Source organism: Azospirillum himalayense, from assembly GCF_042657465.1.
GTDB lineage: Bacteria > Pseudomonadota > Alphaproteobacteria > Azospirillales > Azospirillaceae > Azospirillum > Azospirillum himalayense.
Map to the genome: position 1 here is coordinate 1 of NZ_JBHSLC010000040.1, position 54,480 is coordinate 54,480.

The 54,480-nt window shown below is 70.4% G+C and carries 54 protein-coding genes (1 of these 54 only partly in view); 28 read left to right on the forward strand and 26 right to left on the reverse strand.

All coding sequences use genetic code 11. The features are described 5' to 3' along the window. Window positions 1-111 precede the first annotated feature (111 nt). Entirely contained in the window at window positions 112-2,397 is a 2,286-nt protein-coding gene (locus tag ACFPMG_RS19200) for an autotransporter outer membrane beta-barrel domain-containing protein (protein WP_376996672.1), read from the forward strand. A 14-nt stretch (window positions 2,398-2,411) separates the two neighbouring features. Then, window positions 2,412-2,927 carry an invasion associated locus B family protein gene (locus tag ACFPMG_RS19205; RefSeq protein WP_376996673.1) on the forward strand — a complete coding sequence of 172 codons (516 nt, stop codon included), beginning with the start codon at window positions 2,412-2,414 and terminating at the stop codon, window positions 2,925-2,927. Here the strand turns inward: ACFPMG_RS19205 and ACFPMG_RS19210 are convergent. The 10 genes from ACFPMG_RS19210 to ACFPMG_RS19255 form a co-directional block, all read right to left on the reverse strand. Then, entirely contained in the window at window positions 2,896-4,107 is a 1,212-nt protein-coding gene (locus ACFPMG_RS19210; protein ID WP_376996674.1) for a glycosyltransferase family 9 protein, read from the reverse strand. The two genes, ACFPMG_RS19205 and ACFPMG_RS19210, sit on opposite strands and share 32 nt — an antisense overlap. 1 nt (window position 4,108) lies before the next feature. Next, entirely contained in the window at window positions 4,109-5,689 is a 1,581-nt protein-coding gene (locus tag ACFPMG_RS19215; RefSeq protein WP_376996675.1) for a tetratricopeptide repeat-containing sulfotransferase family protein, read from the reverse strand. 251 nt (window positions 5,690-5,940) lie between these two features. After that, window positions 5,941-6,756, reverse strand: a complete 816-nt coding sequence (locus tag ACFPMG_RS19220; protein WP_376996676.1) for an enoyl-CoA hydratase — start codon at window positions 6,754-6,756, stop codon at window positions 5,941-5,943. Between the two features lie 20 nt (window positions 6,757-6,776). After that, window positions 6,777-7,859, reverse strand: coding sequence for an ABC transporter ATP-binding protein (locus ACFPMG_RS19225; RefSeq protein WP_376996677.1), 1,083 nt, complete (start codon window positions 7,857-7,859; stop codon window positions 6,777-6,779). Continuing rightward, on the reverse strand, window positions 7,856-9,649 hold the full coding sequence (locus ACFPMG_RS19230; RefSeq protein WP_376996678.1) for an ABC transporter permease: 1,794 nt from the start codon (window positions 9,647-9,649) through the stop codon (window positions 7,856-7,858). The genes ACFPMG_RS19225 and ACFPMG_RS19230 overlap by 4 nt, the downstream gene beginning before the upstream one ends. A gap of 177 nt (window positions 9,650-9,826) precedes the next feature. Further along, a complete protein-coding gene (locus tag ACFPMG_RS19235) occupies window positions 9,827-10,882 on the reverse strand; it encodes an ABC transporter substrate-binding protein (protein ID WP_349620108.1) in 1,056 nt (351 codons plus the stop codon). A 68-nt stretch (window positions 10,883-10,950) separates the two neighbouring features. Further along, entirely contained in the window at window positions 10,951-11,721 is a 771-nt protein-coding gene (gene fabG / locus ACFPMG_RS19240; RefSeq protein WP_376996679.1) for a 3-oxoacyl-ACP reductase FabG, read from the reverse strand. Further along, window positions 11,718-12,167, reverse strand: a complete 450-nt coding sequence (locus ACFPMG_RS19245) for a MaoC family dehydratase (RefSeq protein WP_376996680.1) — start codon at window positions 12,165-12,167, stop codon at window positions 11,718-11,720. The genes fabG and ACFPMG_RS19245 overlap by 4 nt, the downstream gene beginning before the upstream one ends. A 12-nt stretch (window positions 12,168-12,179) precedes the next feature. Further along, window positions 12,180-12,581, reverse strand: coding sequence for a Zn-ribbon domain-containing OB-fold protein (locus ACFPMG_RS19250; protein ID WP_349620110.1), 402 nt, complete (start codon window positions 12,579-12,581; stop codon window positions 12,180-12,182). A gap of 8 nt (window positions 12,582-12,589) precedes the next feature. After that, a complete protein-coding gene (locus ACFPMG_RS19255) occupies window positions 12,590-13,756 on the reverse strand; it encodes an acetyl-CoA acetyltransferase (protein WP_376996681.1) in 1,167 nt (388 codons plus the stop codon). 443 nt (window positions 13,757-14,199) lie between these two features. Here ACFPMG_RS19255 and ACFPMG_RS19260 point away from each other — a divergent pair, with 443 nt between their 5' ends. From ACFPMG_RS19260 to ACFPMG_RS19275, 4 genes are all read left to right on the forward strand, one after another. Then, window positions 14,200-15,402, forward strand: coding sequence for a CaiB/BaiF CoA transferase family protein (locus ACFPMG_RS19260; protein WP_376996682.1), 1,203 nt, complete (start codon window positions 14,200-14,202; stop codon window positions 15,400-15,402). A gap of 152 nt (window positions 15,403-15,554) precedes the next feature. Then, on the forward strand, window positions 15,555-16,460 hold the full coding sequence (locus ACFPMG_RS19265) for a LysR substrate-binding domain-containing protein (protein ID WP_094305700.1): 906 nt from the start codon (window positions 15,555-15,557) through the stop codon (window positions 16,458-16,460). Window positions 16,461-16,469: 9 nt separating this feature from the next. Further along, window positions 16,470-17,009, forward strand: coding sequence for a thioesterase family protein (locus ACFPMG_RS19270; RefSeq protein ID WP_376996683.1), 540 nt, complete (start codon window positions 16,470-16,472; stop codon window positions 17,007-17,009). A 143-nt stretch (window positions 17,010-17,152) separates the two neighbouring features. Continuing rightward, window positions 17,153-19,690 carry an ABC transporter permease gene (locus ACFPMG_RS19275; protein ID WP_376996684.1) on the forward strand — a complete coding sequence of 846 codons (2,538 nt, stop codon included), beginning with the start codon at window positions 17,153-17,155 and terminating at the stop codon, window positions 19,688-19,690. A gap of 12 nt (window positions 19,691-19,702) precedes the next feature. Here ACFPMG_RS19275 and ACFPMG_RS19280 read toward each other — a convergent pair whose 3' ends face one another. Beyond that, on the reverse strand, window positions 19,703-20,761 hold the full coding sequence (locus tag ACFPMG_RS19280) for a serine hydrolase domain-containing protein (protein ID WP_376996685.1): 1,059 nt from the start codon (window positions 20,759-20,761) through the stop codon (window positions 19,703-19,705). Between the two features lie 147 nt (window positions 20,762-20,908). On the opposite strand from ACFPMG_RS19280, the gene ACFPMG_RS19285 reads away from it, so the two are divergent. Then, the gene (locus tag ACFPMG_RS19285; protein WP_376996686.1) at window positions 20,909-22,123 is read left to right on the forward strand and encodes a putative DNA modification/repair radical SAM protein; all 1,215 of its coding nucleotides are present in this window, start codon (window positions 20,909-20,911) and stop codon (window positions 22,121-22,123) included. 2 nt (window positions 22,124-22,125) lie between these two features. Next, window positions 22,126-23,529 (forward strand): UdgX family uracil-DNA binding protein, encoded by a 1,404-nt coding sequence (locus ACFPMG_RS19290; protein WP_376996687.1) that lies wholly within the window; start codon window positions 22,126-22,128, stop codon window positions 23,527-23,529. A gap of 30 nt (window positions 23,530-23,559) precedes the next feature. On the opposite strand, the gene ACFPMG_RS19295 is transcribed toward ACFPMG_RS19290, so the two are convergent. Both ACFPMG_RS19295 and ACFPMG_RS19300 read right to left on the reverse strand, forming a co-directional pair. Next, the gene (locus ACFPMG_RS19295) at window positions 23,560-23,778 is read right to left on the reverse strand and encodes a hypothetical protein (RefSeq protein WP_247891669.1); all 219 of its coding nucleotides are present in this window, start codon (window positions 23,776-23,778) and stop codon (window positions 23,560-23,562) included. A gap of 327 nt (window positions 23,779-24,105) precedes the next feature. Beyond that, complete coding sequence (locus ACFPMG_RS19300) at window positions 24,106-24,300, reverse strand: hypothetical protein (protein WP_376996688.1); 195 nt, start codon at window positions 24,298-24,300, stop codon at window positions 24,106-24,108. A 479-nt stretch (window positions 24,301-24,779) separates the two neighbouring features. Here ACFPMG_RS19300 and ACFPMG_RS19305 point away from each other — a divergent pair, with 479 nt between their 5' ends. From ACFPMG_RS19305 to ACFPMG_RS19315, 3 genes are all read left to right on the forward strand, one after another. Then, window positions 24,780-26,663, forward strand: coding sequence for a methanol/ethanol family PQQ-dependent dehydrogenase (locus ACFPMG_RS19305; protein WP_137142395.1), 1,884 nt, complete (start codon window positions 24,780-24,782; stop codon window positions 26,661-26,663). 115 nt (window positions 26,664-26,778) lie between these two features. Beyond that, the gene (locus tag ACFPMG_RS19310; RefSeq protein ID WP_143271978.1) at window positions 26,779-27,216 is read left to right on the forward strand and encodes a c-type cytochrome; all 438 of its coding nucleotides are present in this window, start codon (window positions 26,779-26,781) and stop codon (window positions 27,214-27,216) included. A gap of 21 nt (window positions 27,217-27,237) precedes the next feature. After that, window positions 27,238-28,551, forward strand: a complete 1,314-nt coding sequence (locus ACFPMG_RS19315) for a quinoprotein dehydrogenase-associated putative ABC transporter substrate-binding protein (RefSeq protein ID WP_376996689.1) — start codon at window positions 27,238-27,240, stop codon at window positions 28,549-28,551. Window positions 28,552-28,581: 30 nt separating this feature from the next. On the opposite strand, the gene ACFPMG_RS19320 is transcribed toward ACFPMG_RS19315, so the two are convergent. Continuing rightward, on the reverse strand, window positions 28,582-29,091 hold the full coding sequence (locus ACFPMG_RS19320) for a hypothetical protein (RefSeq protein WP_376996690.1): 510 nt from the start codon (window positions 29,089-29,091) through the stop codon (window positions 28,582-28,584). A 178-nt stretch (window positions 29,092-29,269) separates the two neighbouring features. Here ACFPMG_RS19320 and ACFPMG_RS19325 point away from each other — a divergent pair, with 178 nt between their 5' ends. The 6 genes from ACFPMG_RS19325 to ACFPMG_RS19350 all read left to right on the forward strand — a co-directional run bounded on the left by ACFPMG_RS19325 (window position 29,270) and on the right by ACFPMG_RS19350 (window position 33,539). Beyond that, entirely contained in the window at window positions 29,270-29,767 is a 498-nt protein-coding gene (locus tag ACFPMG_RS19325) for a DUF3280 domain-containing protein (RefSeq protein ID WP_376996691.1), read from the forward strand. A 63-nt stretch (window positions 29,768-29,830) separates the two neighbouring features. Further along, entirely contained in the window at window positions 29,831-30,265 is a 435-nt protein-coding gene (locus ACFPMG_RS19330) for a dihydroneopterin aldolase (protein WP_376996692.1), read from the forward strand. Beyond that, window positions 30,262-30,903, forward strand: coding sequence for an amino acid kinase family protein (locus tag ACFPMG_RS19335; protein ID WP_376996693.1), 642 nt, complete (start codon window positions 30,262-30,264; stop codon window positions 30,901-30,903). The genes ACFPMG_RS19330 and ACFPMG_RS19335 overlap by 4 nt, the downstream gene beginning before the upstream one ends. Continuing rightward, window positions 30,896-32,263, forward strand: a complete 1,368-nt coding sequence (locus ACFPMG_RS19340; protein WP_376996694.1) for a DUF6513 domain-containing protein — start codon at window positions 30,896-30,898, stop codon at window positions 32,261-32,263. The genes ACFPMG_RS19335 and ACFPMG_RS19340 overlap by 8 nt, the downstream gene beginning before the upstream one ends. Further along, entirely contained in the window at window positions 32,260-32,838 is a 579-nt protein-coding gene (locus ACFPMG_RS19345; protein WP_376996695.1) for a DUF447 domain-containing protein, read from the forward strand. Before ACFPMG_RS19340 ends, ACFPMG_RS19345 begins: the two co-directional genes overlap by 4 nt. Continuing rightward, the gene (locus ACFPMG_RS19350; protein ID WP_376996696.1) at window positions 32,835-33,539 is read left to right on the forward strand and encodes a (5-formylfuran-3-yl)methyl phosphate synthase; all 705 of its coding nucleotides are present in this window, start codon (window positions 32,835-32,837) and stop codon (window positions 33,537-33,539) included. Before ACFPMG_RS19345 ends, ACFPMG_RS19350 begins: the two co-directional genes overlap by 4 nt. A 12-nt stretch (window positions 33,540-33,551) precedes the next feature. Here the strand turns inward: ACFPMG_RS19350 and ACFPMG_RS19355 are convergent, their stop codons facing one another. The 11 genes from ACFPMG_RS19355 to ACFPMG_RS19405 all read right to left on the reverse strand — a co-directional run bounded on the left by ACFPMG_RS19355 (window position 33,552) and on the right by ACFPMG_RS19405 (window position 43,347). Continuing rightward, window positions 33,552-33,956: a hypothetical protein gene (locus tag ACFPMG_RS19355; RefSeq protein WP_376996697.1), complete on the reverse strand. Its 405-nt coding sequence runs from the start codon at window positions 33,954-33,956 to the stop codon at window positions 33,552-33,554. A gap of 52 nt (window positions 33,957-34,008) precedes the next feature. Next, the gene (locus ACFPMG_RS19360; RefSeq protein ID WP_376996698.1) at window positions 34,009-34,191 is read right to left on the reverse strand and encodes a hypothetical protein; all 183 of its coding nucleotides are present in this window, start codon (window positions 34,189-34,191) and stop codon (window positions 34,009-34,011) included. Window positions 34,192-34,285: 94 nt separating this feature from the next. After that, window positions 34,286-35,101 (reverse strand): ABC transporter permease, encoded by an 816-nt coding sequence (locus ACFPMG_RS19365; protein WP_376996699.1) that lies wholly within the window; start codon window positions 35,099-35,101, stop codon window positions 34,286-34,288. Continuing rightward, window positions 35,098-35,892: an ABC transporter ATP-binding protein gene (locus ACFPMG_RS19370; protein ID WP_376996700.1), complete on the reverse strand. Its 795-nt coding sequence runs from the start codon at window positions 35,890-35,892 to the stop codon at window positions 35,098-35,100. Before ACFPMG_RS19370 ends, ACFPMG_RS19365 begins: the two co-directional genes overlap by 4 nt. Window positions 35,893-36,074: 182 nt before the next feature. Next, window positions 36,075-37,055, reverse strand: a complete 981-nt coding sequence (locus tag ACFPMG_RS19375) for a PQQ-dependent catabolism-associated beta-propeller protein (protein ID WP_376996701.1) — start codon at window positions 37,053-37,055, stop codon at window positions 36,075-36,077. Between the two features lie 38 nt (window positions 37,056-37,093). Further along, on the reverse strand, window positions 37,094-38,284 hold the full coding sequence (locus tag ACFPMG_RS19380) for an ABC transporter substrate-binding protein (RefSeq protein ID WP_376996702.1): 1,191 nt from the start codon (window positions 38,282-38,284) through the stop codon (window positions 37,094-37,096). Window positions 38,285-38,297: 13 nt separating this feature from the next. Then, the gene (locus ACFPMG_RS19385; protein WP_376996703.1) at window positions 38,298-39,122 is read right to left on the reverse strand and encodes a formylmethanofuran dehydrogenase subunit C; all 825 of its coding nucleotides are present in this window, start codon (window positions 39,120-39,122) and stop codon (window positions 38,298-38,300) included. Beyond that, window positions 39,119-40,018, reverse strand: a complete 900-nt coding sequence (fhcD, locus tag ACFPMG_RS19390) for a formylmethanofuran--tetrahydromethanopterin N-formyltransferase (RefSeq protein ID WP_376996704.1) — start codon at window positions 40,016-40,018, stop codon at window positions 39,119-39,121. Before fhcD ends, ACFPMG_RS19385 begins: the two co-directional genes overlap by 4 nt. Continuing rightward, window positions 40,018-41,670 (reverse strand): formylmethanofuran dehydrogenase subunit A, encoded by a 1,653-nt coding sequence (locus ACFPMG_RS19395; protein WP_376996705.1) that lies wholly within the window; start codon window positions 41,668-41,670, stop codon window positions 40,018-40,020. The genes fhcD and ACFPMG_RS19395 overlap by 1 nt, the downstream gene beginning before the upstream one ends. Further along, the gene (locus ACFPMG_RS19400; RefSeq protein WP_376996706.1) at window positions 41,664-42,965 is read right to left on the reverse strand and encodes a formylmethanofuran dehydrogenase; all 1,302 of its coding nucleotides are present in this window, start codon (window positions 42,963-42,965) and stop codon (window positions 41,664-41,666) included. The genes ACFPMG_RS19395 and ACFPMG_RS19400 overlap by 7 nt, the downstream gene beginning before the upstream one ends. A 4-nt stretch (window positions 42,966-42,969) precedes the next feature. Continuing rightward, window positions 42,970-43,347, reverse strand: coding sequence for a 4a-hydroxytetrahydrobiopterin dehydratase (locus tag ACFPMG_RS19405; RefSeq protein ID WP_376996707.1), 378 nt, complete (start codon window positions 43,345-43,347; stop codon window positions 42,970-42,972). A 133-nt stretch (window positions 43,348-43,480) separates the two neighbouring features. On the opposite strand from ACFPMG_RS19405, the gene ACFPMG_RS19410 reads away from it, so the two are divergent. From ACFPMG_RS19410 to fae, 7 genes are all read left to right on the forward strand, one after another. Further along, on the forward strand, window positions 43,481-44,476 hold the full coding sequence (locus ACFPMG_RS19410) for a beta-ribofuranosylaminobenzene 5'-phosphate synthase family protein (protein ID WP_376996708.1): 996 nt from the start codon (window positions 43,481-43,483) through the stop codon (window positions 44,474-44,476). Between the two features lie 33 nt (window positions 44,477-44,509). Then, entirely contained in the window at window positions 44,510-45,406 is an 897-nt protein-coding gene (locus ACFPMG_RS19415) for an NAD(P)-dependent methylenetetrahydromethanopterin dehydrogenase (protein WP_376996709.1), read from the forward strand. Continuing rightward, a complete protein-coding gene (locus tag ACFPMG_RS19420) occupies window positions 45,372-46,526 on the forward strand; it encodes an ATP-grasp domain-containing protein (RefSeq protein WP_376996710.1) in 1,155 nt (384 codons plus the stop codon). The genes ACFPMG_RS19415 and ACFPMG_RS19420 overlap by 35 nt, the downstream gene beginning before the upstream one ends. 75 nt (window positions 46,527-46,601) lie before the next feature. Next, window positions 46,602-47,591 carry a methenyltetrahydromethanopterin cyclohydrolase gene (gene mch, locus ACFPMG_RS19425; protein WP_376996711.1) on the forward strand — a complete coding sequence of 330 codons (990 nt, stop codon included), beginning with the start codon at window positions 46,602-46,604 and terminating at the stop codon, window positions 47,589-47,591. After that, complete coding sequence (locus ACFPMG_RS19430; RefSeq protein ID WP_376996712.1) at window positions 47,581-48,468, forward strand: RimK family alpha-L-glutamate ligase; 888 nt, start codon at window positions 47,581-47,583, stop codon at window positions 48,466-48,468. Before mch ends, ACFPMG_RS19430 begins: the two co-directional genes overlap by 11 nt. Next, the gene (locus tag ACFPMG_RS19435) at window positions 48,465-49,409 is read left to right on the forward strand and encodes a triphosphoribosyl-dephospho-CoA synthase (RefSeq protein WP_376996713.1); all 945 of its coding nucleotides are present in this window, start codon (window positions 48,465-48,467) and stop codon (window positions 49,407-49,409) included. Before ACFPMG_RS19430 ends, ACFPMG_RS19435 begins: the two co-directional genes overlap by 4 nt. Before the next feature lie 11 nt (window positions 49,410-49,420). After that, complete coding sequence (gene fae / locus ACFPMG_RS19440; RefSeq protein ID WP_275945596.1) at window positions 49,421-49,948, forward strand: formaldehyde-activating enzyme; 528 nt, start codon at window positions 49,421-49,423, stop codon at window positions 49,946-49,948. Between the two features lie 5 nt (window positions 49,949-49,953). Here the strand turns inward: fae and ACFPMG_RS19445 are convergent, their stop codons facing one another. Beyond that, window positions 49,954-50,697, reverse strand: coding sequence for a HisA/HisF-related TIM barrel protein (locus tag ACFPMG_RS19445; protein WP_376996714.1), 744 nt, complete (start codon window positions 50,695-50,697; stop codon window positions 49,954-49,956). Here ACFPMG_RS19445 and ACFPMG_RS19450 point away from each other — a divergent pair. The 4 genes in view from ACFPMG_RS19450 to ACFPMG_RS19465 are tightly spaced (at most 20 nt apart) and all read left to right on the forward strand, a layout consistent with a single transcriptional unit that may run on beyond the window. Next, window positions 50,696-51,685 (forward strand): ATP-grasp domain-containing protein, encoded by a 990-nt coding sequence (locus ACFPMG_RS19450; RefSeq protein ID WP_376996715.1) that lies wholly within the window; start codon window positions 50,696-50,698, stop codon window positions 51,683-51,685. The two genes, ACFPMG_RS19445 and ACFPMG_RS19450, sit on opposite strands and share 2 nt — an antisense overlap. Before the next feature lie 3 nt (window positions 51,686-51,688). Then, window positions 51,689-52,786: a hydantoinase/oxoprolinase family protein gene (locus tag ACFPMG_RS19455; protein ID WP_376996716.1), complete on the forward strand. Its 1,098-nt coding sequence runs from the start codon at window positions 51,689-51,691 to the stop codon at window positions 52,784-52,786. Between the two features lie 20 nt (window positions 52,787-52,806). Next, the gene (locus tag ACFPMG_RS19460; RefSeq protein ID WP_376996717.1) at window positions 52,807-53,766 is read left to right on the forward strand and encodes a quinoprotein relay system zinc metallohydrolase 2; all 960 of its coding nucleotides are present in this window, start codon (window positions 52,807-52,809) and stop codon (window positions 53,764-53,766) included. 4 nt (window positions 53,767-53,770) lie between these two features. Further along, a protein-coding gene (locus ACFPMG_RS19465) for a quinoprotein dehydrogenase-associated SoxYZ-like carrier (RefSeq protein ID WP_376996718.1) crosses the window boundary here: on the forward strand, window positions 53,771-54,480 show its 5' portion. It continues 118 nt past the right edge of the window; the window shows 710 of its 828 coding nt (coding positions 1-710); it begins with the start codon at window positions 53,771-53,773; its stop codon lies off the right edge, out of view.

A 54,480-nucleotide genomic window follows, 5' to 3' on the forward strand; every position in this document is an offset into this window, starting at 1 on the left:
CCCACTCCGAACCCCGATCCCACCCCAACCCCCAACCCCGATCCCGCCCCGAACCCAGGCCCTGAACCGGCCCCGCTCCCAATTCCGACGCCCACGCCTCCGGCGACTGCTGTGATCGACACCAGCCGTCCCAGCTTCACCAACAATGACGGCGCGGTCCAGGGCAGCTCGGTCACGTTCGACGGCGGAACGCTGCGCCCAGCCTCGCCGCTGACGGTCGGCCAGTCGGTCACCGTGACCGACCGTGGCGGCACCATCACGCCGGACGGCAGCACCGTCACCCTGGCCGGCGCCGTCGGCGGCAGCGGCGCGCTGGCCGCGTCCGGCTCCGGCGCGGTGGTCGTTTCCGGCCAGCTCGCAAACGCCGGCGGCCTGTCGGTCGGCGACGGCGCAGCCCTGACCATCGCCAAGAGCGGCGTGGTCGCGGGCGGCACTCTGGCCCTGAACAACGGCGGCAGCGCCACGGTCGGCGGCGTCGTGGCCGTCCCGGTGACGGTGGCCCGCGGCGGCGCCATGACCGTCGTCGAGGGCGGCGGCGTCGGCGGCACACTGGCGGTGCAGGGCGGCACCCTGACCGTCGCCGCCTATGGCGCGGTCAACGGCGCGGTCACCGTGACCTCCGGCGGCAGCGCCACCCTGGCCGGCGCCGTCATGGCCCCGGTCACGGTGAACGACGGCACCGTCACCGTGGCGGCCACCGGCACCACCGGCGCGGTCAATGTGGGGAACGGCGGGTCGGTTTCCGTGAACGGCGTGGTTTCCGGCTCGCTGACCACCAGCGCCGGCTCGACCTTCAGCGGCGGCGGCACCGTCCGCGGCCCAGCCACGCTGTCCGGCACCCTGTCGCCTGGCAACTCTCCCGGCGTGCTGACCTTCCAGTCCGCGGTGACGCTGACCGGCACCAGTGTTCTGAACGCCGAAATCGATGGCCCCACCGCCGGCTTCGGCGCTGGCAACCACGACCAGATCCGGGTGCAGGGGGCGTCCTTCACCGCCGCCGGCACGCTGGCTCCGGTGCTGCGCGGCATCAGCGGCGACGCGACCAACGCCTACACCGCCACGCTGGGGCAAAGCTTCACCATTGTCCAGGCGGACGGCGGCGTGACCGGCGGCTTCGCCGCGGTGACGCAGCCGGTGGCGGGGCTGGAGGCCGGCACCCGCCTCGACACGCTGTACGACGCCACCACCGTCCGGCTGGTGGTCACGCCGACCAACTACGCGGTCCGCGGCGGCACGCGCAACCAGCAGGCCGCCGGCGCGGCGGTGGACGCGCTGCGTCCCGCCGCCGGAGCACGACTGGAGGGCGTCGCCGCCCCGTTGTTCAGCGGCCTCTACGGCCTGCCGGGCAGCGGCATCGCCGGGGCGCTCGACCAGTTGTCGGGCAAGCTGCACGCCGACACGCTGGCCGCCGACCGCACCAACCGCCGCCTCTTCGGCAGCGCGGTGGAAGGCCGCCTGTCGGCGCTGCGCGGCGGCGCGGCGTCCTCCTCCGGCGTCCGGCTGGCCGGTGGCGGCAACGGCACGCTCGCGGTTGGCGAGACGGGCGAGACCCGTGGGTCGGGCGGCGTGTGGGGCCAGCCGCTGGCGGCCTACAGCCGGACCGGCTCGGACGGCAACGCCGCCGGCACCACCGAGCGGATCGGCGGCTTCCTGCTGGGCGCCGACCACAGCTATGAGAACGGCGTGAACGGCGGCGTGGCGCTCGGCTATCTGCGCAACCGCGTCACCTCGCGCGACGGGCTGGGCAAGGCCGACGTGGACAGCTACCAAGCGACGCTCTACGGCTCCTGGAACCTGCGCGGCACGGCGGACAGCCCCTACATCGAAGGCGCAATCGGCTACGGCTACGCCAACTACGACGCCTCGCGCGGCATCGCCTTCGGCACGCTGGGCCAGGGCGCCAGCGGCAGTGCGGACGGCCATGATTTCTCGGTGGAGATCGCCGCCGGGCACCGCATGGCCTTCGCCGGGTCGGACAACGCCTGGATCGAGCCGCGGGCCGGCCTGCGCTTCGACCGCATCACCCGCGAGGCGTTCCGCGAGTCCGGCGGCGGCGTGGCGCTGGACGTCGAGGCGGCGGGCTGGACCGGTCTGCGCAGCGCGGTCGGCGTGCGCGCCGGCACCAGCGTGACCGTGGGCGGCTGGCGCCTGCTGCCGAACGCCGCCCTGGCGTGGGAGCATGACTTCGCCGACGCGACGGCCTCCACCACCAACCGGCTGGGCGGCGTGGCCTTCACCGCCGACGCCAGCAAGCCGGGCCGCGACGCCCTGGTGATCGGCGCCGGGCTGGGCGTGGCTCTGGACGACCGGCTGACCGCCTCCATCGACGTTCAGGACGCGATCCGCGCCCGCGAAAACACGGTGTCGGCGACCGCCGGCCTGAAGTGGAAGCTGTGAGGACCAGGACGGCGATGCGCAAGGCCATCATCACGGGGGCGCTGGCGGCGCTCCCCCTCCTCCTCGCAGGCGGGGCGACCGCCGGTGCGGTGGAGCCGGGCAAGTCCTTCGGCGACTGGCAGACCGAATGCGAGACGCCCCCCGACGGCAAGCCGCGCTGCTTCCTCTCGCAGACCCGCGTGATGGAGAACAAGGAGGCAAAGCAGGCGACCCGCATCCTCAAGGCGTCGGTGGGCTATTTCGCCCCCGACGGCAAAGGGGTGATGGTGGTGATCCTGCCGCTGGGCGTCGACCTGCGCGCCGGGGCGGCGCTGACCATCGACGACGGCAAGCCGCTGCCGATGACCTACCAACAGTGCATCCAGGACGGCTGCCTCGCCAACGCCCCGATGGACGAGGCGACGCTGACCGCGTTGCGCCGCTCCAAAGGGGCGCAGATCACCGTCCGCCCCTATGGCGGGACGCAGGCCGTGGCCTTCCCAATCTCCACCAAGGGCATCACCGAAGGGCTGGCCGCCCTGAAGCCCTGATGTTGCTTCCGGTCACCGCGGCGACGGCGCCGCGGATGGCCTCCTCCCACCGTCCGGGCGCCGGCTGCCGGTGCAGGGTGACGGTGGGATACCAAGGCGTGCCGCCACGCCCGAGCAGCCAGCGCCAATCCGGCGCGTGGGGCAGCAGCAGCGCGGTCGGACGCCCCATCGCCCCGGCCAGATGGGCAACCGCCGTATCCACGCAGACCACATGGTCGAGCCGCGCCAGCACCGCCATGGTGTCGGCGAAACTCTCCAGCTCCGGCCCCAGACCGACCAGCGGTGCCGTCCCGTAATAGCGGGCGGCCTCGGCCTGCGCCGGCCCTTTCTGGAGCGACACCAAAACCGTTTTTTCCAGCGTGAAGAATGGAGCCAACCGCGCGAGAGGCAGGGAGCGGTTGCGGTCGTTGCCATGGGTCGGGCGCCCGGCCCAAACCAGCCCGACGCGGCGGTAGCCGCGGGGCAGCAGCCCGTCCAGGCGATCCGTCCAGCGCTCCACCCGCTCCGGCTCGGCCAGCAGGCCGGGGAGCGGCGGCGGAATGCTGTCGGGCCTCGTGTCGAACAGCCCCGGCAGGCTGGACAGCGCGGCGTGGGCGGCGAAGGGAGGCGCCTCCTCCCAGTCGGTGACCGTCCGGTAACCGCCGGGAAGGGACCGGATCACCGGCCGCATGTCCGAGCTGCAGGCGACCACGAGATTGGGGCAGAGCGCCGCCGCCATCGGCAGGTAACGGGTGAACTGGATGGTGTCGCCGAAGCCCTGGTCAGCGACCAGCAGCAGGGTGCCCTCGGGCAAGGGGCGGCCATCCCAGGACTGTGCGGCGGTGTGCCCATGCCGCTCCAGAATGGCGGGCGGAATCAGCGGCGGCACGCCGGGAAGGCGCCAGCGCCATTCATATTCGCGCCACCCCTCCTCCCACTGGCCGGAGAGCAGCAACCCCTCGGCCAGTTCGAAATGCGGACCCGGCGCGTCCGGGGCGAGCCGGATGGCGCGGCGCTCGCACGATATGGCCGCCGCGATCTCCAGCCGGTCGTAGAGCGCCACCCCCAGATTGTACCAGCCCGCCGCGTCGCCGGGGTCGAGCGCGACGGCCCGGCGGCCATGGGCGGCGGCCTCGTCCAGCCGGCCGTCGCGGCGGCGGATTTCGCAGAGGTCGCTGTCGGACGGGGGCGTTGGTGGCATGCTACAGGCTGTAGCCCAGGCCGAGAATGACCGGCTCCAGGATCGGAACCGCCGGCTTCAGATGGTCCATGTAGGCGCGGTAGCGGCCGACGGAGCGGCTGTAGAGCTTTTCCGCGACCTGGGCGTGGCTGGGCGTGCGGGCGTGGCGCCGGTTCTCCTCGAAGCGCAGGCAGCGCCGGTCGAAGCCCAGCCCGAGGAAGCCCAGCAAGCGCCGCACCGCCGGTTCCGGTTCCCGGACCATATCCTCGTAGCGCAGCGGCAGGTAACGCAGCGGCATCTCCCGCCGGTAATGCTCGACCAGATCGAACATCCGCAGGACGTGGCGGGCCGCTGTCTCGACATCGTTGGCGCAATGGAAGCCGTGGGTCAGGTTGGTGCCCATCATCGACAGCACGACGTCCAGCGGGTGGCGCAGCACATGCACAACCGGCGCGCCTGGGAACATCAGCGCGATCAGGCCGAGATGCGTCTCGTTGAAGGGCATCTTGTCGGTGAACAGCGTGTGGCCGGGCTTGGCCGGAACCAGCTTGCGGGCGTGGCGCAGGTAGACGTCGCGCAGCCGCTCCAGCCCGTCGCGCTGGTCGCCCATCCACAGCTCCGACAGCGCTTCGGGATAGCCGAGCGGACTGCCCAACGTCTGCGGCAACGCCCGGACCACCGCGCCGAGCGACGGAAGCTCGTCTCCGGCGGCGATGGCCGGATGGCTGGAGAGGATCTGCTCGACCAGCGTGGTGCCGGAGCGCGGGGCACCGGCGATGAAGACCGGCTGTGGCCCGGCGGCGGGCGTGGCGGGCTGCGGCATCAGGCGCAGGCGCGGCGCCACGAAGAAGGTGGCGAGGCGCGCGATGAGGTCCACCGCCTCCTCCTCGCCGTAGCGGCGCCCAGCCTGCCGCAGCAGCGCCTTGCCGGCGGCGAAGGCGGCGAAGGCTTCGTCGTGGCGGCCCAGCCGGTCGAGAATGCGCCCCGTCTCCAGCAGCGCATCGGGGTCGGCAGCGCCATGACGGGCGGCCGAGGCGTCCAGGACGGCAAGCGCCTGCTCTCCAGCCCCTTGCCGGGCCAGCAGGGCCGCCGCGAAGGTGTCGGCGCCACGATGGCCGGGGTCGAGACGCCGGGCGCGGTCCACCAACCGTTGCGCGGCGGAGAGGTCGCGGGCGGCGTCCTCGGTCTGCGCCCAGCCGTGCCAGGTCAGGGCGATGGACGGGTGCAGCGCCGCGGCCCGGCGGTAGGTCCGCCGCGCCTCCTCCAGCCGGCCCTGCCGGTTCAGGCTCCAGGCGAGGTTGGCCACCGTCGCGGCGTCCGGCGGCGCCAGAGCCAGCGCCCGGCGGTAATGAAACTCGGCCGCCTGGGGCCGGTGGGTGTCGGCCAGCACCAGCGCCATCAGCGTGTGGGAGCGCGCGTCCTCCGGCGCCAGACGGACCGCGTTGCGGGCGTGAGGCTCGGCGTCGGCCGCACGGCCGGCCCGGAACAGCAGCCCCGCCAACTCCTGCGTCGCCGGGAGATCGTCGGGGGTGGCCCGCAACCGCCGCTCCAGCGCCGCAACGTCGGGGGCGCCGCTCGGAAGGTCGTCGGGCGTGGTCGGCATGACAGGCGGGTCCCATGGCGGCTGAACGCCCGCACGGGCGCGTGGTGCGGCGCCAGGATAGTGAAGGGTATGGATGGCGGCAAGGACATCCCCTCTCCCGTCCCGGGAGAGGGGATGGGCCCGCGCGAAGCGTGGGAAGGGTGAGGGTGCCGTCAAGAATCCGTGCCTTGATCCTCGCACGCCCCTCACCCGGCCCTGCGGGCCACCCTCTCCCGGGGCGGGAGAGGGGTTTGACGCCGCCGCGGACGCCCCTACTGCCCCACCCAGACCGGGCGGCGCTTCTCCAGGAAGGCCGCGATGCCCTCCTGATAGTCGGCGGAGAGGTAGCAGAGGCGCAGCAGGTCGGCGTCGCCGTCCGCCGGCAGCCCATGGTCGCGCCAACGGCGCAGCGCCTCGCGCGTCGTCCACAGGGTCAGCGGGGCGAGGCTCGCCAGTTCCTCGGCCAGTTCCTGGGTGCGGTCGGTGAGGTCGTCGTCCGGCACGACGCCGCGCAGGGCGCCGGCGCCGGCCAAGTCGTCGGCACTCAGCAGGCGGGCGCTGAAAATCATCTCCTTGGTCCGCGCGGTGCCGAGGATGGCGGCCAGCCGGGCGAGGTTCTTGATGCTCAGACAGTTGCCGACCGTGCGGGCGATGGGGAAACCGAAGCGCACCGACGGCGTGCCGATGCGCACGTCGCAGCAGGCGGCGAGCAGAGCCCCCTCCCCCACGCAGGCGCCGGCCAGGGCGGCGATGGTGGGAACGCGCACCGCCTCCAGCGCCATCGCCGCGGTCTCCGCGCGGTCCTCCAGGATCGTGTAGTCCTCCGGAGTCTTGACGCTTTGCAGGCAGGACAGGTCGGCGCCGGCCATGAAGGCGGGCTTGTCGCCGGCGGCCCCGGTCAGCACCAGGGCCTTCACCGCCGGGTCAGCGTCGACCTCCCGGCAAATCTCGATCAGCCGGTCCTCCATCCAGGGGGTGATGGCGTTGCGCGCCTTGGGCCGGTTGAAGATCACCCACTGGACGGCGCCGCGCCGCTCGGTCAGGATTTCGGGCAAGGCTTCGGCCTCGCCGGTCGTGGCGATGGTCATCGTTCGGAACTTTCTTGGGTTCAGGCCGCCGGCCCGAGGATCTGGCAGGAGCCGATGGGGAGAAGCGCCGTCACCACGCTGCCCGGAGCAAAGCTCTGCGCGGGCGGAATGAAGGCGCGCAGCGTCCGCCTGCCCCCCAGATCCACCAGCACGTCGCGGTACTCGCCCAGATAGGCGGAGCGCTGGACCGTGCCAGACAGCACGTTGCAGCCCTCAGCCGGCAATCCCGTCTCCTCGGCGCCGAACAGCCGGACCTGGGAGGGGCGCACGCACAGCGACACCGTCCCGCCATGCGCCGCGCCGCTGCGGTCGGGCGCGGTCAGCACATGGCTGCCGACGCGGATGGCGCCGTTGCCCTCGCTGGTCCCGGCCAGCTCGTTGTTGGCGCCGATGAAGGTGGCGACGAAGGCGTTGGACGGCCGCTCGAAGATGTCCTCCGGCGAGCCGAGCTGTTGGAGGTGGCCCGACTTCATGACGGCGATGCGGTCGGCGGTGACCAGCGCCTCCGACTGGTCGTGGGTGACGTAAACGGTGGTCAGGCCCAGCAGGTCGTGGACCTGCCGGATCTCGAAACGCATCTCCTCGCGCAGATGGGCGTCGAGGTTGGACAGCGGCTCGTCGAGCAGGAGGATGCGCGGCTCCACCGCCAGCGCGCGGGCCAGCGCCACGCGCTGCTGCTGGCCGCCCGACAGCTCCGACGGGTAGCGGTCGCGCAGCGCCTCCAGCCGGACGGTGCGCAGCGTGCGGTCCAGCCGTTCGGCGATCTCCGCCTTGGGCAGGCGGCGGATGGCGAGGCCGAAGGCGACGTTCTCCGCCACCGTCTTGTGCGGCCACACCGCGTAGTTCTGGAAGACCAGGGAAATGCCGCGCTTCTCCGGCGGCAGCACGCCGCGCGCCGAGGACAGCAGCACGTCGTCGGCCCAGATCTCGCCCTCCGTCGGCGCCTCGAAGCCGGCGAGGAGCTGAAGCGTGGTGGACTTGCCGCAGCCCGACGGGCCGAGCAGGGCCAGCAGCGTGCCGTTGGGGACCTGCAGGTCGATGCCGTGCAGCGCGGTGTAAGTGCCGAAGGACTTGCGGAGGTTCTTGATGCGGATCCCGCTCATGTGGGGAGAACTCCTTCCGCCGGGGCGGTTTTACGGCCGGATTTGCGGGACGTGCGGCGCACGGTGGTCAGGCGAGTCAGGGGACCGGCGGCCACCACCAGCGCCAGCGTGATGAGGAGGAGAAGGACGCTCATGGCGCAGACGGCCTCGTAATTGCCGCCGTCCTTGGCGTTGTAGATCAGGGTGGTCATCACGTTGGTCTTGGGCGTGATGAGGAAGACCGCCACCGACAGTTCCCGGATGATCGGGATGAAGACCAGGAACCAGCCCGACAGCAGCCCGCCGCCCATCAGCGGGATGGTGATCGACAGGAAGGTCCGCCCCTCCCCCGCGCCCAGGCTGCGCGCGGCGCGCTCCAGCTCCGGCCCGATGCCTTTGAGAATCGACCCGCCATGGGCGTAGGCGATGGGCAGGAAGGTCGCCGCGAAGGCCGCCACCAGCAGGAGCGGCGTGCCGTAGAGGTTCAGCGGCGCCCGCGTGTAGGCGGCGAAGAAGCCGACCGACATGACGATGCCGGGGATGATGATGGGAACGGTCGCCACCGCGCCGAACAGGCTGGCTCCGAAGACCATCCGCCGCTCCACGATGTACGCGACCACGGTGCCGAGCATCACGCACAGCGTCGCGGCGAGCGTCGAGAACAGCAGCGAGTTGACGATGGCGGTGTGCGTCTCCGAATTGCCGAACAGCGCCCACCAGTACCAGTGCAGCGACAGGTTCTCCCACGACAGGCCCTGGCCCCAGGCGCGGGTCAGCGACACCAGCAGCAGCGCCGCGTAGGGCAGGAACACCGAGACCAGCGGCAGCAGCAGCGCGGCGCCGAAGGCCGGCCAGCGGGCGGCGCCCAGCGCGATCCGCCGCCCCGCCCGGCTCTTGCCGGAGATGGTGACGAACTGCTTGCGGCCCAGGATGCGGCGGCGCATCCAGAACAGCATGGCGGTGACCAGCAGCAGCGGCATGCAGTAGGCGGCCGCCAGGAAGATTTCCGGCGGGAAGAGCTGGTAGAACTCGGCCAGCTTGGTCGTCACCACCGGGATGCCGGTCGGCGTCAGCAGGAACGCCGGGACGCCGAACAGCGTCAACCCCTGGATGAAGGACAGGATGAAGCTGGCGATCACCGCCGGGGTGACCAGCGGGATGGTGATGCTGAGCATGGTGCGCAGCGTGCCGGAGCCCAGCGTGGCGGCGGCGTCCTCAAGCTCCACGGCCATCTCGTCGAGCGCGCTCGACACCATGGTGAAGCTGTAGGGCACGGTGTAGATGCCGCAGATGAAGATCGCCCCGGTCATCGAGTAGATGTTCAGCAGCGGCCCGGCCTCCGCCCCGGCGAGCGAGCGCCACAGCGCGTTCAGCCAGCCGGAGTTGGGCGCGGCCAGCAGAATCCAGCCGGTCGCCCCGATGAAGGACGGCGTGACGAAGGCGGTCAGCGTCAGCACGCGGATGGTGCGGCGGAACGGCAGGTCGGTCCGCGACACCAGCCAGGCCAGGGGAACGCCGATGCCGACGGCGATCACCGCGGTCGCCACGGCCAGCAGCAGCGAATTGAACAGCGGCTCCAGCAGGTCCGCCGACTGGAAGATCCGCGCGTAGTTGCCGAGCGTCCAGGCGCCGGTCAGGTCGTCGTGGAAGCTGTTGTTGAGAACCCAGCCGAAGGGCAGGACCACCAGCAGGAAGAGAAGAAGGGCGACGGCGCCGAAGACCAGGGTCCTGGCGAGCGGCACGCGGGCCATCGCCGGGCGCGCGGTCGCCGCGGCTGCGCTGTCTGGGCTGTCCGTTGAAATGACCCCCATAGGGTCCGCCTCCATTGTCCATCAGAACCCTCTCCCGTCCCGGGAGAGGGTGCCCGCGAAGCGGGCGGGTGAGGGTACGGCCAATGATTGAATATGGTCCCATCGCCGGTACCCTCACCCTTCCCACGCTTCGCGTGGGCCCCTTCCCTCTCCCGGGACGGGAGAGGGAATCTGCGATCAGCGCACCAGTTCCTTCCACTTGGCGATGCCTTCCGCGACCTCCGGGCCGAGGTCGTCGCCGGTGTTGCGGGTCCACTTCAACTGGTCCAGCGACCGCCCCTCCGCCCAGGGCACGTCCTTGCGCAGCGTCGGCCAGTAGTTCTTCTGGAGGATCATCGACACCTCCGTGGAATAGAGGAAGTTGGTGAACAGCCGGGCGGCGTTCGGGTGCGGGGCCTTCGCCAGGATGCCGGTGACGCCCAGGTTCAGGATCGCGTCGTCGGACGGCGCCACCACGTCGATGGGGTTGCCGGCGGCCTTCTGGGTCAGCGTGTAGCTGAAGGGCGCGCCGGAGCCGACGACGCGCTCACCGGCCAGAATGTCGGTCACGGTGTCGACGTTGGACTGGCCGACCTTCGGCTTCTGCTTGCCGAAGGCGCGCAGGAAGTCGTCGCCGTACTTGCGGCGGATGGCGACCACCCAGTTCGCCACGTCGCCGGAGAAGGCCGGGCTGCCGGTGGTGATCTTGCCCTGCCACTGGTCCTCCAGCAGCGCCTGCCAGCTCTGCGGCGGGGACGGCACCTTGCCCGGCGCGTAGTTGATGCTGGTCAGGCTGATGGCGCCGACATGGAACATCTTGTCCGGGTCGAGGTTGCGGAAGGCGTCCGGGATGTGCACCCCGTCCACCGGCTCGAAGGGCGCCAGCGCGCCGATCTTCTTCAGCTCGGTGTAGTGCAGCATGTTGGTGGTGCCCAGCGAGTCGCACTCGTGGACGCCGCTCTGCAGTTCCATGCGCAGGCGGGTGTAGACGGTCTGCGAGGCCTGGCGGAGCAGGTTGACCTCGATGCCCGGATACTTCGCCTTGAAGGCGTCGCGGATCGCCTCCATCGTCTGCTGCTCGTAGGAGCCCCAGTAAAGGGTTAGGGCGCCTTCCTTCTTCGCCGCGGCATAGAGCGGGTCATCCGCCGCCGACGCGATGCGCGAGAAGGCGGTGCCGGCCAGCCCGCCGGTCACCAGGGCGGTGCCGACGAGTCCGCCGGTCTGGAGAAGGCGGCGGCGCGAGAATTCCATCATGTTGCCAATCCCTGTCTTGTTGTTGCGGTACCGCCGTTTCGGCGTCGTTCTTCGTTCTTGAGCGGAAATCAGTAGTCGCCGGTGGTCGCCCCACCGTCGGCGACGATGGTCTGGCCGGTGACGTAGGCCGCGTCGTCGGACGCCAGGAAGGCGACGACGGCGGCGATCTCCGCCGGCTTGCCCAGGCGCCCGATGGGCGTCTTCTCCAGCCATTGCGAGCGCACCGCGTCGGGCACGCCCTCGACGATGGCGGTCTCCACGACCCCCGGAGCGACGGCGTTGACCAGGATGCCGCGGCGCGCCCCTTCCAGGGCGGCGGTGCGGGTCAGCCCGACCACCCCGGCCTTGGAGGCGGAGTAGTTGGCCTGCCCGAAGGTCCCCAGAATCGCCGTGGAGGCGATGTTGACGATGCGCCCCCAGCCGCGGTCGCCGACCAGCCGGAAGGCCGTCTGGCAGCCCAGCCACGTGCCGCGCAGGTTCACGTCGATGACGGCGCTCCATTCCGCGTCGGTCATCTTGGGCAGCGAGCGGTCGCGGACGATGCCGGCGACATTGACCATGATGTCCACGCCCCGGAAGGCCTCGGGCAAGCCGGTCACGGCGGCGCCCCAGCTTTCCCGGTCGGCGACGTTCAGCGCGGTGGCGTGGGCCTGTGCCCCGTCGGCGCGCAGCGCGGCGGCGACACTCTCGGCGGTCTCGGCCCCGATGTCGGCGACGACGACCGCCGACCCTTCCGCGGCCAGCCGCTCGCAGACGGCGCGCCCGATGCCGCCGCCGCCGCCGGTGACGAAGGCGACACGGCCGGCGAGGCGGTTTGACTGTGCGGTAGCGGCACTCATGCCTGCGTCTCCTTGCGGGCGATGGAGAGCACGTCCTCGCCCTCCTGCACGGTCTCGCCGCGCTGGTTCTTCACGGTGATGGCGACGCGGACGATGCCGCGGTCGGGCTTGGAGGCGCTGGGGCGGACCTCCGCCACCTCCGCCTCGTAATGCACGGTGTCGCCGGCGAAGACCGGGCCGACGAAGCGGCGGCGCGTCTCCAGGAAGGCGAGGATCGCCCAGTCGTCGATGGCGGAGCGCAGCCCGGTGCTGAGCGAGTGGGTCAGCATGCCGTGGGCGATGGTCCGCCCGAAGCCGTTGGCCTTGGCGGCCTCGGCGTCCATGTGCAGCGGGTTGAAGTCGCCGGTCAGCCCGGCGAACCAGACGATGTGCGCCTCGGTGACGGTGACGCGCGAGGAGCGCGTCCGGTCGCCCGGCTTGATGTCGTCGAGATGGATGGCGGTCATTCTAGGGCACCCTCAGTCGGGAGTCCGCGGGCGGAACACGGGGAGGCTGGTGGTCTCGTCGAGCTGGTGGAAGGCCACGGCGAGCGGCAGCCCGGCCCGCAGATCGGCCTCCGCCACCCCCTCGACGCGGGAGAAGACGGTGACGCCCTCCTCCAGCCGGATCAGGGCGCAGACGTAGGGATCGCCGCGCTGGTTGCCGCGATGGACGACCGAATAGGTCAGCAGTTCGCCGCGCCCGCTCGCCTCGACCCACTCCGGACGGGCGTGCGGGGCATGGATGGAGTGCGCGCGCGGGTACCACTGGAAGCGCCCGGTCTCCGGACAGCGCTGGATCAGGAAGCGCCCCTCGCGCGCCGCCTCCCAGAAGGGAGCGGAGGTCTCGTCCTGGACGGGCGGGGTGGTCATGCTGGTCATCAGGCACCTTACCGGGCAAGGATGGCGGTGGCGGCGGAGCAGAAGGTGCCGCCCAGCCCATGGGCCAGGGCGATGCGGGCGTCGGGCACCTGAACGCCCGGCCCCTCGCCGCGCAGCTGACGGACGCTCTCGATCAGGGTGAAGATGCCGCGCTTGCCGGGATGGTTGGAGGACAGACCGCCGCCGTCGGTGTTGGTGGGCAGGCTGCCGCCCAGCGTCAGGTTGCCGTCCGCGACGAAGGCGCCGCTCTCCCCCCGGGCGCAGAAGCCCAGATCCTCCAGCGCCAGCATCGGCGTGATGGTGAAGGCGTCGTAGATCTGCGCCACGTCGATCTCGCCGGGGGTCAGCCCCGCCATGGCGAAGGCGCGCGGGCCGGACAGCGCCGCCGGGGTGGTCAGGTCGTCGGGAATCTGGCTGTTCTGGGTGCGCGCCACGGCGGCCCCATAGCCGACCAGATGGACCGGCGGCTTCTTCAGGTCGCGCGCCCGCTCCCGGCTGGTCATCACCACGGCGCCGCCGCCGTCGGTCACCACGCAGCAGTCCAGCCGGTGCAGCGGCGACGCGATCATCGGCGAAGCCAGCACGTCGTCCACCGTGATCGGCTTGCGCAGCCGGGCGTCGGGATTCTTCGCGGCGTGCTCGCGGAAGGTCACGGCCACCTGGGCAAGCTGTTCCGGCGTGGTGCCATAGAGGTCCATATGGCGACGGGCGAACAGGCCGTAGGTGGAAATCAGCGTCGGCGCGTAGGGAATCTCGTACTGGCCAGGGCCGGCGGGGAAGACGAAGGGGTCGAAGGACGGGCTGCTCAGCGGCCACCAGCGCGGGCAGGCGGCGTAGCTGATGACCACGACCTCGGCCAGCCCGGTGGCGATGGCCGCCGCCGCCTGTCCGGCCTGGAGGATGTAGGAGCAGCCGCCGACGTCGGTGCTGTTCACGTAGGTCGGCGCGATCCCGATGTATTCGGCCAGTTCGACCACATCCATGGTGCTGCCGCCCTCGGCCCAGTCGCCGGAGGCCGCGCACAGCCCGTCCACGTCCTTCAGCGTCAGCCCGGCGTCGTCCAGCGCGCCGAGGATGCATTCCATCTGAAGGGCGAAGGGGTGGACGCGCGGCGCATCCCGGCGGGGCGATTCAAAAACGCCGGCGATGGCCGCCTTTCCCGAAAGATCGATCACGCGCGGGTTGTCCTTTCCTGGTTGTGGAAGGCCGCGCATCGCTGCCGCGACGCGCGCCGAGCGGCTTCAGTGGACAGGCGATGAGAGTAAAGAGACCGCCCGTCTCGGAAATCATGAAGACTATCCGATGACCGGCAGAGATTTCGATCAGGCCGATCCGCTCCCGGCAAGATCAAGACTACCGGACACAGTTCGTGTCACAAGCAGAAAAAACGATGCGGTCCGGTGCACGGAACGCACCAATGTCACACCGCGTGGATCGGCGGAACGGTGCCTTCCATGCACCGGATTGGGCCAAACTAAGCGATTGTTTTCCGGCCGCCATGGCGCAAGCCTTTGGGTATCGCATTCCCGCCGCCGCCCTGGACCGGACCGGTTTCCAGCCGGGCGCGCGGCCCCGCCCGGACCGCCTGCGCGGCGTCCGGCCATCCGAAGGATCATGCATGCTCAACACCGATACGCAACGCCGCGAAGGCCCCCTGGCCGGCGTGCGCGTGGTCGATCTCACGCACATGTTGGCCGGCCCCTACAGCACGTGGCTGCTCGGTGCGCTGGGGGCGGAGGTCATCAAGATCGAGCGTCCCGGCAAGGGCGATTTCACTCGCATCATTGCCCCCTTCAGCGAGGAGGAGAGCATTTACTTCCTCAGCGTCAACCGCAACAAGCGGAGTCTGACGCTCAACTTGAAGGAGGAAAAGGGGAAGGAGATTTTCAAAAAAATCGTCGCCACCTGCGACGTGCTGGTGGAGAACAACCGGGCCGGGGCGATGGACCGGCTGGGGCTGGGCTACAACGATCTGAAGGCGGTGAATCCGCGGCTGGTCTACGCTTCGATCTCCGGCTTCGGGCAGGACGGCCCCTATCGCCACCGGCCCTGCTTCGACGTGGTGGCCCAGGCGATGTCCGGGATGATGAGCATCACCGGCGAGCCGGGCGGCGATCCCTGCCGGGTCGGCGCGTCGATCGGCGACATCGGGTCGAGCCTGTTCGCCGCCGTCGGCATCCTTGCCGCCCTGCAGAAGCGGGCGAGCACCGGCGAGGGCAGCTTCATCGACGTGGCGATGCTCGATTGCCAGCTCGCCCTGATGGAGAACGCCATCGCCCGTTTCCTGAACGCCGGGGAGACGCCGCGGGCGCTGGGCAGCCGCCACCCGCTGATCGCCCCCTTCCAGGCCTTCCCCACCGCCGACAAGCCCATCGCCATCTGCGTCGACACCAACGAGCAGTGGGACCGGATGTGCCACGCCATGGGGCTGGAGCATCTGCTGTCCGACCCGCGCTTCCCCACCGGCTCGGCCCGCAACGCCAACCATGCGGAGTTGGAGCCGCTGCTGCGCGAGGTCTTCCTCACCCGCGGGCGCGACGCCTGGCTGGACGCCATGGAGGACGCCGACGTGCCGGCCAGCCCGATCAACAGCGTGCCGGACGCGCTGAACGACCCCCAGGTGGTCCACCGCAAGATGGTCGTGGAGGTGCCGGAAGGCTCGGGCAAGCGCTTCGCCGCCGTGCCGATCACCATGCCGGAGGCTCCCCTGCCCGCCGAAAGCCCGGCGCCGCGGCTGGGCGAGCACACCGACGCCATCCTGGCGGATCTCGGCTTCAGCCCCGACGAGATCGGCGCCTTCCGTCGCGACGCGGTGGTGTGATGGCGGGCGGCGCGGGGGGAGAGCGGCGGGTGGCGGGCGGCGAAGGGGCGCGTGCGGTGCTGGCGGAAATGTTCCATACTGCTGCCGGAATCACTGCCGCCGGGATCGCTCCCAGCCTCACCCCGGCTTCCGTCCACAGCCCAAAGGTCCGCATGGCGCGCCGCCTTCCGCCCCTTCTCGCCCTCCGCGCCTTCGACATCTTCGCCCGTCAGGGCACGGTGCGGGCCGCCGCCGACGAGCTGGCGGTGTCCCACACGGTGGTGTCGCGCCACATCCAGAATCTGGAGCAGGCGGTGGGGGTGAAGCTGGTGGCGAAGTCGGGGCGCGGCCTGTCCCTGACCCGCGAGGGCATCCGCTACGCCGCCCAGCTCCGCCGCGCCTTCGACCTGATCGGCGAGGCGAGCAACGAGCTGCGCAACGGCGGGATGGAGGCGGTGCACATCTGCTGCCTCGCCGGGCTGGCGTCGCGCTGCCTGCTCGCCCGCCTGCCGGAGTTGGAGGAAGCGCTGACCGGGCGGGAGGTGATCCTTCAGCCGACCTCGACCCGCCCCGACTTCAGCCGGGAGGAGGCCGACGCCGAGATCATGTATCTTGAGGACGGCGGCTCCGTCGCCGACGGGCTGCGCTCGGAGATGTTCGCGCGGCCGCGCATCCTCGCCATCGCCAGCCCGGAGTTCAAGGCGCGCTACCCCGACGTGCGCACGCCCGCCGACCTCGTCGGCCTGCCGCTGATCCACGAGCAGTCCACCGGCATGTGGGAAGCCTGGCTGGAGGAGGCCGGCATCGCCGACATCCCCCGGCTGCGCGGCCCCCGGCTGTGGCAGGCGCATCTGACCATCGAGGCGGCCCGGCTGGGACGCGGGGTGGCGCTGGTCAGCGACCTGCTGGTGACCGAGCCGCTGGCCAACGGCGAGCTGGTGGAGATGGTGGACAGCAACGTGACCATCGGCGGCTATTACTTCATCGCCCCGGTCCACCGCTGGAACACGCCGGTCATCTCCGCCATCCGGCAATGGCTGCGCGGCGTCTTCCCGCCGGACCAGACCTCCACCCTCTAAGGCACTTCCATGACTCAGGACCACGCCCTGCCGCCGGACATCCTGCTGTCCGGCGTGCACACCGTCGACGAGAGCTGGATCGACCTCTACGGCCACATGAACATGGTGCGCTACGTCGCCCTGTTCGACGAGGTCGGCTACGCCCTGATGGAACAATGGGGGCTGGGCGAGACCTACACGCGGGACGAGGGGCTCGGCCTGTTCGTCGTCGACGTGGCGGTGCATTACCGGCGGGAGCTGCGCGCCGGCACACCCCTTCACGTAGCCCTGCGCCTGCTCGACGCCGACGACAAGCGGCTGCTGAGCCTGCTGGAGATCCGGCGGGCCGACAACGGCACGGTCGCGGCGACCATGGAACAGCTCTCGATCCATGTCGATCTCGGCACCCGCAAGGTGACGCCCTTCCCGCCCGCCCTGGCGGAGCGCCTGCGTGCCCTAGCGGCGGTCCAGTCCGCCCATCCCATGCCGGCCCGTCACCGGCGACGGCTGCATCTGGCGCCCAACCCCTCTCCCGCCCCGGGAGAGGGTGGCGCCGAAGGCGCCGGGTGAGGGTCGTGCGAGGATCAGGGCGCTGATTCTCGGCTTTACCCTCACCCTTCCCACGCTTCGCGTGGGCCCCTTCCCTCTCCCGGGACGGGAGAGGGGCGTCGTAGGCAACGGAACCGGTTGCCGGCCGGCGGAACCTTCACGATATGTCCGCCATGACTCATCTGCGCATCGCGTTGCGGCTGGCTTGGCGGGACCTGCGGGGCGGCGTCGCCGGACTTTGGATCGTCATCCTGGGGGTGGCGCTGGGGACCGCCATGATGGCCGCCGTCGGCTCGCTCAGCGGCGGCGTGCTGGACGGAATGCGGGCCACCGCGCGCGAGGCGGTCGGCGGCGATCTGTCCCTGCGCCTGTTCCACGCCCCGGCGACGCCGGAGCAGCGGGCCGTCCTCGACACGATGGGCAGGGTCGGCGAGACCGCGGAACTGCGACCCGTCGCCTCGACGGTGACCGGCAGCGCCCGCGCCCTGATCGAGTTGAAGGCGATCGAAGAAAGCTACCCGCTGGTCGGCACGGCGGCGGTGTCCGGCGCCGCGTCCCTCGCCGAGGCGCTGGCCCAGCGGGACGGGCGATGGGGAGCGGCGGTGTCCGCCGACCTCCTCGACGCGCTGGCGCTGGGCGTCGGCGACCGGCTGCGGCTCGGAACGGCCGAGGTCGCGATCCGCGCCGTTCTGAAACATGAGCCGGACCGTGCTTTCCGCGCCTTCTCCCTTGGCCCGCGTGTCGTCATCGACCGCCGGGCGCTGGACGAAACGGGCCTCGCGGCGCCGGGGATGCCCGTCTACTGGTATTATCGCCTCCTCCTGCCGGAAACGGCCCGCTCCGACGAAGTCCTGCGCGATCTGGAACGCCGCTTTCCCGACGCCGGATGGCGGATCGTCGACGCCGCCCACGGCATTCCGGGCGTGGACCGCACCGTTCATTTCGCCCGCGCGCTGTTCCTTCTCGGGTCGCTGTCCATCCTGCTGATCGGCGGTGTCGGCGTCAGCCGGGCGCTGTCGGCGCACCTCGCCCGGCGGCTGCCGGTCCTGGCGACACTGAAGGCTGTGGGCGGATCGCCGCGCCTGCTCTTCACCGCCTTCCTGATCCAGACGCTGGCGGTGGTCGGCGTGGCGCTGCTGATTGGCCTGGGCACCGGCGCCCTGCTGGCTGCCATGGCCGTGAGCGCGCTGCCTCTCGACTGGATGCCGGAGACGGGCGGCGCCGTCGATCCGGCGGCCATGCTGTTGGCGGGAGCGGTCGGGCTGCTGGCGGCCCTGCTCTGCGCCGTGCCGCCACTGGCCCGCGCCGCCGAAACCAGCCCCGCCGCGATCTGGCGGGGGGCGGTGGATGGCTTGTCCCCGTTGGGCTGGCGGACCCGTGGCGCCGTCGCTCTGCTCGGGCTGGCGCTCGCCGGTCTGCTCGCCGCCTGGACGGGCATGCCGCTTGCGGTCGCCGGCTTTCTGCTCGTCGCCGGGCTGGTGTGGGCGGCGTTCGCGCTGCTGGGGCGGGGGCTCGCCGGGGCGGCCCGCAGACTGGCGCGCGGGCGGCGGGCGGCGGTCCGGCTGGCCGTCGCCAACCTCGGGCGGCCCGGCGCGCCGACGGTCCCGGTGGCCGTCGCGCTGGGCATCGGCCTGACCCTGCTGGTGGCGGTCGGTGTTGTCGGACGGTCGGCGACCGGCCATGTCGCGGCGACGCTGCCGACGCAGACGCCCTCCGTCATCGTGTTGAACGTTCCACCGCCGGACGGCATCGGCTTGAGCAAGCGCCTGTCCGCCCTGCCCGGCGTCGGGCGGGTCGAGACGGCACCCTTCCTCCACGCCCGGATAAGCCGCCTCAACGGCGCCGCCATCACCGAGGCGGACGTCCCGCGTTCCGTCGGCTGGGCGGTGCGCGGCGACCGCGGCCTGTCCTGGCGCGACCGCCCCGCCGCCACCGACCGGATCGTCGCGGGGAGTTGGTGGCCCAAGGGCTATACCGGCCCGCCGCTCGCCTCGCTGGACGCGCAGGTCGCCCGCCGGCTGGGGCTGGCGCTGGGCGACAGCCTAACGCTGGCCCTGGCGGGCGGCCCGGTGACCGCGACGGTCGCCAATCTCCGGCGCATCGACTGGACGCGGCTCGACCTGGACTTCCCGGTGCTCCTCTCCCCCTTCCCCGAACCGCCGCCGCACAGCCTTGTTGCCGCCGTCTGGTCGCCGCCCGAAGCGGTTCCCGCAGTGGAAGAGGCGGTGGTGCGGGCGATCCCGCAAGCCCCCACGATCCGCGTGGCGGAGGTTCTGGACACGCTCGGTTCGACCGTCCAGACCGTGCGCGGGCTTCTCGACGGCCTGTCCGCCGTCGCCCTCGGCGCGGCGGCCGTGGTCCTTCTCGGCGCCATCGCCAGCAGCGCCCGGCGGCGGCTTCAAGAGATGGCGATCCTGCACGCCCTCGGGGTCGGGCGGCGTTCGATGGTCCAGGCGGTGGTGCTGGAATTCGTCCTCCTGGGCGCCGCGGTCGCCGCGGTCGCGGTGCCGCTCGGCTGGGCCGGCGGCGCGGCGGTGGTCGCCAGCCTTGCCGACGGCGCGCCCCTCCCCGGAGGCGCTGTTCCCCTGGCCGCCTTCCTCGGCACCGTCGCCGCGATGGCAGCAGTCGGGGCCGTGCTGGTGGCTTGGCTGCCGCGACGGAACGTGATGCGGCGGTTGCACAGCGATGCGCTGTCCGCCTGACCCGCCGGTCGGTCAGGCCATTTCCGCCGCCGGGATGATCGCGTCGGTCAGCAGGGCGTTGAGAAGGCCGACATGACCGTCCGACCGCGCCGGCCGGCTGGGGTCGGAGGTGACGACGACGGTCAGCCCCAGGCCGGGCACCAGATAGAGCATCTGCCCGCCGTAGCCGCGCGCGTAGGCGATGCGATACCCCTTCGCCTCGGCGAGAAACCAGCCGTACCCGTACTCGTCGCCGGAGAAGGGAGAGCGCGTGCGCGGCACCCACGACGCCTCCACCCAGGCGACGCTGATGACCGTTTGTCCGTTCCACAGGCCGCCTTGCCGCCACAACTCGCCGAAGCGGAAGAGGTCGAGCGGCGACAGCGCCATGTTGTTGCCGCCGAGATAGAAGCCCTGCGGGTCGCGCGTCCAGGACGGCACCTCGATTCCCAGCGGCTCGCCCAGCCACTCCCGCGCCAAGTCAAGCAGGCTGCGCCCCGACGCGCTGGACAGCGCCGCGCCCAGCAGATGGTAGCTCCCGGTCGAGTACAGCATCCGAGCGCCCGGCTCGGTGACGAAGGGGCGGCGCAGCGCGTCGACGACCCAATTGCGGCTGTTGATCCAGCGGCCGTAGCCCGGCCCGGAGGTCGGCTCCAGACCGGCCTGCATGGTCAGAAGGTCGGCGATGGTGATCCGCCGCACCCGCGGATCGACGCCTGCCGGAACCAGTCCCGGCGCCGCCTCGGCCAACGGCACATCGACGCCGCGAAGGACTCCGCGGTCGATGGCGATGCCGGCGAGCGAGGCGGCGATGGTTTTGGACACCGACTTGACGTTGACGGCGCGGTTCACCGCCGGCCCCCGGAAGGCCTCCGCCGACACCACCGTGCCGTTCCGCCCGATGACCAGCGCGTGGATCTGGTCGAGCCCCGCCGCCCGTTTGATCGCGCGGTCCAGCAATGCCGGGTCGAACGCGGTCCCGGCCGCGGGTTGGGCAGCAAGCAGAGGGCGCGTCAGGGCGCAGCCAAGGGACGCGGCGGTGGCGGAGAGGACGGTGCGACGGCCGAGCCGGTGCGGCGGATTCCTGGTCATCCCGGATATGTGGTCCCGCTTCGCTGCCATCCAAGATTGCCACAGAGACCCTGATCGGACTTTGTCCCACCCAGCGCCGCACACGCCGCTTGCCTCCTCACCCCATGGGAACATATTAAGAACACGCAAGCACCGTGGGATGGGACGATGGACGACGCCTTGATCGAGAAGCTCGGCATTCTGGCCGATGCGGCGAAATACGACGCCTCCTGTGCCTCGTCCGGCGCCAAGCCGCGCAGCGGCGGCAAGGAGGGGCTGGGCTCGACGACCGGCGCCGGCATCTGTCACGCCTACACGCCGGACGGGCGCTGCGTCTCGCTCCTGAAGATCCTGCTGACCAACCATTGCCTGTTCGACTGCGTGTACTGCATCAACCGGCGCTCCTCCAACGTCCGCCGCGCCCGCTTCACGGTGGAGGAGGTGGTGGAACTGACCCTGGGCTTCTACAAGCGCAACTGCATCGAGGGGCTGTTCCTATCCTCCGGCATCATCCGCTCGCCGGACCACACGATGGAGCAGATGATGCTGGTGGCGCGGACCCTGCGGCGCGACCACGGCTTCGCCGGCTACATCCACCTGAAGACCATCCCTGAGGCCAGCCCCTGGCTGATCGAGCAGGCCGGACTGTGGGCGGACCGCCTGTCGATCAACCTCGAACTCCCCTCCGACCACAGCCTGAAGGCCTTCGCGCCGGAGAAGAACGGCGGCACGATCAAGGCGGTGATGGGGCAGGTCAACGAGCGCATCGTCGAGGCCAAGGAGGAACGCCGCCGCTTCTCCCCCGCCGGCCAGAGCACCCAGCTCATCGTCGGCGCCGACGACGCCACCGACCGCTCGGTCCTGGAGACCAGCGGCACGCTCTACCAGCGCTACGGGCTGCGCCGCGTCTACTATTCGGCCTTCAGCCCGATCCCGGAGGCCAGCTCGGTGCTGCCGGTCAAGCCGCCGCCCCTGCAGCGGGAGAACCGGCTGTATCAGGCCGACTGGCTGCTGCGCTATTACGGCTTCACGGTGGAGGAGATCGCGTCCGGTGGCGAGGGCGGGATGCTCGACCTCAGCATCGACCCCAAGCTGGCTTGGGCGCTGAAGAACCGGGAGCGTTTCCCGGTCGACGTCAACCACGCCGACCGCGAGATGCTGCTGCGGGTGCCGGGGCTGGGTGCGCGCGCCGTCGACAAGATCCTGTCGGCGCGCCGCCACACCCGCCTGCGCATGGAGGATCTGGGGCGGCTGTCGAGCGGGCTGCGCCGCGCCCGCCCCTTCCTGATCGCCGCCGATTACCACCCCGTGGGCGGGCTGACCGACCGGCTGGACCTGCGCCAGCGCTTGGTCACACCGTCCAGCCAGCTGAGCCTGTTCTGACGATGCGCACGATCACCTTGCGGGAAGGGGCGGACCTCGACGGCTTCCGCCGGGCGGTGCGCCGCCTCGCCGCCGCCCGGACGGCGCCCGACGAGGTGCTGTGGAGCGTCGGCGCGCCGTCGCTGTTCGGCGACGATGCGGCGCCCGCTTCCGAAAACGGCGCCCCGGTCTTCCTGCCCCAGGCGGTCGGACAGTTGATCGAAGCCGTCGTCTGCCACAGCGATCCGGAACGCTACGCCCTGCTCTACCGGCTGGTCTGGCGGGCGCTGAACGGGGAGCGGGCGCTGCTCGACCAGCACGCCGACCCGCTGGTGCACCGGCTGGAACGGCTCGACAAGGCGGTGCGCCGGGACATCCACAAGATGCACGCCTTCCTGCGCTTCCGCGCGCTCTCCGATCCAAACGGCGAGGAGCGCTACGTCGCGTGGTTCGAGCCCGACCATCACATCGTCGAGGCGGTCGCCCCCTTCTTCGTCGAGCGTTTCGAAAGCATGATGTGGACGATCCTGACGCCGAAGGGCTCATTGCACTGGGACCGCCAACGCCTGATGACCGGCCCGCCCGCGGAGCGCCCGGACTCCTGGACCGATGACCGCTTCGCCGAGGGCTGGCAACGCTACTACGAGAGCACCTTCAACCCGGCGCGGGTCAACCCGACGGCCATGCGGGCGGAGATGCCGCGGAAATACTGGGCCAACATGCCGGAGACGGCGGCCATCCCGGCCATGGTCCGCTCCGCCCCCGCCCGCGTCCAGGCGATGCTGGAGGCGGAGGCCGCCATCCCGCGCCGCCGCATGCCCGAAAAGGCGGTGGCGGCGATGGCCCGGCAGGCCCCGGAAAGCCTCGGCGACTTGAACCGCCTGATCCAACGCTCCGAACCGCTGGTGCCCGGCGCGACGCAGGCGGTGCTGGGCGAGGGGCCGGAGGGTGCCGCCATCGCCATCGTCGGCGAGCAGCCGGGCGACCAGGAGGACCGCGAGGGCCGTCCCTTCGTCGGCCCCGCCGGCCAACTGCTGACCGCCGCGCTGGAGGAGGCCGGCATCGACCGAGGCGGCCTCTACCTGACCAACGCGGTCAAGCACTTCAAATTCGTCCAGCGCGGCAAGCGGCGCATCCACCAGTCCCCCACCACTGGCGAGGTCAAGCATTACCGCTGGTGGCTGATGACGGAGCTGGGCTTCGTCCGCCCCCGCCTCGTTGTCGCGCTGGGGGCCACCGCGGCCCTGGCGCTGAGCGGCCGGTCCGTCGCGGTTCTGCGCGAGCGGGGTCCGATGGCCTTCGACGGGTGGAACGGCTTCGTCACCGTCCACCCCTCCTACCTGCTGAGGCTTCCGGGAGACGAGGAGCGGCAGCGGGCGCAGGCGGAGTTCGTGGCCGACCTGCGCCGGGCCGCGGCGCTGGCGTGAGACGGCACCGAGCCGTCCCCCGTCAAACCCTCACGCGCCCTGCTGCTTGAACCGTTTGCCCACCGTGCACTGGATGCGCTGAAGCTCGTACTTCGGGTGGTCGTTGATCCACTTGGCGCTCTCGATCTGACCGGCGATCGGGCAGCTCGACATGGTCAGGGGTTCGGTGTCGGGAACCATCGGGTTGATGGTCTGGCACTGGGTCGGGTCGGACGCCAAGCAGAAGATCATCGACAGGGTAACAAACATCGGGCGCTCCAAAACGCAACGGCACGGCTGTGCCAACATCGTGTGGATCAGCGAGAGCAAGCCGCATGCCATGCCCAGGACGGGGACAGGATTGCGCGATTCCGGCTGCTCGGAAATGAGCCAAACCACAGGGCGCCGAATCATTAGGCATCGAAGGTTAACCAATGCCTAAACGTTGGGAGTTTGCAAAGCCGTTGGTGCAGCGGATGAAACGGAACGGGCCGCAAGGTCCAGAGAAGCCTTCGCGCAAGTCTGGAGCCGGCGCGCCGCAGGTCAACGGAACGTTGAGTGAAGTCTTTCGTATCCTTGAAGCAACCTGCGCTGGCGTCAGGCCCCCGGCTGCTCGCACCGCCATTGGCGGACGTTCCAGTTGGGATGCTCCATGAGCCAATGCACGACGTGGACGTAGCTGTTGCGCGTGCATTCCACCGCGGTCGGGTACCGTTCGCGGGAGAGTGGACGCTCGATGGCGCACTGGTCAGGCCGCACGGCCAGACAGATCACCAGAACCAGTTCAAACATGGTTCGCGTTTCCTGTACGAAAGCTCGATGAGCCGGCGCCTTCGGAGCTTCCGCCAAGGCGGACGAAGGCCGGAACACACCCATCAACAGCCGGCGCCACGGATCGGGCCGCGCTGCTTTGCAGCAAATATTGTTGCTCTGCACAAAACTCGCGCTCGAAACTGCAAATAAATACGTTACAAAATCCTGTTTTGAAGGATTAATCTCTTACTCCCAATTTGCGGTCAGTTCTGGATAAATCTGGCACAAGACGATTGTTTGACGTTTTCTATTCGGCAGAGCCTTGACGAGAAGATGGTCCCAATATAGCATTAAGTACCAATTTGGCGTCAGCTTTTCTGAATATTGAATTCAGAACCGAACATACCGCGCGACAACATCCGCGCGACAACGCCCTTTTGCACTCAGCGCTGCGCTCATAAGCAAGAAGCCCATTGGTTTTTGGGTAAACAATAAGCGCCATCACGGGAGGGATCGTCATGAAGGTATTGTCTCGCTGGCTTCTGGCGTCTGTTGCTGTCGTCGCAGCCGGCTCGGTTTCTGCGAACGACAGTATTCTCAAGAATGAAGCGAACCCCAACAACTGGGCGTCCCAGCTCGGCAATTATGCCGGGCAGCGGTACAGCCCCCTCGACCAGATCACCACCAACAACGTCAAGAATCTTCAGGTGGCGTGGTCGTTCTCCACCGGGGTTCTGCGCGGCCATGAGGGCGGGCCGATCGTCGTCGGCGACGTGATGTACATTCACACGCCGTTCCCCAACAAGGTCTTCGCGCTGGACCTCAACAACCCGGGGCGGGTCATCTGGAAATATGAATCGGTCCAGGACCCGACCGTCATCCCGGTGATGTGCTGCGACACCGTCAACCGCGGCGTCGCGGTCGCCGACGGCAAGGTCTTCCTGGCGCAGGCGGACAACACGCTGGTCGCTCTCGATGCCAAGACCGGCAAGGAGATGTGGAAGGCCAAGAACGGCGATCACACTAAGGGCGAGACCCTGACGGCGGCCCCGCTGGTGGTCAAGGACAAGGTCTTCGTCGGCATCAGCGGCGGCGAGTTCGGCGTGCGCGGGCATCTGACGGCCTACGACACGAACAGCGGCAAGATGGTGTGGCGGGCCTTCTCGACCGGTCCCGATGCCGACGTGAAGATCGATCCGTCGAAGACGATGATGATGGGCAAGCCCATCGGGCAGAAGGATCTCGGCGTCTCGACCTGGCCGGGCGAGGAATGGAAGCGCGGCGGCGGGACCACCTGGGGATGGTACACCTACGATCCGGCGCTCAACCTGATCTATTACGGCACCGGCAACCCCGGCACCTGGAACCCGACTCAGCGGGCCGTCGACAAGGACCGGGCCAAGAGCGACAACAAATGGTCGATGACCATCTTCGCCCGCGACCCCGACACCGGGGAGGCGAAGTGGGTCTACCAGAAGACGCCGTTCGATGAATGGGACTTCGACGGTGTCAACGAGAACATCCTGGCCGACATCAACATGAACGGCCAGCAGCGCAAGGTGCTGGTCAACTTCGACCGCAACGGCTTCGCCTACACCCTGGACCGGGCGACCGGCGAACTGCTCGTCGCGCAGAAATACGACCCGACGGTCAACTGGGCGACCGACGTCGACATGAAGACCGGGCGGCCGAACGTCGTCGACAAATACAGCACCTTCGCCAACGGCGAGGACAAGAACACCGCCGCCGTGTGCCCGGCGGCTCTCGGCACCAAGGACCAGCAGCCGGCCTCCTTCTCGCCGGACACCGGCCTGTTCTATGTCCCGACCAACCACATCTGCATGGACTACGAGCCGTTCTCCGTCTCCTACACGGCCGGTCAGGCTTATGTCGGCTCGACCGTGTCGATGTACCCGACGCCGAACTCGCACGGCGGCATGGGCAACTTCATCGCCTGGGACGCGGCGGCCGGCAAGATCGTCTGGTCGCGGCCGGAGCGCTTCGCGGTGTGGAGCGGCGCCCTGTCGACCAAGGGCGGCGTCGCCTATTACGGGACGCTCGAAGGCTACCTCGTCGCCGTCGACATGAAGGACGGCAACGAGCTGTGGCGGTTCAAGACCCCGTCCGGCATCATCGGCAACATCAACACCTACACCCACAACGGCAAGCAGTATGTGGCCGTCCTATCGGGCGTCGGCGGCTGGGCCGGCATCGGTCTCGCCGCCGGTCTGACCCAGGAATCCGGGGCGAACCAGTGGCATCAGGCCGTCCATCCCAACCGCGCCGGCGGTACGGGCGTGGCGACCGCCGGCCTCGGCGCCGTCGGCGCCCACCAGTCGCTGGGCGAGTACACGCAGCTCGGCGGCGTCCTGACGGTGTTCCACGTTCCGGACCAGAAGTGATCGGCAGACCTGCCCCCGGTGCCGCAACGCACCGGGGGCTTTGCTTTATGGCTCTCGGCATTCACGCCTCTGGTTTCCACTGCGACCCGGCTTCCGGGCAAGGAACGCGACACCCATGAAACGCAGACTTGGCTTGCTGACCGGCATGCTGACGGCGGGCACCGTTGCCTGTTTCGCCGCCCTGGCACAGGACGCGCCGACGACCCCCGACGGGATGCCGACCTACATCGTCAAGGACGGTCAGGTGGACAAGGGAACCTACAACGGCTACCGCCGCTTCCACGCGACCTGCCACACCTGCCACGGCTTCGACGCGTCGGGGTCGTCCTTCGCCCCCAGCCTCGCGGACTCGCTCAAGCGCCTCAGCTACGACGATTTCAAGGAGGTCGTCGTCAATGGCCGTCAGAACCAGGGCGCCACCGGGGACAAGGTGATGCCCTCCTTCGGATTGGATCCGAACATCATGGACCATCTGGACGACATCTATCGCTACCTGAAGGCGCGGGCGGACGGCGCTCTGCCCGGCGGGCGTCCGCAACGCATCGGCGGCTGATCCGGCGGAGGAAGACCCTTCATGGCATTTCCTTCTGTGCTCGTCGCAGCCGCTCTCGCCGTGGCGCTGCTGTCCGGCGCGACAGCGCCGGCCCGCGCCGTCGAGGCGACCGACCGCGAAACCGTACGCATCTGCGCCGACGGCAATCTCCTGCCCTACTCCAACGAAAGGATGGAGGGTTTCGAGAACGAGATCGCCCGGCTTATCGGCGAGGACCTGAAGAAGCCGGTGACCTATTACTGGTGGCCGCAGACCATCGGCTTCGTCCGCAACACGCTGCGTGCGCGGCAGTGCGACCTCGTGATGGGAACGGCGTCCGGCGAAGAATTGATGCAGAACACCAACCCATATTACCGGACCGTCTATTCCCTCGTCTACCGCACCAAGTCGGGCATTCGGGCGGAGAGCATGGGCGATCCGTCCCTGAAAGACGCCCGCATCGGCGTCGTCGAGAAAACGCCCGCGGTCAACCTGCTGCGCCTCTACGGCATCACCCGGACGGAGCCCTACCAGCTCAACACCGACACGCGCGCCAACAACCCGGCCCGCGACGCCATCGAGGACGTGGCCGCCGGCAAGACCGACGCCGCGGTGATCTGGGGGCCGATCGCCGGCTACTTCGCCGCCCAGCAGACGGAGCCGCTGACCGTCGTTCCGTTGGTCAAGGAGCCGGCGGGCGCCCGGCTGCAATTCAACATCTCCATGGGCATCCGCTCCGACGAGCCGGAATGGAAGCACTGGCTCAACGATTTCATCAAGCGCCGCCAGGACGACATTGACCGCATCCTGCTGCGCTACCACGTCCCGATCATCGGCCCCGACGGCGCGCTGAAGACCGCCGCCGCCATCGAGCCGCCGGGCTACCGGATGGACCAGTACCGCGCCCCGACCCCCGCCGGCCTGTCCGGTGCTTCCACCGTGACCCTGGCGGAGTTGAGGCGTCTGATCGAGCATTTTCCCGACACGCGGCTGATCGACGTGATGCCGGCCCCGCCGCGCCCGGCCGACCGGCCGGCGCCGACCGTCTGGGCGCCTCCGCCCCGCCGCAGCCTGCCGGGAGCCGTCTGGCTGCCCAACGTCGGCTACGGCAGCCTGTCGGGCGAGCAGGAACGCTATTTCCGCGCCGGGCTGGAGACCGTGAGTCACGGGGACCGGGCCGCCCGGCTGGTCTTCTTCTGCGAGCCGGACTGCTGGATGTCCTGGAACGCCGCGAAACGCGCCGTGGAGTGGGGCTACGGCAACGTCTACTGGTATTCCGACGGCGCCATGCGCTGGCAGGAGGCCGGATACGGCTTGGAGACGGTGCAGCCCTTCACCGGCGGCGCGTCGAACTGACCGAGGCGCTTCGCCACGGTCCAAGCTGGCTCAGTCCAGGCGGGCCGCGATGTCCCGCGCGATGCGGCCGGCCTTCTGTTCGAGCTGGACCGGCTGTTCGCACAGCGCCGTCTGATTGCGCCGCCGCTCGTCGAGGATGCGCCGCCGCCACGCGATCTCCTCGCGCAGGGCCGCCGCCTCGGCGGCGTCGGCGGGAAGCGTCTGGAGACGGGTCAGCGCCGCGTCGATGCTGTCGAGCAGGACACGCTGCTGGTGGGCGTAGCGCTTGATGGCCGAGATGGCTTGGCCGCGCTCCTGGTTGAGCGCGTCGAAGGCTCCGGCGAACAGAGCGGTGAGGGCAGCGTTGCGGTCCGACGCCGCGCCGTTGGCCTCCAGCTGATCGGCGAAGCCATCGATCGCCGCCTGCTCCTGCTCCGGATCGAGCCGGCGGTCGAGAATCCGCTTCAGAACCGGTTCAGTGCCCGGAATGTCGCGCCAATCGCCTTCCTTCCCCTCGATGGGATCGCCGGGCCAGATCTGGCCGGACGACAGAGTCGGCACGAGGATCTGAACACAAGGCCAATCCGGGTCGCTCCCGGCCGCCCCCGCCGAGACAGACGTCAGGATGAGCAACGCGACGGCAAGGACAGCGGAGCGATGACGCATGAAGAGAGTCTGCCGGACATCGGGCGCCCTTGCCCATCCACGCATTCGGATGAGGCCGACGGAATTCGTCGCAATGGCGCTCCTGTTCCTGTTGCTGAGCGGTGCGGCCCCGGCGGCGGCGCAGGCGCCGGCCAAGGTTCTGGTCTTCGATCTGGAACTGGTGGACACCAGCCGGGAGCCCGCCGATCCGGACCATGCCGGACGGCTGGAACGGGTGACGGCACTGCTGCGCGACGGGCTGAAGGATGGCGGTTACGCGGTGACGGGCGTTCGCGACAGCGCCGTCGCCGCGGAGGTGCCGGCGTCGCTCTATCGGTGCAACGGCTGCGAACGCGACCTTGGGCGCCGGGCCGGCGCGGACATCGTGGTGACGGGTTTCATCCATAAGATCAGCACGCTGATCCTCAACATGCAGATTATAATGCGCCGCACCGGCGATGGCGGTGGAGACGGCGAAGTCATCGTAGTCGCAAACGCGGACATCCGCGGCGACAACGAGCGGTCGTGGCGGCGCGGCGTCGAATGGCTGCTGCGTCACCGTCTGCTGGCCGCACCGCCATCCGACCGGTGACGAACCCTGACGACATCCGAGGCGGGGGAGCCAACCTTCGTCCGACACGGGGAGGAGGATCGCTTGGCCGACGACGCTTTGCTCTCCTATGTGCCGTACCGCCCGGCGGCAAGCCGCGTCCGGTATTACGACATCACGTTGCGCGACTATGTGGACCAGTTCCGGATCGGCGTCTGGGACCAGGAGAAGGAGCGCACGCAGCGCGTCCGGATCAACGTCTCGCTGACGCTCCCCTGGCCCGACCGGCCGATGACCGACAGCCTGGACGAGGTGCTGTCCTACGACTTCCTGATCGACGGCATCCGCGCCCTGCGCGACGGCGCCCATGTGAACCTCGTGGAGACGCTGGGCGACCGGATTCTCGCGCTGTGCTTTTCCAACCCGGAGGTGACCCGCGCGCGGGTGCAGGTGGAGAAGCTGGACGTCGTTCCGGAATCCGGCGGTGTCGGCATCGTTATCGAGCGCTCCCGCCCCGAAGGAGCGCACGGGGCATCATGAGCAGCGCGCCGCTGTGGGTCGTGAAGCTGGGCGGCAGCCTGTGGCGCGCCCCGGAATTGCGGCGCTGGCTGGAAATCCTGGCCGCGGCGCGGCGTCTGCGCGTCGTGATCGTCCCCGGCGGCGGTCCCTTCGCCGACGCCGTCCGCGACGCCCAGCCGGCGCTCGGCTTCGGCGATCGCGCCGCGCACCGCATGGCCCTGCTCGCCATGGAGCAGTACGGAACCGCCCTCGCCGACCTGGAGCCGCGGCTGACCCCCGCCCGCAGCCTCGCCGATCTGCGCGGCCGGCCGAGCCCGACCGTCTGGATGCCGCTTCCCCTGGCGGACAGCGCCGACGTGGCGGAAAGCTGGGACGTCACGTCCGACAGTCTCGCGGTCTGGCTGGCCGGTGCGCTCGGCGCCACCTGCGCGGTCCTCGTCAAGTCCGCTCCATTGCCGGACGCCGTGGTCCCAGTGACGCAGCTCGCAACGGAGGGCATCGTCGATCCGGCCTTGCCGGACCGCATGGCGCGCTACGGCGGGGCCGTCTGGTGCGTGTCGCGGGACGATCATCGGCGCTTCGCCAAGGCGCTGGACCAGGGCAACCCGTGCGGCACCCACCTTGCCCTGCCCGACGATCAACAGGACGCCGATGGCTGAGCGTCCCAAGCACGTCCTGTTCCTGACCGGCGCGCTGGCCGAACCGCGCCTGCGCCATGTGCTCGCCGCGCTGGAGCCGCTGGAGTTCCAGGCCACCGTGGTCAATCTCGGCATCAAGGTTGCGGCGCTGGCGACGACGGAGATCGTGCTGCGCCGTCTCACCTCGACCGAGGGGGCCGACCTCGTCCTGTTGCCGGGGCGGTTCCGCGGCGACCTCGACCGGCTGTCCGCCCATTTCGGCGTGCCCTTCGAGCGCGGTCCCGACGAGCTGGATGATCTGCCCCAGCATTTCCGGCGTCAGGCCGCCCCGCTCGATCTCAGCCGCTACCGCACCACGATCTTCGCCGAGATCGTCGAGGCGCCGCTGCTCGGCGTGTCGGCGATCCTGGAGCGTGCCGCCCGCTTCGCGGCGGACGGGGCCGACGTGATCGACCTCGGCGGGCTGCCCGACCATCCCTTTCCCCATCTGGAGGAGGCGGTGACGGCGCTGCGCGGGGCCGGCCACACGGTCAGCGTCGATTCCCTCGACCCCAAGGAGTTGCTGCGCGGTGCCGCGGCGGGGGCGTCCTACCTGCTCAGCCTGACCGAGGAGACCGCCTGGGTCACCCGCGAGACCGAAGCGGTGCCCATCGTCATCCCCACCACGCCGGGCGATCTCCCGTCGCTCGACCGGGCGCTGGACGCGATCCGCGGCGCGGGCCGGCGCTGCATCGCCGACCCGATCCTGGAGCCGATCCATCACGGCTTCACCGACTCCCTGCTCCGCTACCGCGAAGTCCGGGCGCGCCACCCCGACCTGGAAATCCTGATGGGGGTCGGCAACGTCACCGAACTGACCGACGCCGACACGCCGGGGATGACCGCGCTGCTGATGGGGATCGCCTCCGAACTGCGCATCGACCACATCCTGACGGTTCAGGTCAGCCCCCATTGCCGCCGGACGATCCGCGAGTTCGACGCGGCGCGGCGTCAGTTCTTCGCCGCAGCCGAGGCCGGCGCCCTGCCCCGCAATTTCGGCGATGCCCTGCTCTGCCTGCGCGACCGCAAGCCCTTCACCAGCACGCCGGAGCAGGTGGCCGATCTCGCCGCCCGCATCCGCGACCCGAATTACCGGATCGAGGTGACGGAGCAGGGGCTTCATCTCTACAACCGCGATGGGCACCATGTGGCCGGCGATCCCTTCGCCCTGCTCCCGCACATCGATCCCCGCACCGACATGGGGCATGCCTTCTATCTCGGGGCGGAACTGGCGCGCGCGCAGATTGCCTGGCAGCTCGGCAAGCGCTACAGCCAGGACAACGAACTGCGCTGGGGCGTGGCGGTGGACGCGCCGGACGGCACCGGAGGGGGCGAGACGTGACCTTCATCCGCGAAACCATCATCACGAGCTGCGACGCGGCGGGCAACGTCCACGTCGCCCCCATGGGCGCCACAGTGACGGAAACCGGCTATGTCCTGGCCCCCTTCCGCCCGTCGCGCACGCTCGACAACCTGCTCGCCACGCGCTGCGCGGTGGTGAACTTCACCGATGACGTCCGGGTGTTCGCCGGCTGCGTCACCGGGCGGCGGCGCGACTGGCCGACCGTCCCGGCGGAGCGCATCCGCGGGGCGGTGCTCGCCGGGGCGCTGACACATGAGGAACTGGAGGTGGCCGCGGTGGAGGACGACGGCGTGCGTCCGCGCCTGGACTGCCGCCCGGTGCATCTCGTCACCCACCGCCCCTTCCGCGGCTTCAACCGGGCGCAGGCCGCCGTGGTGGAGGGGGCCATCCTGGTCAGCCGCCTGCATCTCCTGCCGCCCGAGAAGATCGACCGCGAAATCGACTATCTGTCCATCGCCATCGGCAAGACCGCCGGCCCCGTGGAGCTGGAGGCGTGGGGCTGGCTGCTCGACCGCATCGCCGAACACCGGGCCGGCGGAGAGAAGGCACCATGACCCGGCTGCTCGCCAGCGTCGCGTCCCTGGAGGAACTGACGCTCGCCGCACGGGGGGGTGCGGACATTCTGGATTTGAAGGACCCGAAATCGGGTGCGCTCGGAGCGTGGCCGCTGGACAGCATCGTCCGCGCCGTCGATACGGCCCGCCAATGGCACCTCCGCGCGCCGCTGAGCGCCACCGTCGGTGACCTGCCAATGGATCCCATAATCGTAGCGGGGCAGGTGGCCGAAACATCGACCTGCGGCGTCGATTACGTGAAGATCGGGCTGTTTCCATCCGGCGATCCGGTGGGCTGCGTGGCCGCGCTGGCGCCGGAGGCCCGGCGTGGCACCCGCATCGTCGCCGTGCTGTTCGTCGATCTTTGGACCGACCCCGGCATTTTGCTTCCCGATATCGCAAAAGCCGGCTTCGCCGGAGCCATGCTCGACACTGCGGGAAAAGGCTCCGGCGGGTTGCTGCGTCACAAGACGAAGGGCGAGTTGGCGCGCTTCCTGACACAGGCGCGCAGCCACGGCCTGCTCACCGGGCTCGCCGGTTCACTGCGCCTGGACGACATTCCGGCGTTGCTGCCGCTCGCGCCCGACTATCTCGGTTTCCGCACCGCGCTGTGCGCCGGTGCCGACCGGGGCGGCGCGCTGGACCCGGCCGCGCTGGCCGCGGTCCGCGACGCCGTCCCGGAACAGCCCTTCAACGGTTGAACGCGCGACCTTCTATTGCCCGGAGCCCTGCTTCGGCGGTTCGGACTTGGTGTTGCCACCCTGCGACACCGAGCCGCCACCGATGGTGCCCTGCCGCTGTCCGGCCAGGGAATTGTCCGGCAGCGCCCCGGTGCCGCTCGTGGAACCGCCCGACGCACCGGACGCCGAAGAATCGGGCGTCGTGGAGCCGGATGTGCCGCTTTGTCCCCCGCCTTGAGTGACCCCGCCGCCGACGGTGCCCTGCCGCTGCCCGGCCAAGGAGTTGTCCGGCAGGGCGCCGGTCGATGGGCTGGAGCTTTGGCTTCCGGAGCCTTGCGGCATCGCGCCGCCCGTGGTTTGGGCCGACGCCGGAACCGCCGCCGCGGCCGATGCGAGGGCCAGCAGAGACGCACCGGCCAGGATGTGCAGATGTTTCATGGACCTGTCCTCCGGCATGATGTTGGACGAATCTGGGGACGATCGGGCGCCTCTAACCCACGTCCTTCGTGCTGCGGTTCTGGCGGGACGCTTCGCCCATGCGGCCGATGTCCTCCTTCGCCCGCTCGTCCCGCCCGGCGTCCTGCGGTTCGTCCTTCTTGAATTCCTGCTCGCTGCCGAGAACGCTCTTCTCGCCGCGCGGCTGGTCCTGAGTCTTGTCGGAATGTCCCGTCATGACGTTTCCTCCACCCGAGCCCGCCCGGCGGGATGACCGGACGGTCGTCTGTGCCATCAACCGCAGGTCGCCGGGGGCGGTTCCGCCTGTCCTGTCACCCCTGTTCCGCCGGCCCGCCACGGCGGGCCCAGAAGCCCCGCCCGGGATCGTAGGCGAGGATCGCCGCCCCCAGGAACAGCGCGAGGCACGCGATGACGGCCAGGAACGCCGTGCCGTTGAATTGCAGATACAGAGCGAAGCGGATCAGCTCGACTGCCTGCGTGAAGGGGTTGATCCCGGCGATCCAGGCGAGCGTCGGGCTGCCCTCGCGGATGCGCCACAGCGGGTAGAGCGCGGAGGAGGCGAAGAACATCGGGAAGATGACGAAGTTCATCACGCCCGCGAAATTCTCCAGCTGCCGGATGAAGGAGGACAGCAGGAGGCCGAGCGCGCCCAGCATCAGCCCGCTGAGCACCAGCGCCGGCAGCACCGCGAGATAGCCGAATTCCGGCGGCTGGACGCCCCAGAACCAAGCGATGACGAGGAAGACGTAGACCTGGGCGATCGACACCAGCACGCCGGCCAGCAGCTTGCAGACCAGCAGGTACCAGCGCGGCAGCGGGCTGACCAGCAGGGTCTTCATGCTGCCCATCTCCCGGTCATAGACCATGGACAGCGAACTCTGCATTCCGTTGAACAGCTGGATCATCGCCACCAGCCCCGGCGTCACGTAATCCTCGTAGAGGATGTAGGTCTCATAGGGCGGGATGATCGACAGGCCGAGCACCGCGCGGAACCCCACCGCGAAGATGGCCAGCCAGACCAGCGGCCGCACCAGGGCGGCGAAGAACCGCTCGCGCTGGTGCACGAAGCGCAACCCCTCGCGGACGATGACCGCGCGCAGGCAACGCCAGCAGAGCGTCGCGTTCATTCCCGCACCCCCGTGTCCGTCAGCCGCGCGAAGGCGTCATCCAGGGTCGCCGCACCGGTGGCGGCGCACACCGCCTCCACCAAGCCGCTCGCCAACACCCGCCCGCGGTGCAGCACCACGACGCCGTCGCCGTCGCGCGCCTCGTCGATCAGGTGGGTCGCCCACAGCACGGCCAGCCCGCGCTCCCGGCAGAGGTCATGCACATGGTCGAGGACCTGCCGGCGCAGTTCGATGTCGAGCCCGACGGTCGGCTCGTCCAGCAGCAGCAGGCTCGGGCGGTGGAGCAGCGCGCGGGCGATCTCCACCCGCCGCCGCTGCCCGCCGGACAGGGTGCGCACACGCTCGTCCGCGCGCTCGGACAAGCCGATGCGGGCCAACTCCTCGCTTGCCCGCGCCTCGATGTCGGCGGGCGCCAAGCCGTGCAGCCCGCCGTGATAGCGCAGGTTCTGGATGACGGTCAGGTCCGGGTCGAGCGTCGGTTGCTGGAACACCACGCCGATGCGCGCCAGCGCCTGGGTCGGGTGCCGGCGCATGTCGAAGCCGAAGACCCGGATGCTCCCCCGGCGGGTGTTGTAGATGCGTGTGATCAGCGAGAAGAGCGTGGTCTTGCCGGCGCCGTTGAGCCCCAGCAGGACGGTGAACCGCCCCGCGGGGACGCCGAACGACACGCCGCCCAGCGCGGTTCGCGCCCCGAAGCTGTGGCTCAGCCCCTCGACCGCCAGAACCGGGTCCGCCGCGGCGTCACCGGGAACGGCACGCGGCTCGGGAGGCGCCGTTTCGAAGCAATCCATGTCGTCTCCATCGCCCATCACTGCCGCTGTTCAAACCCTCTCCCCTCTGGGGAGAGGGAGGGGCCCGCCGAAGGCGGGAGGGTGAGGGTCGGGCGAGGATCAAGGCACTGATCCTTGCCAGTACCCTCACCCGGCCGCTTCGCGGCCACCCTCTCCCGGGACGGGAGAGGGATGCGTGCCCATCACGGCTTGACGATCACGCCCCAGGGCGCGCCGCCGACCGAGATCGACTTCACGACCCGGCCGCGCTCCAGGTCCATCACCGACATGTCGTTGCTGACGCCATTCGTCGTGTAGAGTCGTTTCTCGTCCGGCGACAGCGCCAGATTCCACACGCGCTGACCGACGAGATGGTAACGTTTCACCTCGTAGGTCTTGGCATCGATCTCGGCGACCCGGTTGGCCGGGCCGAGGGCGACGAAGGCCCGCTGCCCGTCGCTGGTCAGCTGGATGCCGACCGGCTGGATGGATTCGCGCGGCACGCCCTGGACCGCGAAGCTGATCTTGTGGACGAGCTTGCGCGAGGACGCGTCGATGATGCTGACCGTCCCGCCGACCTCCGACGACACCCAGACGAACCGCCCGTCCCCGGTGAACTGGGCGACGCGCGGGCGCGCATCGACCAGCACGTTGTCGATGATCTTATGCGACTCCGTGTCGATGAAATGGGCCATGTTCGTCGTCTCGGAGGTGTTCACCAGGATCTTGCCGTCCGGGCTGACGCCCATGCCCTCCGGTTCCACCCCCACCTGGATCTCGCCGATGATCTTCTTGCTCGCGATGTCCACCACCGAGACCATGTTGTCGTCCTCGTTGGCGACGTAGAGCCGGTGCCCCTGCGGGTCCAGGACGAACAGCTCAGGATCGGGGCCGGAGGGCAGCCGGTCGACCACCTTCTGGGTCGCCACGTCGATGACGTCGATCCGGTTGTCGTCGCCGACGCAGACGAAGATCTGAGTCATGTCCTCGTTGAAGGTGATGCCGCGCGGCCGGCGGCCGACCTTGATCGTGGCGACCACCTGCAGCTTGCCGCCGTCCACCACCGAGACGGTGTTGCTCTTCTCGTTCGACACGAAGATCGTCTCCGCCTGCGCGGGCTGGGCGACAGCGAAGCCCAGCAGCGCTAACGCGCCGATCCGGGCGGCTCCTCCGGTTAACGACATCACGTTCCCTCCCATGGTTGCCCCTGCCGGGGCTTTTCTCAGCGGTTGCGGCACCGGCTTTCCGGGCGATCGTCGCCGAGCGTGTCGAGTTCCGAGAACTGGTGCAGGTAGCCCGGCTGCGGCGACACCGAGACGAGCACCCGCGGCCCGGCCAGCAGCACCGGCTGCCGAAGCTGCCCGTCCCAGTCGCGGAAGGTCAGGCCCTGCCCCTTGAAGGCCGGCAGGGTGAAGTCCGGGCCACGCACGAAGGCAGCCAGCGCCGCGGGGTCGGCGGGCTTGGTGCGCGTCGCCGCCTCGCCCACCGCGCGGACGGCCATCCAGGCGGTGTAGTCGCGCGGGCGCATCCAGCGTCCGGCCTGCCGTTCGAAGCGGCTGTGGATCTGCGTCGCCCCCCACTGCTCGTGCACGCGCGACCACGCCGTCGGAACGAGGCCATGGGTGCCGACGACCGGGCGGGGCAGCCACGTCTGGTAGAGCAGATATTCGCCGAACCCGTCCGCCTCGTCGGCGACGACTAGCACGTCGTGCTCGGTGCCCTGGGTGAAGGTGAGGATTTCCGACTGCACGGTGACGTGCCCGGTGTCGACGCGGCGGTTCGCGTCCTCGAAGGTCCAGCGCTTCTCCTCGACGATCTTGGCGCGGTAGCGCTTGGCGGCGGCGCGGATCGCGTCGGCGTAGGCGGCGTCCTGCGGCGTCCGCCCGACCACCAGCAGCCAGTTCATCCATTTCCGCGATGCGAGATACTGGGCCAGCGCGTCGGCCTGCATCCGCCGGCTGGGCGTGACGTGCAGCAGGTTGGCGCGGCAGCGCTCGTTGCGCAGGTCGTCGTCCGGGGCGCGGGTGTTGAAGATCAGCATGTCGGCCGCCTCGGGCGCCGCCGCCGCGGCGAGCAGGGCGTCCTTCTGCAGGTCGGCGACGAGCAGCCGCACGCCCTGCCCGGCGAGGTCGCGCACGGCGTCCTCGACGCGCCCGTCCTCCGGCACCGTCACCTCGACCAGATCGAAGCGCTGGTTGAGAAACCGCCCGGTCGTGTTGTTGTCGGCGATGGCGAGGCGAGCGCCCTGGACGCCCTCGTCGTCCGACACCGGTTCGAGGAAGGTCTGGGGGATCCGCGGCTCCTCCGCGCGGGCCAGATAGCCGATCCGCACCACCAGCGGATCGGCGCCCCAGGCCGAGGTCCCGAGCAGGAGCGCTGCGGCAATGGTCAGAAGGGCGGCGGCCCGGCTCACGGGTGCGCGCCCGCTACACCTCTGCAAGAAAAAGCACCTCTCCGATTCCCCCGGCCGACCGGTCGCCGATAAGGCGCCGGGCACGGGTTCCGGCGGTTGGGAATCCAGTGGGCCAAGCCCCGCCATCGATCAGCTCCTTCCGCATCAGGTCCAGAAACAGCCAGTCGTTCATGCCGCCGTCGACGAAGCCGGACGGAACGGCGTCCGACGCTTGGGGCAGCAGGATGGAGCCGCGCCGCATGGCCTGCCCCGCATCGGGGCCGCAACCGGCGCCGACGACGATGGTCCCGGCGATCATCCGGGCGCCGCACAGGCTCCCCACCCGTCCATGGACGGCGATCAGCCCACGGCGCATCCGCTCGCCGACGCGGTCGCCGGCGTTGCCTATGACGACGACGGAGCCGCCGCTCATGCCGCGCGTGCCACCGGCCAGCGGCGCCCCCAGGAAATCGCCGGCATCGCCCGCGACGCGCAGGCGCCCGCCGACCATCCCAGCGGCGGCAAAGGCGCCGCAGTCCCCCTCGACGGTCAGCGTGCCACCGCGCATGGCGCTGCCGGCATAGGCGCCGCACTCCCCCTCGACCCGGAGATCCCCGGCGGTCATGCCCGTCCCCACCCCGTCGAGCACGGCGCCGCCGGGACGCAGGATCAGGGTACCGGAAGGGCCGCCGTCCTCCAGCATGAACAGCGTATCCAGCCGATGGCGCCCCCGTCCACGGACCAGCATCAGCCGGGCCAGCGCCTCCCGCCCGCCCTCGATCAGCTGTTCGGGCAGGACGCCGGTCATGTCGATGGGCGGACCGGCGGGGTCTCGGATGGTGAGGACGATGCCGCTCATGCCATCACCTCATGCAGCCGGAACTGGTAGCGGCCGAGCTTGCCGCCGTAATTGCCGGCGGTCACCGACACCACCCCACCCGCGGCGCCGAGGTCCGCCACGGCGGCGATGCCCGCGCGCATGGCGGCGGCGACCGCCGCCTCGCTCACGCCGTCGATCACCAGTTCGAGGATGGATTCCACCCCTTCCGGCACCAGCGATGCCGGCACCGCCGCCCGCAGGGTCGGGCAAAAGGCGGTGTTGGTCGAGGCGATCATGCCCTTGTACTTGCCGCCGATCTTGGAGCCGGAACGGACCACCCCGCCGGGAAAGGGCAGGATGGCGCCCGGCACCTCGCAGATCGCCAGGACCGCCGCCTGCGCCGCCGCCAGCCCAGCGCGGCGGTCCGCCGCCAGGATGATGAAGTTGCCGCCGCCGACGCCGTCCACCGCCCCGGTGGCCGCCTCGCACAGGAACTCGCCGTCCATCACCGGGATGCGCCAGTAGCGTCGGCTGCCCACCCGCTTGGCGATCTGCCAACCGTCGCCGAAATAGCGTAGCGCGTTGCCGAGCGGGATTGTCGGGCCGTCCCGCAGCCCCGCGTAGCAGGCCGTTCCGGGGCAGGTCATCACGCATTGCCCAACGCGGCGCGCCACCTGTTTCGCCAGTTCCGCCTTGGACATGGCAAACAGCAGAACCGCGGCGCCGGGCCGCGAGTCCGGCGTCTCGTCGGATGCAAGAGGGCGCTCCATCGCCGCCTCGCAGCCGCAGGCGATCACCGAGGTGGCGAAGCCCGTCATGCTGACCACCGCCGCCTGGACCCAGGCCGGCGTGTCGGCGGTGATCACCAGCCGCGTGCCGAGCATGGGGAAGGCCTCGGCGAAGGTGTCCTCGATGTGGACGCCGTTGAGCCGCATCAGAACGCCCCCGGCTGACACGCGTGGCGGACCAGGCCGGTGCCGCCGCGGATTTCCTCCTCCGCAATGCGGAAGTGCCTCAGCCGCTGGCCCATGCGCTCGTCGAAGCGGCGCGCCATCCAGGATTCGATCGTCGGGTCGTAGGCGGGTTCCACCACATGCGTGCGTCCCTGGAGGAACGCCACCACCACGCCGTCGCGGACGATCAGCCGGCCGTCCTTGAAGACGAGGTCCGGTCTCTCGAACATGGCGCGGCGGTCCGGCCGGTCGGTGTAGACGGTGATGTCGGCGACCGCCCCCGGACCGAGATGCCCGCGGTCGGTCAGGCCCAGGATGCGCGCCGGCGCGGCGCGGGTCATGGTGGCGATCTCGCCCAGCGAATATTCGCGCGTCAGCGACCCGAGAATCGTGTGCTCCGGGAGAGCCGGGTGCAGCTCCGCCATCCGGGCGAGGCGGTAATCGCGGTCCATCAGCAGGCGGATCAGCTCGGGGTAACTGGTGAAGGGCGCGCCGTTGGGGTGGTCGGTGGTGAGGAAGATCCGCCAGGGGTCCTCGATCAGCAGGAACAGCTCCAGCCCGATCGCCCATTGCAGCGCGTTGACGAAGGCCTTGTCGCGGTAGCGGAAGGGCACGACACCGCAGCCGGCGTCGCATTCGATGTCCATCATCACCCATTTCTTGGGATGGGCGAGCCCGGCGTTGTTCATCTGCGCCATGGTGTCGGCCGAGGCCGTCACCGTCTGGCCGAACATGATCTGCCCGACGTCCACGGAGATGTTGGGCCGGCGGTTGACCGCCTCGGCCACCCGCGCCGCGGCGGAGGAGAATTTCCGGTCGCCCTCCGCGCCGTAGGCGTGGAACTGAACATGGGTGAGGTGGAGACGCAGACCATCGACCGCCGCGATGCTGTCGAGCGTCGCCTCGACGTTGCCCGGCACGCCGAGGTTGAAGCCGTGCAGATGCAACGGGTGCGGAATCCCCAGCCGCTGCACCGCCCCCGCCAGGGCGGTCAGGATGCGGCGCGGCGTGATGGCGTGGAAGGGACCGTTCTCGTCCACGTCGAGGCGGCGCTGGTTGTATTTGAAGGCGTTGATGCCGCCGGGATTCACCGCCTTGACGGCGAGGCTGCGCGTGGCGTTCAGCATGAAGCCGACATAGTCGGCCACCGCCTCTTCCCCGGCGCCGGAAGCGAGAAGCTCCAGCAGCAGGTCGTCGTTGCCCAGCACCAGATAGCCGCCGGTGTCGATCAGCGGGATGTCCGCCATCTCCAGGTGCGCGTGGCGGGCGTTGCTCGGCAGCATCGCCGGCTCGAAGGCCGCCGTGTAGCCCATCTGGGCGTAGCGGCAGCCCGTGGCGTGGGTGGAGGGGGTGGCGAGGCCGCCGCCGCAACCGCAGGGCTCATCCGCCGCCGCGCGATGCTCCTCCGCCATCAGCAGGCGCGCGATGTTGACCTTTCCGCCGGCGATGTGGCTGTGGATGTCGATGGCGCCGGCCATCACGACCCGCCCGGACAGGTCGTGGAGCTCGTCCAGCGCGGCGCCGCGGCCGGGATCGGCGACGATCCGCCCGTCCCGGATGAACAGGTCGCCCACCGCGCCGTCGCGCCCGTTGGCCGGGTCGTAGATACGCCCCCCGGCGAGTTTCGTCAGCATGCGGGGGCCTCCTGCGGCAGGACGGCGGCGATGGCCTTCAGCACGGTCGCGACGTCCGGCAAGCCACGGTCGATCAGGCCCCGCGCGCGCAGGGCGACCACCGTGTCGCTGCGGAAGACGTGGGCCGGGTGGTCAATGCCCGGCGTGCCGACGGGGATGAACACCGCCGGCTCGTCGGCAAAGGCCGTTCCCGGCGGGGCCAGGGCGACGACGGTCTGCCCCGCGGGAAAGGCCGGCACCTCCGGCCGGAAAGCGGACACCCAGACGACGGCGTCCGCCACATCCGCATAGCGTGCCCAGGCGAAGCGGTGAGGATCGTGCAGCGGCGCCCCTCCGACCAGCGACGTGCGCAGCGGCACGCCGAAGCGCCACGTGCAGACCTGATTGACCCCGACCACATTGTCGTGCCCTGCCAGCGGCAAACCCGCGCAGCGGGTGTGCCGGTTCACGTCCCGCACGAGGCGGACCAGCCGCTCCACCGTCAAGTCGGCGTGCGGTTCGTCGAAGGCGGAAGCGGCCCAGGCCACGACCGCGTAACGCGCCTTGCGCAGCCGCTCCGCCAGGGCGGCGATGTCGCCGGCCGCGACGCCCGCGGCTCCCGAAGCGTGGGACGGATCGGGCAAGGCTGCGGCCAGCGCCGCCGCGGCGTCCCCGACCCTTGCCGGATCACCGGGCATGACCGTGACGGGAAGGCCAGAAAGAGCTCCTCGCGTGGTGTCCAGCGGTTCGCCGCACAGGAACACCACCTCCCGCGACGGCGGCGCCTGGAAGGCCGGCGCGGGCGCCACCCAGCGCTCGAAGAGGCGCGGGTGCAGGGCCGCCGGGTCCGGCCCGGCCACCAGCAGCAGATCGCAGCGGTTGCGGAGCTCGGCCAGGGTCGTCGCGATCCAGCCCGTGCGCTGGAGCACCGCCAGATTGCGGTACAACCCGTCGGACAGCGCGTGATCGACCACCGCCCCCAGCCGCCCGGCCAGCGCCAGGGCGGCCCGCGCCCCATCGACGTCGGTGCCGAGCCCGGCCACCAGAGGAGCCTGCGCCGCCGCCAGCACCGCCGCGGCGGCGTCCACCGCCTCCGCCAGCGGCACCGAAACGCCCGCGACGCGCGGCGGTTCTGCCGGCAGCGTGCGGGAATAGCGCTCGCGCGCGACCGGGCAATCGGTGGAGCGCACCGCCAGCTTCGCGGGCTCCTCCTCCTCGACGGTCAGGTCGTCGCAGCCGAGGCCGCAGAACGGGCACACGACGTCACGATGGACGACGGGGCGGGCAACGGAATGGGGTGGCCGGTCGCTCGCCATGCCGTCAGTCGTACTTGATATAGGCGAAGCGCGGATCGTCCTTGGGCGTTCCCTCCAGCGCGCCGCCGTCGCGGGCGGGCTGCCACTGGATGACCTCCTCGATCTTGCGGGCGAGGTCGAAATCCTTGTCGGTGATGCCCTTGGCCGTGTGGGTCTTGAGCCGCACCTCGACCCAGGCGTAGGAGGCGGTGAGGTCCGGGTGATGCCACGCGGCCTCGGCCAGATGGCCGACCGCGTTGATCACCATCAGGGTGCCCTTCCAACTGTTCGTCTTGTACTTCCGCCGGATCCAGCCGTCCTCGAACCGCCACCGCGGCAATATTTGCTGCAGTCGCTCAACGATCTCCGTATCGGAATAGGTGGTTTCCTGAACCGCGGTCATGTCTTCCTCCCCGAAGTGACCGAACAGTCCTCACCCCGAAGAGGTATATACTATTGGATCGGGGTCTTTCTTTAACGAAAGATTATCATGTCCAAAAGAACGACGCAACTTTCCTTAAGCGAGTGAGGTCCTCATGCCACTCGGCGTCGATGAAGTCAGGGAGTTGCGGGTCACGGCGCCCGCGCGGTTGCATCTGGGGTTTCTCGACATGAACGGCGGCTTGGGCCGCCGCTTCGGCAGCCTGGGGCTGACGCTCGACGGGATGGCGACGACGCTGCGGGCGCGCCCGTCCGACCGCCTCTGCGCGAGCGGCCCGTCGGCGGAGCGCGCGCTGAAGGCTGCGCGGGCGGTCTGCGACCGCTTCCGTTGGCCGGCCCGCGCCGAACTGACGGTGGAGGAGGCCATTCCCGAGCATGTCGGGCTGGGCTCCGGCACCCAGCTCGGTCTGGCGGTCGGCACCGCGCTCGCGCATCTGCACGGGCGGCCCTCGACGGTGCGCCGCCTCGCCGCGGAGTTGGAGCGCGGCGCCCGTTCCGGCATCGGGATCGGCGCCTTCGAGAAGGGCGGCGTTATCCTGGACGGTGGCCGGGGGCTGGACGACGCGCCGCCGCCCATCGTCGCGCGCCTGCCCTTTCCGGAGTCCTGGCGGGTCCTGCTGATCCTGCACCGCGACGGCCAGGGGCTGCACGGCACCGCCGAGTTGCAGGCCTTCAAGGCGCTGCCGCCCTTTCCGGCGGAGCGGGCCGGGCATCTCTGCCGCCTGATCGTCATGGCGGCGCTTCCGGCGCTGATCGAGGGCGACGCCGACCATTTCGGGCGGGCGGTGGGCGAGCTGCAACGCACGGTGGGCGACCATTTCGCCCCGGTCCAGGGCGGGCGCTTCACCAGCCCCCTGGTCGCCGAGGCGCTGACGTGGTTGGAGGCGGAGGGCATCCCCGGCGTCGGGCAGACCTCCTGGGGGCCGACCGGTTTCGCCATCGTCGGCGACGCCCGGAGGGCCGAGTCCCTGCTGGCGGAGGCGCGGCGCCGCTGGGCGGGGTCCGCGCTGGACTTCCATCTGGCCCGTGGCCGCAACGACGGCGCTACTCTGGAATCCACCACCGAGCGGGTGGTGCTGCGGGCCTCCTGACCCCTCACACCCGAGCCAAGCGGGAGGCGCGCGATGGCCGCACCCTATGTTCTGCACATGCTGACGCCGCTGAAGCACGTCAGCGCCTTCGACGTCAACATGGCGGCGGACGCCGGCATGGGGCCGCTGTTCCCCTACACCGGAGTCGCGCCGGAGGAGGTCACCGGCATCACCCAGGACGCGATGTTCTCCCGCGACCCGGCGAACGCGGCGCGCACCGGGCTGTTCATCGGCGGGCGCGACGCGGTCCTGGCGCTCGACATGATGGACGCCGCCCGCAAGGCCATGTTCGCGCCCTTCACCATCTCGGTCATGGTCGATCCGTCGGGCGCCTTCACGACGGCCGGCGCCATGGTCGCCGTCGTCGAGCGCGCCCTGCGCCGCAGCCATCCTGACGGGATCAAAGGGCTGAACCTCAAGGTGTTCGGCGCGACCGGCGTGGTCGGCGGAATCGCCGCGGTGATCGCGGCGCTCGCCGGCGCGCGCGTCACACTGGTCAGCCACCGCGGCCTGTCGGGCGTGGAGCCGAAGGCCGCCGAGTTCCGTCGGCGCTTCGGGGTGGAACTGGCCTGCGCCGACGCGCCCGACGACGCGGACCGGGAAGCGCTGCTCGCCGATGCCGAGGTGGTGTTCAGCTGCGGGCGGGCCGGCGTTCAAATCCTGTCGGCGCGCAACCTTGCCGCGGCGGGCCGCCTGCTGGTCGCGGCGGACATCAACGCGGTGCCGCCGTCCGGCATCGAAGGGGTCGGCCCCAAGGACAACGGCACGCCGCTTCCCGGCGGGCGCGGCGTCGGCGTCGGCGCGCTGGCGGTCGGCGCGGTCAAGTTCCGGGTGCAGCACGCCCTGCTGACGCGCCTCGCCGCGGCGAAGTCGGCGGTGTATCTGGACTTCTGCGATGCCTACGACGCCGCCCGCCAGATCGCCGGCTGACTCGGTCGCGGAAGGGCCGGACATCGTCGTCGCGGCCCTGTCGGCGCGGGCCCTGGCCGCCGCCGCCCGCCGCGCCGGCCTGCAACCGGCGGCCGTCGACCTGTTCGCCGATCAGGACACCGGGCGGCTTGCCGAACCCTGCCTTCGCCTGCCTTCCGAAACACTGCGCCTGGAATCCGAACCCCTTCGGACCGCCTTGGCGCGGGCGGAGTTGCGCGACCGGCCGCTGGTCTACGGCGCCGGCTTTGAAGACGATCCGGCGCTGCTGGCGGCCCTCGCGGGGGGCCGGCCGCTGCTCGGCAACCGGCCCGAGGTGGTGGCGCGCGTCAAGGACCCGTTCCACTTCGCCGCCACCCTGACCCGGCTCGGCATTCCCCATCCTCCGGTCGCACCGGCATGGGACGGATCGCCCGGCGACCATCTGCGGAAGCGGATCGGTGGCAGCGGCGGCACGCACATCGCCCCCGCGGTGGCGGGTGAAGCCAAGGCGGGCTGGTACGTCCAACGCCGCGTCGCCGGCCATGCCGTTTCGGTCCTCTTCCTCGCGGACGGCGACCGCGCCGCCGTCGTCGGGCTGAGCCGGCAATGGGCGGCACCGACCGCGGACAGCCCCCATCGCTACGGCGGTGCCGCCGGGCCATGGCGCTGTCCGGAGCGGTGGGCTGGGACCTTGTCCGCCATGCTCGGCCGTCTTGCGTCGGCGTTCGAACTGGTCGGGTTGAACAGCGCCGATTTTCTGGTGACCGGGTCGGACTTCCATCTGTTGGAGATCAACCCGCGCCCAGGTGCGACGCTGGACGTCTTCGACCGCCCGCCGATGCCGCCCTTGTTCGGCCTCCACCTGGACGCCTGCGCCGGGCGGCTTCCTGACCACCTGCCGTCGTTGTCGGAATGCCGGGCGGCGGCGGTGCTCTACGCCGAGTTTCCCACCCGGATCGAGGCCGGTCGGCGCTGGCCGGGCTGGACCGCGGACCGGCCGACAGCGCCGAGTGTCATCGGGCGCGGAGAGCCGGTCTGCACGGTGTTCGGCGACGGTCCCAGCACCAGCGCGGCGCGGCGTCACGCCGAACGGCGGCAACGCGAACTGGCGGCCCTCGCCGCGATGGAGATGCAGACATGACAACGGAAAACCCGTCCGGCGTGAATCGGCAGCACGCGCATTTGATCTCCCCTCTCCCCTGGGGTGAGGGCTAAAATGACCAAGCACAACACCCCCGATCCGCGTCCAAGCCTTGCCGCGCTGTCGGCGCCGCTGGTCGAACGGTTGGTGGCGGATTCCCCAATGCTTCGGCTCGGCATCGAGAGGGTCGGAGGGGCTTGCGTCGTCGATGCCGGGATCGGCCATCCGGGTGGGCTGGAGGCCGGACGACGCATCGCCGAACTGTGCATGGGCGGCCTTGGCCGCGTAACGCTTGGCCCGGTGCCAGGCCCGCCCTCCTGGCCGTTCGGCGTCACCGTCCACAGCGCGCAGCCGGTTCTCGCCTGCCTCGGCAGCCAGTATGCCGGCTGGAGCCTCAGCCACGGCAGCGGCAAGGGCGCCTTCTTCGCGCTCGGCTCCGGCCCCGGCCGCGCGCTGGCCCGGCAGGAGCCCCTGTTCGACGAGCTGGCCTACCGCGACGCGGCCGACGCGGCGGCCTTCGTCATGGAGGCGACGGCCTTGCCGCCCGCCGAACTGGTCGCCCACATCGCCACCGCCTGCGGCATCGCCGCGGACCGGCTGACCCTGGTCCTCACCCCGACGCAGAGCCTCGCCGGGACCACCCAGGTGGTCGCCCGCGTGCTGGAGGTCGCCCTGCACAAGCTGCACGCCCTGGGCTTTCCGATCGCCCGCGTCGTCGACGGCATCGGCATGGCACCGCTTCCTCCACCCGGCGGCAAGTTCCTGACGGCCATGGGCCGCACCAACGACGCGATCCTCTACGGCGGCACGGTCCATCTGCACGTCACCGGCCCGGACGACGAGGCGGAGGATCTGGCGCAACGACTGCCCTCCTCCGCCTCGCGGGATCACGGGCGCCCCTTCGCGGAGATCTTCGCGGCGGCGAAGGGAGACTTCTACGCCATCGATTCCATGCTGTTCAGCCCGGCGCGCGTGACCGTCACCGCCCTGGACAGCGGGCGCAGCTTCCATGGCGGAACCCTGGCGCCGGACCTCGTGGAGCGCTCGTTCCGCGATGTCCGGTGAGCGCACCGCCCTGATTCTCACCGAACGGCCCGACTGGCACACCCCGCGGCTGGTCCGGGCCATCGAGGCGCGTGGCCTGCCCTGCCGCTGCGTCTCGCCGCGGCGCTGTGGCATCGCCGTCGGCCACACGGCGACGGGCCTGCTGATCCCCGGCTTCGAGGACGCGTTGCCGGCGGGTGTGTTCGTCCGCGCGGTCGGCCAGGGCAGCTTCGAGCAGGTGACGCTGCGCCTGGGCGTGCTTCACGCGCTGCACGACCTCGGGGTGCCGGTCTGCAACGACGCGCGGGCCATCGAGCGTTGCGTGGACAAGAGCATGACCAGCTTCCTGCTGAACCGCGCCGGCCTTCCCACCCCGCCCGCCCTCGCCACGCAGGAGGCCGAGCCGGCTCGGCACATCTTGGACCATGCGCCCGAGCAAGTGCTGAAACCCCTGTTCGGTGCACAGGGCCGCGGCCTGCAACGGTTGGAGGGGCCGGAGACGCTGCCCGACGCCGAAGCGGTCGGCGGTGTCTACTACCTCCAACCCTTCATCCCGCCGCGCACCGCGGGGGCGTGGCGGGACCGCCGCGTCTTCGTGATCGGCGGACGGGCGGTCGCCGCGATGACGCGGCATGGGCGGAGCTGGATCACCAACGTCCATCAGGGAGCGGCGTGCGCGGCCGCGCCCGTCGACGACGAGGCCGCAGTGCTCGCGATCCGCGCCGCGGCGGTGGTCGGCGCGAGCTACGCGGGTGTGGACCTGATCCAGGACCGGGCGGGATGCTGGCTGGTGCTGGAGGTCAACAGCATGCCGGCGTGGCAAGGGTTGCAGCGGGTCAGCGCGATGGACATCGCCGACGCGCTGGCCGCCGCCTTCGTGGAGCGGGTGGGCGCATGATCGATGGGCACATGATCGATTGGGCGCCGATCCCCCCCGATCCGGCGTCCGGCGTGGCCGGCGCCTACCGCGCCGCCTGCCACCTGGAGCTGCGCGCGCTCAAGCCCGGAAACGTGCACATCCATGCCGAGGGGCACGGCATGACCGTCGCCCAGTTCCTCGCCAGCGCCGATGCGACCGCGCCCATCCTCGCGCGGCCGGGGCTGGGGGTTGGGGAGCGGCTGCACGCCGCCGTCCGCGCGACGCAGGAAGCCGCAGGATGCAACACCAACCTCGGCATCCTGCTGCTGGCCGCACCGCTGGCCCAGGCCGCGCTTACGCCCGGCGAAGGCGATCTGCGCGACCGGTTGGATCACGTCCTCGCCAGCCTGTCGGTGGCGGACGCGGAATTGGCTTTCCGGGCCATCGCGCTGGCCGAACCCGCCGGGCTGGGCCATGTGGAAGGGGCGGACGTGCACGCCCCGGCGCGGGTGACCCTGCTCGACGCCATGCGGGAGGCGCAGGACCGCGACACCATCGCCCGGCAATACGCGACGGGCTTCGCGGACATCTTCGACACCGGCGTGCCGAGCCTGCAGCGATGGCTGGACGCCGGGGCGGATTTCGAGCAGGCCACGGAAATGATTTATGTCGAATTCCTCGCCACCCTGCCCGACAGCCATGTCATCCGAAAATACGGGCTGGAGCGTTCTGAATGGTTACGCGCGCGGGCTTCGGAATTGAGGGAAAACGCGGCGCCGGACCGTGCATTCACGCTAACGCGATCGCGCTTGGCGGAACTGGACCGGGACCTCAAATACAATGGCGTCAACCCGGGAACGACCGCGGATATTGTCGTGGGTTGCCTCCTTGCGTTCTGGCTCATGCAATCCCCGCAGCCGCCCGTCATAACGGACGTTCTTCGAAAAGACGCGCTCCACGAAGAACGCCGGCAACACTAGGGAGAGAGGACATGCCGATGTGGGGAGGACAGTCCACGAAGATCAACCGCGTGCTCGTCGGCGAGTCGCTGGTCGGTGATGGGAACGAGGTCGCCCACATCGACCTGATCATGGGACCGCGCGGCAGCGCCGTGGAAACGGCCTTCTGCAACGCGCTGACCAACAACAAGGACGGCTTCACCGCCCTTCTCGCCGTCGTCGCACCCAACCTGATGTGCAAGCCGGCGACCATCCTGTTCAACAAGGTCACCATCAAGGGCGCGGAGCAGGCGGTGCAGATGTTCGGCCCCGCCCAGCACGCCGTCGCCAAGGCCGTGGCCGACTGCGTGTCGGAAGGCACCATCCCGCAGGACGAGATCGACAACATCTTCATCTGCGTCGGCGTCTTCATCCACTGGGAGGCCAAGGACAACGCCAAGATCCAGGACTACAACTACCGCGCCACCAAGGAGGCGATCGAACGCGCGGTTGCCAGCTTCCCCAGCGCGCAGGATCTGATGAACCAGAAGGACAAGGTGAAGCATCCCTTCGCCGCGTGACCGGCTTATCGGGACAGGGCATCCAGCTCCGCGCCGCCGATGCGGCCGTCGTGCAGCGCCGTCGCCACCAGGGCGCCGGCGCTGCCGCGCGCCGCAAGGTCCCGGAGATCGCCGCCGTCGCGCACCCCGCCGGCGGCGAACAGGCTGGCCTGCGGCTTGATCCGGCCGATCTCGGCAAGGCGGCTCCAGTCCGGCCCCTCCCCCGACCCGACGCGGGCCAGGGTCATCGCGATGATCCGATGCGGCCACAGGTCGGGGCGGTCCAGCAGACCGGGCGGCCCGACAAGCCGGTCGCGGAAGTCGAGCGAGAGGATCACCCGCGTCCAGGCCGGATCGTCCTTGAGCGCGAGCAACGGCGCCAGCCCCTCCAGGCTCTCGCTGCCAAGCACCGCGTCGCCGAGCCCCGACGCGACGAAGCCCCGCACCGCATCGGCGGTGCGGAACCCGGCATCGACCCAGAACCCGACGTCCGGAAAGGCCCCCCGCAGCCGCGCCAGCGCAGGCCGGTTGTCGCCGGTGCCCTGGATGGCGTCGAGGTCGGCGGCATAGACGACGTGGAAGGGATGCAGGCGGAGCAGGCCGCCGACCACCGCCACCGGGTCGTTGCCGGCGCACAGCGACGAGCGCAGCGGCGGGTAGCGGCCCCGGTCGCCGCGGCGCGCGTGGACGACGCCACCCTCCCTCAGGTCGATCACCGGAACGACGTGGAACATCTCGCCCTCCTTCGGCTGCATGGTGATGGACGGCATGCGCATCCTGGTCTGTGAGTTCGTGACCGGTGGCGGCCTGCCGCCGGACGCCCCCATCCCCGCCAGCCTCGCCCGCGAGGGCGACCTTATGCTCCACGCCCTGCTGATCGACCTTCTGGAAGTGCCGGGGGTGGCGGTGACGGTCACCCGCGACGCCCGCCTTCCGCCGCTCGCGGCCCCCGTGCGCAGCATAACCATCACCGACCCGCGCGAGTCCTGGTCGCTTTGGGAGGACCTCGCCCGGCAGGCCGACGGCGTCTGGCCGATCGCTCCGGAGACGGACGGCGCGTTGGAGCGCTTCAGCCGCATGGTCGAGGCCAGTGGACGCCGCCTGTTCAACAGCCGCGCCGACGCGGTGGCCGTCACGTCCAGCAAGGCGGCGACCACGGCCGTGCTGTCGGCGGCCGGGCTGCCCGTCGTCCCGGTCTGGCGGGTCGGTGTGGACGCCCCGCCGGGCGGCGGCCCCTGGGTGGTCAAGCCCGACGACGGGGCCGGCTGCGTCGACACCCGGCTGATCCGCGACCACACCGAGTGGCGGGGCTGGCTGGAAGAGGCGGACCGCAGCGGTTTCGTGGTGCAGCCCTTCCAGCCCGGCATCCCGGCCAGCCTGTCGATGCTCTGCCGGGAAGGGCGGGCCTGGCCGCTGACCGCCAACCGCCAAAATGTGTTCCTGACCGGCGACGTCTTCTCCTATGGCGGTGGAATCGTCGGTGGGATGGCGCTGTCACCCGTCCTCTCCGACATTGCGCGGGGCGTTGCGGCGGCGCTGCCCGGCCTCTTCGGCTGCGTGGGCGTGGATCTCATCATCGGTCCCGGCGGGCCGACGATCATCGAGGTCAACCCGCGTCTCACCACCTCCCATGTAGGGCTGCGGCGCGCGACCGGGGTGAACGTCGCCGCCGCGGTGCTGGAACTGGCGCGCGACCCGCCGGTCCCGCCACCGCCGGTGAAACGCATCGAACCGGTCCTTCTGACGTTGGAGGGGTGAGGCATGGATTGCGGCGCTTTGATCGGGCTGGACATCGGTGGGGCGCACCTGAAAGCCGCCCTGTTCGACGCGTCGGGAACGCTCCGCGACCTCGACCAATGGCCCTGCCCGCTCTGGTTGGGCCTTGACCGGCTGGAGCAGGCCGTCGCCGCGGTGATCGCCCGCTGGGGCCGGCCGCAACGGGTCGCCGCGACGATGACAGGGGAACTGGCCGACCTGTTCGACGACCGCGCCGACGGCGTGCGTCGCATCGCCGCCGCCATGGGCTCCGCCCTGCCCGCCGCGACCCTCAGCGTCTTCGCCGGTCCGCGCGGGCTGGTGCCGGCCGATGCGGTGCCGGACTGCGCGGAAGCGGTGGCCTCCGCCAACTGGTACGCCACCGCCTTGGTGGCCGCGGCGGGCGGCGACGGCGTCCTGCTGGATGTCGGCAGCACGACGACCGACATCGTCCCGCTCGTCGGCGGCGGCCCGCGCCATGCGGGCTATTCCGACGCGGAGCGGCTGGACAGCGGAGAGCTGGTCTACACGGGCGTCGTGCGCACCCCGGTCATGGCGGTCGCCCGCGCCGTTCCTCACGGTGGGCGCTGGCGGGCGCTGATGGCCGAGCTGTTCGCGACCATGGCCGACGCCCATCGCCTGACCGGCACCTTGCCGGACGGTGCCGACCAGCACCCGACGGCAGACGGACGGGATCACGGGATCACGGCCAGCGCGCGGCGACTGCTGCGGATGGTCGGCGACGACCTGGACCCGGACGGCCTCCCGAAGGCCCGCCGCCTCGCCGGCCATCTCGCGGAACGCCAGCTCCGTCAGATCGAGGACGCGCTCGATCAGGTGCTGTCGCGGGGCTCGATGGCGGACGCCCCACCGCTCGTCGGCGCCGGGGTCGGCCGCTTCCTGGTGCGGCGTCTGGCCGAACGCCGGGGGTCGGCCTACCGGGACTTCGAAGCGCATCTGCCGGTGGCGCCGGCCTTGCGGGAGCGAACGGGATGGTTCGCTCCCGCCGTCAGCGTCGGCTGGCTTGCCTTTGACGGTGCGCCGCACAAACACCTTTGCCCGGTTGCCGGGCCCGCCGACGCGGTTTCATACTTGCCCGATTGAACACAATGCAGGACCGGACGATGGCTGCTGCGGCCACGTTCCTCCAGCCGTCCGCGCGCGCGGCGCTGGCCAGCGTCTGGCTGTCCGTCTGGCTGTTTGGGGCGGCGGCCCCGGCGACGGCCGATCCCCTGCCCGTGTTCGAGGTCGCCCCCGGCGTGTTCGTGCACGCCGGCCGCCACGAGGAGACCGACGCCGCCAACGGCGGCGACATCGCCAACTGCGGGTTCATCGTCGGGGACGAGGCGGTCGCGGTGATCGACAGCGGCGGCTCGCCGGTGGTGGGACATCGTTTGCGTGAGGCGATCCGCATCCACACTGACCGGCCGATCCGCTACGTCGTCAACACCCACATGCACCCGGACCACATTCTGGGAAACGTGGCCTTCCTGCCTGACCGGCCCGATTTCGTCGCCCACGGCAACCTCCAGGCGGCCCTGGCGGCGCGCGGGGAGCATTACCGGCAGGCGTTCGACACCGCGGTCGGTGCCAACGCCGCCGCGGAGATCCGCATCATACCGCCGACCATCGTGGTCGCCGACCGCCTGGAGCTGGATCTGGGCGGGCGGGTGCTCGACCTCGTCGCGTGGCCGGTCGCCCACACCGACAACGACCTGACGGTGCTCGACCGGCAGACGAAGACGCTGTGGGCCGGAGACCTGCTGTTCATGGAGCGGGCACCGGCCATCGACGGCTCCGTCCTCGTCTGGCTCAGCACCCTCGACGCTCTGGCCGCGGAACCGGCGACGCGCGTGGTTCCCGGACACGGCCCGCCCTCGGCCCCCTGGCCGGATGCGGCCATGGACCTGCGCCGCTACCTGGGCCGGTTGGTCGAGGGCGTCCGCAAGGTCCAGGCCGCCCACGGTACGATCCAGCAGGCGGTCGAAACGGTCGCCGCCGACGAGGCGCCGCGCTGGCGCCTGTTCGACTCCTACAACCCGCGCAACGTGACGGCGGCCTTCGCCGAACTGGAATGGGAATGACACCATGACCACACCGCATTGGACCATCTTCACGCTGTCGGGCTTCACGCTGTCGGGAGCTTGGCTGTGCCTGAGCAGCGCGAGCGCTCTGGCCGCCTCGCCGCAGGAGGAGCGCTGGGACATGCTGCGCGACATGTATTTCTCGGGCCGCGCCATCGAGGACGCCGGCCCGCTCCTCAGCCTGGAGGCCCCGAAACGGGCCAACGACGCGGCGGTCGTGCCCATCCGGATCGTGACGGCACCCGGCAACGGCGTCGAGGTGACCGCGGTCCATCTCATCGTCGATGAAAATCCGGTGCCGATGGCCGCAACCTTCCGCTTCCCCCGCGGTGACAGCCCGCAGGCGATCGACACCCGTCTGCGGGTCAATGCCTACACCAACATCACCGCCGTCGCTGAGACCGGCGACGGGCGGTTGCTCCGCACCACGCAATTCGTCAAGGCGTCCGGGGGATGCTCCGCCCCGGCGCTGAAGAACGCCCAACTCGCCGTCGCCCGCATGGGCAAGATGAAGCTGAACCTGCCCGACGGCATCACCGCCGGAAAGCCGCTGACCGCGCAGCTGCTGATCAGCCACCCCAATTACACCGGCATGCAGTACGATCAGCTCAATTATTACTTCATTCCGGCCCATTACGTGAAGACCGTCGCCATCCGTTACAACGGAGCGCCGGTGCTCGACGTGCAGTCGGACATCTCGTTGAGCGAGGACCC

Excerpts from the sequence above, each read along its gene's own strand:
- ACFPMG_RS19225 (WP_376996677.1), bottom strand. The coding sequence starts at position 7,859 with ATGAGCGGGATCCGCATCAAGAACCTCCGCAAGTCCTTCGGCACTTAC.
- ACFPMG_RS19430 (WP_376996712.1), top strand. The coding sequence starts at position 47,581 with ATGTCCGGTGAGCGCACCGCCCTGATTCTCACCGAACGGCCCGACTGG.
- ACFPMG_RS19410 (WP_376996708.1), top strand. The coding sequence starts at position 43,481 with ATGCCACTCGGCGTCGATGAAGTCAGGGAGTTGCGGGTCACGGCGCCC.
- ACFPMG_RS19270 (WP_376996683.1), top strand. The coding sequence starts at position 16,470 with ATGACTCAGGACCACGCCCTGCCGCCGGACATCCTGCTGTCCGGCGTG.
- ACFPMG_RS19210 (WP_376996674.1), bottom strand. The coding sequence starts at position 4,107 with ATGCCACCAACGCCCCCGTCCGACAGCGACCTCTGCGAAATCCGCCGC.
- ACFPMG_RS19460 (WP_376996717.1), top strand. The coding sequence starts at position 52,807 with ATGGCTGCTGCGGCCACGTTCCTCCAGCCGTCCGCGCGCGCGGCGCTG.
- ACFPMG_RS19360 (WP_376996698.1), bottom strand. The coding sequence starts at position 34,191 with ATGACGGGACATTCCGACAAGACTCAGGACCAGCCGCGCGGCGAGAAG.
- ACFPMG_RS19245 (WP_376996680.1), bottom strand. The coding sequence starts at position 12,167 with ATGACCGCCATCCATCTCGACGACATCAAGCCGGGCGACCGGACGCGC.
- ACFPMG_RS19315 (WP_376996689.1), top strand. The coding sequence starts at position 27,238 with ATGGCATTTCCTTCTGTGCTCGTCGCAGCCGCTCTCGCCGTGGCGCTG.
- ACFPMG_RS19260 (WP_376996682.1), top strand. The coding sequence starts at position 14,200 with ATGCTCAACACCGATACGCAACGCCGCGAAGGCCCCCTGGCCGGCGTG.
- ACFPMG_RS19340 (WP_376996694.1), top strand. The coding sequence starts at position 30,896 with ATGGCTGAGCGTCCCAAGCACGTCCTGTTCCTGACCGGCGCGCTGGCC.
- ACFPMG_RS19455 (WP_376996716.1), top strand. The coding sequence starts at position 51,689 with ATGGATTGCGGCGCTTTGATCGGGCTGGACATCGGTGGGGCGCACCTG.
- ACFPMG_RS19280 (WP_376996685.1), bottom strand. The coding sequence starts at position 20,761 with ATGACCAGGAATCCGCCGCACCGGCTCGGCCGTCGCACCGTCCTCTCC.
- ACFPMG_RS19395 (WP_376996705.1), bottom strand. The coding sequence starts at position 41,670 with ATGCTGACGAAACTCGCCGGGGGGCGTATCTACGACCCGGCCAACGGG.
- fabG (WP_376996679.1), bottom strand. The coding sequence starts at position 11,721 with ATGAGTGCCGCTACCGCACAGTCAAACCGCCTCGCCGGCCGTGTCGCC.
- ACFPMG_RS19375 (WP_376996701.1), bottom strand. The coding sequence starts at position 37,055 with ATGTCGTTAACCGGAGGAGCCGCCCGGATCGGCGCGTTAGCGCTGCTG.
- ACFPMG_RS19285 (WP_376996686.1), top strand. The coding sequence starts at position 20,909 with ATGGACGACGCCTTGATCGAGAAGCTCGGCATTCTGGCCGATGCGGCG.
- mch (WP_376996711.1), top strand. The coding sequence starts at position 46,602 with ATGACCAAGCACAACACCCCCGATCCGCGTCCAAGCCTTGCCGCGCTG.
- ACFPMG_RS19405 (WP_376996707.1), bottom strand. The coding sequence starts at position 43,347 with ATGACCGCGGTTCAGGAAACCACCTATTCCGATACGGAGATCGTTGAG.
- ACFPMG_RS19325 (WP_376996691.1), top strand. The coding sequence starts at position 29,270 with ATGGCGCTCCTGTTCCTGTTGCTGAGCGGTGCGGCCCCGGCGGCGGCG.
- ACFPMG_RS19295 (WP_247891669.1), bottom strand. The coding sequence starts at position 23,778 with ATGTTTGTTACCCTGTCGATGATCTTCTGCTTGGCGTCCGACCCGACC.
- ACFPMG_RS19420 (WP_376996710.1), top strand. The coding sequence starts at position 45,372 with ATGCCTACGACGCCGCCCGCCAGATCGCCGGCTGACTCGGTCGCGGAA.
- ACFPMG_RS19275 (WP_376996684.1), top strand. The coding sequence starts at position 17,153 with ATGTCCGCCATGACTCATCTGCGCATCGCGTTGCGGCTGGCTTGGCGG.
- ACFPMG_RS19250 (WP_349620110.1), bottom strand. The coding sequence starts at position 12,581 with ATGACCAGCATGACCACCCCGCCCGTCCAGGACGAGACCTCCGCTCCC.
- ACFPMG_RS19205 (WP_376996673.1), top strand. The coding sequence starts at position 2,412 with ATGCGCAAGGCCATCATCACGGGGGCGCTGGCGGCGCTCCCCCTCCTC.
- ACFPMG_RS19290 (WP_376996687.1), top strand. The coding sequence starts at position 22,126 with ATGCGCACGATCACCTTGCGGGAAGGGGCGGACCTCGACGGCTTCCGC.
- ACFPMG_RS19385 (WP_376996703.1), bottom strand. The coding sequence starts at position 39,122 with ATGAGCGGCATCGTCCTCACCATCCGAGACCCCGCCGGTCCGCCCATC.
- ACFPMG_RS19235 (WP_349620108.1), bottom strand. The coding sequence starts at position 10,882 with ATGATGGAATTCTCGCGCCGCCGCCTTCTCCAGACCGGCGGACTCGTC.
- ACFPMG_RS19445 (WP_376996714.1), bottom strand. The coding sequence starts at position 50,697 with ATGCCGTCCATCACCATGCAGCCGAAGGAGGGCGAGATGTTCCACGTC.
- ACFPMG_RS19310 (WP_143271978.1), top strand. The coding sequence starts at position 26,779 with ATGAAACGCAGACTTGGCTTGCTGACCGGCATGCTGACGGCGGGCACC.
- ACFPMG_RS19370 (WP_376996700.1), bottom strand. The coding sequence starts at position 35,892 with ATGGATTGCTTCGAAACGGCGCCTCCCGAGCCGCGTGCCGTTCCCGGT.
- ACFPMG_RS19300 (WP_376996688.1), bottom strand. The coding sequence starts at position 24,300 with ATGTTTGAACTGGTTCTGGTGATCTGTCTGGCCGTGCGGCCTGACCAG.
- ACFPMG_RS19305 (WP_137142395.1), top strand. The coding sequence starts at position 24,780 with ATGAAGGTATTGTCTCGCTGGCTTCTGGCGTCTGTTGCTGTCGTCGCA.
- fae (WP_275945596.1), top strand. The coding sequence starts at position 49,421 with ATGCCGATGTGGGGAGGACAGTCCACGAAGATCAACCGCGTGCTCGTC.
- ACFPMG_RS19230 (WP_376996678.1), bottom strand. The coding sequence starts at position 9,649 with ATGGGGGTCATTTCAACGGACAGCCCAGACAGCGCAGCCGCGGCGACC.
- ACFPMG_RS19450 (WP_376996715.1), top strand. The coding sequence starts at position 50,696 with ATGCGCATCCTGGTCTGTGAGTTCGTGACCGGTGGCGGCCTGCCGCCG.
- ACFPMG_RS19335 (WP_376996693.1), top strand. The coding sequence starts at position 30,262 with ATGAGCAGCGCGCCGCTGTGGGTCGTGAAGCTGGGCGGCAGCCTGTGG.
- ACFPMG_RS19355 (WP_376996697.1), bottom strand. The coding sequence starts at position 33,956 with ATGAAACATCTGCACATCCTGGCCGGTGCGTCTCTGCTGGCCCTCGCA.
- ACFPMG_RS19365 (WP_376996699.1), bottom strand. The coding sequence starts at position 35,101 with ATGAACGCGACGCTCTGCTGGCGTTGCCTGCGCGCGGTCATCGTCCGC.
- ACFPMG_RS19220 (WP_376996676.1), bottom strand. The coding sequence starts at position 6,756 with ATGACCATCGCCACGACCGGCGAGGCCGAAGCCTTGCCCGAAATCCTG.
- fhcD (WP_376996704.1), bottom strand. The coding sequence starts at position 40,018 with ATGCGGCTCAACGGCGTCCACATCGAGGACACCTTCGCCGAGGCCTTC.
- ACFPMG_RS19265 (WP_094305700.1), top strand. The coding sequence starts at position 15,555 with ATGGCGCGCCGCCTTCCGCCCCTTCTCGCCCTCCGCGCCTTCGACATC.
- ACFPMG_RS19435 (WP_376996713.1), top strand. The coding sequence starts at position 48,465 with ATGATCGATGGGCACATGATCGATTGGGCGCCGATCCCCCCCGATCCG.
- ACFPMG_RS19215 (WP_376996675.1), bottom strand. The coding sequence starts at position 5,689 with ATGCCGACCACGCCCGACGACCTTCCGAGCGGCGCCCCCGACGTTGCG.
- ACFPMG_RS19415 (WP_376996709.1), top strand. The coding sequence starts at position 44,510 with ATGGCCGCACCCTATGTTCTGCACATGCTGACGCCGCTGAAGCACGTC.
- ACFPMG_RS19400 (WP_376996706.1), bottom strand. The coding sequence starts at position 42,965 with ATGGCGAGCGACCGGCCACCCCATTCCGTTGCCCGCCCCGTCGTCCAT.
- ACFPMG_RS19350 (WP_376996696.1), top strand. The coding sequence starts at position 32,835 with ATGACCCGGCTGCTCGCCAGCGTCGCGTCCCTGGAGGAACTGACGCTC.